39 protein-coding genes (1 of these 39 running past the window's edge) are annotated in these 57,671 nt (G+C 46.9%); 18 read left to right on the top strand and 21 right to left on the bottom strand.

Features of this window, described 5'->3' with window-relative positions; genetic code table 11:
• On the top strand, positions 1–1,439 hold the 3' portion of the coding sequence (locus tag QUA24_RS04585; RefSeq protein WP_333227578.1) for a DNA polymerase III subunit alpha. The gene continues 2,392 nt to the left of window position 1, outside the view; the window shows 1,439 of its 3,831 coding nt (coding positions 2,393–3,831); the start codon falls outside the window, past its left edge; it ends in the stop codon at positions 1,437–1,439.
• A 42-nt stretch (positions 1,440–1,481) separates the two neighbouring features.
• Here QUA24_RS04585 and QUA24_RS04580 read toward each other — a convergent pair whose 3' ends face one another.
• Complete coding sequence (locus QUA24_RS04580; RefSeq protein WP_333209210.1) at positions 1,482–1,781, bottom strand: DUF3593 domain-containing protein; 300 nt, start codon at positions 1,779–1,781, stop codon at positions 1,482–1,484.
• A gap of 297 nt (positions 1,782–2,078) precedes the next feature.
• Positions 2,079–2,732: an ATP-binding protein gene (locus tag QUA24_RS04575; protein WP_333209208.1), complete on the bottom strand. Its 654-nt coding sequence runs from the start codon at positions 2,730–2,732 to the stop codon at positions 2,079–2,081.
• A gap of 589 nt (positions 2,733–3,321) precedes the next feature.
• Between QUA24_RS04575 and QUA24_RS04570 the strand changes: the two genes are divergently transcribed.
• Entirely contained in the window at positions 3,322–4,065 is a 744-nt protein-coding gene (locus QUA24_RS04570; RefSeq protein ID WP_333209205.1) for a pentapeptide repeat-containing protein, read from the top strand.
• A gap of 104 nt (positions 4,066–4,169) precedes the next feature.
• Here QUA24_RS04570 and QUA24_RS04565 read toward each other — a convergent pair whose 3' ends face one another.
• Positions 4,170–5,228, bottom strand: coding sequence for an alpha/beta fold hydrolase (locus QUA24_RS04565; RefSeq protein WP_333227576.1), 1,059 nt, complete (start codon positions 5,226–5,228; stop codon positions 4,170–4,172).
• Between the two features lie 118 nt (positions 5,229–5,346).
• The gene (gene gatA / locus QUA24_RS04560) at positions 5,347–6,807 is read right to left on the bottom strand and encodes an Asp-tRNA(Asn)/Glu-tRNA(Gln) amidotransferase subunit GatA (protein ID WP_333227574.1); all 1,461 of its coding nucleotides are present in this window, start codon (positions 6,805–6,807) and stop codon (positions 5,347–5,349) included.
• 1,092 nt (positions 6,808–7,899) lie between these two features.
• On the opposite strand from gatA, the gene QUA24_RS04555 reads away from it, so the two are divergent.
• The 3 genes from QUA24_RS04555 to QUA24_RS04545 all read left to right on the top strand — a co-directional run bounded on the left by QUA24_RS04555 (position 7,900) and on the right by QUA24_RS04545 (position 10,757).
• Positions 7,900–8,355 carry a helix-turn-helix domain-containing protein gene (locus QUA24_RS04555; RefSeq protein WP_333082743.1) on the top strand — a complete coding sequence of 152 codons (456 nt, stop codon included), beginning with the start codon at positions 7,900–7,902 and terminating at the stop codon, positions 8,353–8,355.
• 207 nt (positions 8,356–8,562) lie between these two features.
• A complete protein-coding gene (locus QUA24_RS04550; protein ID WP_333227572.1) occupies positions 8,563–9,864 on the top strand; it encodes a serine hydrolase in 1,302 nt (433 codons plus the stop codon).
• Positions 9,865–9,920: 56 nt separating this feature from the next.
• Positions 9,921–10,757 (top strand): alpha/beta hydrolase, encoded by an 837-nt coding sequence (locus tag QUA24_RS04545; RefSeq protein WP_333227571.1) that lies wholly within the window; start codon positions 9,921–9,923, stop codon positions 10,755–10,757.
• A 128-nt stretch (positions 10,758–10,885) separates the two neighbouring features.
• Here QUA24_RS04545 and QUA24_RS04540 read toward each other — a convergent pair whose 3' ends face one another.
• The 5 genes from QUA24_RS04540 to carA all read right to left on the bottom strand — a co-directional run bounded on the left by QUA24_RS04540 (position 10,886) and on the right by carA (position 15,675).
• Positions 10,886–11,164, bottom strand: coding sequence for a DUF1816 domain-containing protein (locus QUA24_RS04540; protein WP_333227569.1), 279 nt, complete (start codon positions 11,162–11,164; stop codon positions 10,886–10,888).
• Positions 11,165–11,457: 293 nt separating this feature from the next.
• The gene (rlmB, locus tag QUA24_RS04535; RefSeq protein ID WP_333227567.1) at positions 11,458–12,897 is read right to left on the bottom strand and encodes a 23S rRNA (guanosine(2251)-2'-O)-methyltransferase RlmB; all 1,440 of its coding nucleotides are present in this window, start codon (positions 12,895–12,897) and stop codon (positions 11,458–11,460) included.
• Positions 12,898–13,163: 266 nt separating this feature from the next.
• On the bottom strand, positions 13,164–13,610 hold the full coding sequence (locus tag QUA24_RS04530; protein WP_333227565.1) for a ribonuclease III domain-containing protein: 447 nt from the start codon (positions 13,608–13,610) through the stop codon (positions 13,164–13,166).
• 383 nt (positions 13,611–13,993) lie between these two features.
• Complete coding sequence (locus QUA24_RS04525; RefSeq protein WP_333082737.1) at positions 13,994–14,350, bottom strand: STAS domain-containing protein; 357 nt, start codon at positions 14,348–14,350, stop codon at positions 13,994–13,996.
• Between the two features lie 167 nt (positions 14,351–14,517).
• Positions 14,518–15,675 (bottom strand): glutamine-hydrolyzing carbamoyl-phosphate synthase small subunit, encoded by a 1,158-nt coding sequence (carA, locus tag QUA24_RS04520; protein WP_333227563.1) that lies wholly within the window; start codon positions 15,673–15,675, stop codon positions 14,518–14,520.
• Positions 15,676–16,180: 505 nt separating this feature from the next.
• On the opposite strand from carA, the gene QUA24_RS04515 reads away from it, so the two are divergent.
• The gene (locus QUA24_RS04515) at positions 16,181–16,645 is read left to right on the top strand and encodes a retropepsin-like aspartic protease (RefSeq protein WP_333227561.1); all 465 of its coding nucleotides are present in this window, start codon (positions 16,181–16,183) and stop codon (positions 16,643–16,645) included.
• A 187-nt stretch (positions 16,646–16,832) separates the two neighbouring features.
• On the opposite strand, the gene trpD is transcribed toward QUA24_RS04515, so the two are convergent.
• Positions 16,833–17,948, bottom strand: coding sequence for an anthranilate phosphoribosyltransferase (gene trpD, locus QUA24_RS04510; RefSeq protein ID WP_333227559.1), 1,116 nt, complete (start codon positions 17,946–17,948; stop codon positions 16,833–16,835).
• Between the two features lie 865 nt (positions 17,949–18,813).
• On the opposite strand from trpD, the gene QUA24_RS04505 reads away from it, so the two are divergent.
• On the top strand, positions 18,814–21,795 hold the full coding sequence (locus tag QUA24_RS04505) for a PAS domain S-box protein (protein WP_333227557.1): 2,982 nt from the start codon (positions 18,814–18,816) through the stop codon (positions 21,793–21,795).
• 185 nt (positions 21,796–21,980) lie between these two features.
• Here the strand turns inward: QUA24_RS04505 and QUA24_RS04500 are convergent, their stop codons facing one another.
• The 8 genes from QUA24_RS04500 to QUA24_RS04465 all read right to left on the bottom strand — a co-directional run bounded on the left by QUA24_RS04500 (position 21,981) and on the right by QUA24_RS04465 (position 38,101).
• On the bottom strand, positions 21,981–23,750 hold the full coding sequence (locus tag QUA24_RS04500) for an adenylate/guanylate cyclase domain-containing protein (RefSeq protein ID WP_333227555.1): 1,770 nt from the start codon (positions 23,748–23,750) through the stop codon (positions 21,981–21,983).
• Positions 23,747–24,142 carry a response regulator gene (locus QUA24_RS04495; protein WP_333227553.1) on the bottom strand — a complete coding sequence of 132 codons (396 nt, stop codon included), beginning with the start codon at positions 24,140–24,142 and terminating at the stop codon, positions 23,747–23,749. The genes QUA24_RS04500 and QUA24_RS04495 overlap by 4 nt, the downstream gene beginning before the upstream one ends.
• Positions 24,143–24,640: 498 nt before the next feature.
• Complete coding sequence (locus QUA24_RS04490; RefSeq protein WP_333227551.1) at positions 24,641–30,226, bottom strand: AAA family ATPase; 5,586 nt, start codon at positions 30,224–30,226, stop codon at positions 24,641–24,643.
• Positions 30,227–30,400: 174 nt separating this feature from the next.
• Positions 30,401–31,087 carry a ribonuclease HII gene (locus tag QUA24_RS04485; protein WP_333227740.1) on the bottom strand — a complete coding sequence of 229 codons (687 nt, stop codon included), beginning with the start codon at positions 31,085–31,087 and terminating at the stop codon, positions 30,401–30,403.
• Position 31,088: 1 nt separating this feature from the next.
• A complete protein-coding gene (locus QUA24_RS04480) occupies positions 31,089–33,440 on the bottom strand; it encodes an Rne/Rng family ribonuclease (protein WP_333227549.1) in 2,352 nt (783 codons plus the stop codon).
• Positions 33,441–33,842: 402 nt separating this feature from the next.
• Positions 33,843–33,971: a hypothetical protein gene (locus QUA24_RS04475; RefSeq protein WP_333227547.1), complete on the bottom strand. Its 129-nt coding sequence runs from the start codon at positions 33,969–33,971 to the stop codon at positions 33,843–33,845.
• 807 nt (positions 33,972–34,778) lie between these two features.
• Positions 34,779–37,607 (bottom strand): TIGR03960 family B12-binding radical SAM protein, encoded by a 2,829-nt coding sequence (locus QUA24_RS04470; protein ID WP_333227545.1) that lies wholly within the window; start codon positions 37,605–37,607, stop codon positions 34,779–34,781.
• 143 nt (positions 37,608–37,750) lie between these two features.
• On the bottom strand, positions 37,751–38,101 hold the full coding sequence (locus QUA24_RS04465) for an STAS domain-containing protein (RefSeq protein ID WP_333227543.1): 351 nt from the start codon (positions 38,099–38,101) through the stop codon (positions 37,751–37,753).
• Positions 38,102–38,484: 383 nt separating this feature from the next.
• On the opposite strand from QUA24_RS04465, the gene QUA24_RS04460 reads away from it, so the two are divergent.
• Complete coding sequence (locus QUA24_RS04460; RefSeq protein WP_193975465.1) at positions 38,485–38,679, top strand: hypothetical protein; 195 nt, start codon at positions 38,485–38,487, stop codon at positions 38,677–38,679.
• Between the two features lie 461 nt (positions 38,680–39,140).
• Here QUA24_RS04460 and QUA24_RS04455 read toward each other — a convergent pair whose 3' ends face one another.
• Positions 39,141–41,975 (bottom strand): PAS domain S-box protein, encoded by a 2,835-nt coding sequence (locus QUA24_RS04455; protein ID WP_333227541.1) that lies wholly within the window; start codon positions 41,973–41,975, stop codon positions 39,141–39,143.
• A 1,134-nt stretch (positions 41,976–43,109) separates the two neighbouring features.
• Here QUA24_RS04455 and QUA24_RS04450 point away from each other — a divergent pair.
• The 6 genes from QUA24_RS04450 to argH all read left to right on the top strand — a co-directional run bounded on the left by QUA24_RS04450 (position 43,110) and on the right by argH (position 50,848).
• A complete protein-coding gene (locus QUA24_RS04450; protein ID WP_333227539.1) occupies positions 43,110–43,835 on the top strand; it encodes a DUF502 domain-containing protein in 726 nt (241 codons plus the stop codon).
• Positions 43,836–44,184: 349 nt separating this feature from the next.
• Positions 44,185–44,817 (top strand): transcription antitermination factor NusB, encoded by a 633-nt coding sequence (gene nusB / locus QUA24_RS04445; RefSeq protein ID WP_333209166.1) that lies wholly within the window; start codon positions 44,185–44,187, stop codon positions 44,815–44,817.
• A 153-nt stretch (positions 44,818–44,970) separates the two neighbouring features.
• Positions 44,971–46,728, top strand: a complete 1,758-nt coding sequence (ftsY, locus tag QUA24_RS04440) for a signal recognition particle-docking protein FtsY (protein ID WP_333227537.1) — start codon at positions 44,971–44,973, stop codon at positions 46,726–46,728.
• 729 nt (positions 46,729–47,457) lie between these two features.
• On the top strand, positions 47,458–48,945 hold the full coding sequence (locus tag QUA24_RS04435; protein WP_333082720.1) for a PP2C family protein-serine/threonine phosphatase: 1,488 nt from the start codon (positions 47,458–47,460) through the stop codon (positions 48,943–48,945).
• Positions 48,935–49,174, top strand: a complete 240-nt coding sequence (locus tag QUA24_RS04430; protein WP_333227535.1) for a hypothetical protein — start codon at positions 48,935–48,937, stop codon at positions 49,172–49,174. The genes QUA24_RS04435 and QUA24_RS04430 overlap by 11 nt, the downstream gene beginning before the upstream one ends.
• Positions 49,175–49,462: 288 nt before the next feature.
• Positions 49,463–50,848, top strand: coding sequence for an argininosuccinate lyase (gene argH / locus QUA24_RS04425; protein ID WP_333227533.1), 1,386 nt, complete (start codon positions 49,463–49,465; stop codon positions 50,846–50,848).
• 99 nt (positions 50,849–50,947) lie between these two features.
• Here argH and QUA24_RS04420 read toward each other — a convergent pair whose 3' ends face one another.
• Positions 50,948–51,139, bottom strand: coding sequence for a hypothetical protein (locus QUA24_RS04420; RefSeq protein ID WP_190738786.1), 192 nt, complete (start codon positions 51,137–51,139; stop codon positions 50,948–50,950).
• Between the two features lie 465 nt (positions 51,140–51,604).
• Between QUA24_RS04420 and bcp the strand changes: the two genes are divergently transcribed.
• From bcp to QUA24_RS04405, 3 genes are all read left to right on the top strand, one after another.
• Positions 51,605–52,081, top strand: coding sequence for a thioredoxin-dependent thiol peroxidase (bcp, locus tag QUA24_RS04415; protein WP_333227532.1), 477 nt, complete (start codon positions 51,605–51,607; stop codon positions 52,079–52,081).
• A gap of 77 nt (positions 52,082–52,158) precedes the next feature.
• Complete coding sequence (locus QUA24_RS04410) at positions 52,159–52,614, top strand: NUDIX hydrolase (RefSeq protein ID WP_333215212.1); 456 nt, start codon at positions 52,159–52,161, stop codon at positions 52,612–52,614.
• A 159-nt stretch (positions 52,615–52,773) separates the two neighbouring features.
• Complete coding sequence (locus QUA24_RS04405; protein ID WP_333215214.1) at positions 52,774–53,580, top strand: alpha/beta hydrolase; 807 nt, start codon at positions 52,774–52,776, stop codon at positions 53,578–53,580.
• 64 nt (positions 53,581–53,644) lie between these two features.
• Here QUA24_RS04405 and QUA24_RS04400 read toward each other — a convergent pair whose 3' ends face one another.
• Positions 53,645–54,556 (bottom strand): pantothenate kinase, encoded by a 912-nt coding sequence (locus QUA24_RS04400; protein WP_333227530.1) that lies wholly within the window; start codon positions 54,554–54,556, stop codon positions 53,645–53,647.
• A gap of 314 nt (positions 54,557–54,870) precedes the next feature.
• Here QUA24_RS04400 and QUA24_RS04395 point away from each other — a divergent pair, with 314 nt between their 5' ends.
• Entirely contained in the window at positions 54,871–56,979 is a 2,109-nt protein-coding gene (locus QUA24_RS04395; RefSeq protein WP_333227528.1) for a GAF domain-containing protein, read from the top strand.
• Positions 56,980–57,671 lie beyond the last annotated feature (692 nt).

Here is a 57,671-nt window from a genome sequence, read left to right as displayed (position 1 = left end):
ATCAAACTGCCTATTTAAAGGCGAATTATCCTCTAGAATATATGGCTGCACTGCTGACTGCTAACAGGGGCGATCAGGATAAAGTACAGAAATATATTGCCAATTGTCTGAAGCTGGGTATTGAGGTTGAGCCGCCCGATGTTAATAGCTCGGAACTTACTTTTACACCGATACCGAAACAGATGACTGGTTCTGCAAAAGATAAAATTTTGTTTGGGATTTCGGCTGTTAAAAATGTGGGAGAATCGGCAATTGAAAATATTTTGGCTGCGCGGCAGGAAGGGGGTCAGTTTAAATCGTTGGCTGATTTGTGCGATCGCGTAAATCTCCATTCTGTCAACCGCCGCGCTCTAGAAGCTTTAATTCAATGCGGAGCTTTTGATAAAATTGAGCCCAACCGTCATCAATTAGTAAACGACATCGAAGGGGTGGTGAAATGGGCGCAAGACCGCAAAAGAGATCGGGAAAGTGGCCAAGGCAATCTCTTTGATTTGTTAGGTGCGAATAGCTTTGGTAAGTCGGTCAATACCTATGAGTCGGCGCCAAAATCTAAATTGGTACAAGATTATGACAAACAGGAAAAATTGCGTTTAGAAAAAGAATTACTTGGTTTTTATGTGTCAGAACATCCCCTAAAGTTTCTCATGCAAGTAAACCCAGACCCCGATGTGGTGACTCTCGAACAGTTAGCAGATAAAAAGGGGAAAGTATCAGTTATTGTCATGATCAGCGCTATCAAGCTGGTAGTGACTAAAAAAGGCGATGCGATGGCAATTTTGCAATTAGAAGATTTGACACATCAAATAAAAGCGGTTGTGTTCCCCAAGGCTTACGAACAAGTGAAACCTTACATTGTAGAGAATGCTATCTTACTGATTAGTGGAAAAATTGAGAAAGATGGGGAAGAAATTCAGATAATTGTAGACACTGCAAAGCCCGTTGAAACCGTACAGGTTGAAGAGGAAATCGAGAAGGCGGAACCGGAAATAAACAACCGTTGGCCGGCGGAACCAGTCAACGTTGTACGATCGACAAAACCTGTCGAAGTTTTAGAAATGGTGATTTTCAAGCTTACACCGCAACAAGTACAAGACGGGAAAAAACTCAATTCCCTCAAAGCTATTTTGCAAGAACTTTCCAATCGGGGAGAAGATGCTAGCGTTTCTTTGGGGGGAATTGTTGTCGGTGAATATTCATGTCAACCCCTTCGCATTAACCCACAATTGTGGGTGCAAGATGGCGAGGGAACTGTTAGCCGTCTCAAGTCGGCTGGATTTGATGCTTGGGTTTTTCCTCTAGACAATCGCGGAGATACTGTGGCATTTCGAGAAATGCGATCGCAACTTAATGTACATTCTTGGGCTAGTCGTTTACTTGACACTGAAACCGATCGCCTTCACAAGTATGTCACTTATCTCGCCCAACTAAACAGACGCTAGCCAAATGAAAGTTTCGCATTAATCCCAACTACCCTCTCAAGTTTATTCGGGCGAGGATGCTTTGGCTTTAATCACCGCTTCTCTAAAGCCTAAAACTAATAAAATATTGGCAAGTGTCAAGAATAGTTCCGCAGAACCGTGCAGCCAATCGACATTTGCTAGTGACTCGTTGTAGGCAACTTTTGCGTAAATTGCGGCGGGAATCGTCACCGCTACAAAAACGAGAGTGCCGTAAAATCCCATCAGAGCTAAACGGGGTGTTTTTCCCGATCGAGTCAAAAACCAGAGAAATCCCAAGTAGGGAAATAGAGACAGAACAAATAAAGTTTCTTTGGAAATCATTAGTAATTGGTGAGCAACCAGATACTATGATAAATTAAAAGCTCAAAAAATATTGTGAATAATTTTTAACTTTTAATGTTTAGTTTTTAATATTTAATTAGACAGATGCACCCGTTTCAATCGAACTGCTATAGAATTACCCAAGACCATAGCTCTTAACCCAAGCTGCAGCAGGTTGGCAGTATTTAAAACCCCTCACCTACGCGGAGACAAAACCCGTAACTTTTCCCCTAACACCGTTTTTAGCATAACACATTTTTCACCGTGCCAGTCTGTTAATTGTCCATCACCCCAAAGCTACCCAGCAATTAGAAATAGAGACGGTTCCAAAGTTTTTTGTCTGCTAGGCATCAAGCAAGCATCGTTCAAAACCTCTAAATCCAAGCAGTTATTTCTATTTGCTACCAGAATTTCCTTCAGCTTAGCATCAAAATCAAAACAAGGGCCACAATCCCAAACTTTGAGTTCCAACCGTCCGTTAAACACCATAATTTCCAGTTGAATAGGAGTTTCTACTGGCAGATTTTTGTGAGCGTGGCGAACTGCATTAGTGAAACCTTCAGCCAGCGCCAACTGAAACTTCCACCAAACCTCATTGGGGAGCGATAAATCTTTCAACTGCTCAAACCACAACAAAACTTGAGTTAAAGCATTCACATCTGTGTTGACTTGCAGGCTAATATGTTGAATACAAGTTTCATGGAACTCTTCTTCCTGCTGCTGTTTACTCTGCCAATCCCAGGTGTTTAATAAATTCATTAATCCATCTAAAACGCTAGCTTTTTTTATAAAATTTTGGGATCGCTTGCGACCTTCTACTTCGTAAGTTTTGGTCAGCCACAAACAGTTTCGATTGTCGAGAGTCCGGGTGTAACTGATCTCGTCTGCAATCTGCCACATGAGTTTGATCCCCCTGCCGCCTTCTGCAAGTTGATCTATGCTGTTAGACATCTATTTTCCTCGTATGAAAGTATTAGCTGTACCCTATTTTCCCGCCCGCCGAGACACCCGGTATCTTTTTTATACTTGCTGGCTCGGTATTATTTCGGGGATCACATAAAAATGCTATCTTTTTTATAGAAGGCAGCGCATCAGCAATATGTCTTAAGAGTCTAAGCCAATTGGCTTATTTACCGATCGCCTGTACGGAGAACGATCACCCTCCGCAGCAAAATCCCACTGCATCGATTACAAATACTTATGCGCTGTCGGAGTCAACCACTTGCCGCAGCCGTCGCAAGCTCCAAAATCCCTGGTATTCAGGGACTCCGGCAGTTCGCTGTTCGCTGCAAGGGAGCCTTGAGGCGCGCTCTCATCCCAAAGGCGTAAGTAATATCCGGACTCGTGAGCGCGATCGAACCTTACACCGTCGAGGCGCGTCCATCCACTAGACTAGGACTTGGGCAAACAACCCGGTTTCTGCTAAGAATATTGCGTTTGACAGCGAGAAATTAACGAGGAAACCGGGTTTTTCACCCCGCGCGCGTAAGTCCAGCAGACAAATCGGTGATGAAAGGCAGTTACAGGACTTACCCAAACTATGACCAAAATCCAACTGAAAATTCTGACTGCAGCGATAATGCTACTCCCATTTTGCGCCGCACTTCCCTTGCAAGCTCAAAATCTGTCTCTAGTCAAGCGGCTGCTAGAAACCAGAGGATGTCCCGGATGCGACTTATTTGGCGCTTCCTTGAGCCGTGCAGATTTGTTTGGCGCTTCCTTGAGCCGCGCCACTCTCAACAGGGCCGACTTAGTTGATGCCGATTTGACTGCGGCTGATTTAATGGAAGCTAATTTAAACCACGCCAACATGAGAAACGCCTTTTTGGCTGACGCCGACCTCAGCAAAGCCGATATGAGCAGGGCAGACATCAGGGGAGCCAACTTAGAAAATGCCAACCTCAGCGAGAGTTTCCTGCGAGGCGCATCCCTCCAGTTGGCTAACTTAAAATGCAGTAATTTGAGCGCTGCTAAACTAAATAGAACCGACCTGAGAAATGCTGATTTAAGCGGTGCAAATCTCACCGGTGCCGACCTCCAAGAAGCCGATTTAAGCGGTGCAAATCTCAGCGGTGCCGACCTTAGATCGGCAGACTTGAGGGATGCGAGGTTGAACAAAACTAATCTCACAGGTGCCAATCTCTGCGGCGCCCGGATGCCGGATCGAAAAACATCTCGGCGCGGCTGCGAAGTTAAGAAAGAACAAGCTATAAGTACGAACAATTATTGCAATTATTGCTATGCCGTGAATGACTGGTGGCTGAATGTATTAAGGTTATACTAAGCGGTATCATCGGGATAACTACTCCGCTTTAGATATCTACTGTTAGAAGTGCGAGCAGGCGGTACAGATATCAAACTTAACCTGTTACCGCCAATAGCTTTTATCTACTTTGAAGAACCTAAAAATTGGCTCAGTATTTGCAGATATTCTGCGCCCCCGATCTGTGCCACATTAGTGTGACCTCCATCAGGAACTATGTAAAGCTGTTTGGGTTCAGGTGCTGCATCAAACAGTTTTTTGGTCATTTCCACTGGAACTACATTGTCAGCAGTTCCGTGAATAAACAGCACGGGCATTTGCAGGCGATCGACTTTTGAAAGAGAATCAAACCGCTGTGTCAGCAAAAAATCGATCGGAAACATCCAAAACAGCCCTTTTTGGAAATTCACCATCGCCCGCGTCGAAGTAAAAGAGCCTTCTACAATTACCCCTGCCGCCTCCGGGTGACGCACGGCTAGATCGATCGCGATCGCCCCTCCCAAAGAATGACCGTAGATATAAATTTGATTCGGGTTAATCCCCCGCTGTTTCACCAAATAATCCCAAGCAAGTTGAGCATCCTCATAAACCTGAGATTCACTGGGAAAATCGCCCTGGCTTTTTCCATAACCACGATAATCCATCACAAATACCGACAAACCTAATCCATGAAATCGATGAGCGTGTTCGACATTTGAACCCACATTTGAAGCATTGCCGTGCAGGTACAAAACTACCCCCCCTAACCCCCCCTTGTTAAGGGGGGGAAGCGGAGCAACTGTCGGTCTATCACTTTGCGGGGACGTTCCGACTCCTCTAGCTCCCCCCCTTGGCAAGGGGGGGCCGGGGGGGCTATCCGAGTCTCCGGTGTTAACAGAGGGAACAGCCTCTCCCTTTCTTGCTCTCCCTCTTGCTAAGGGGGGGCTGGGGGGATTTTCCGAGGCAGGAATCCACCACCCGTGCACGCTGTCAACCGCGCCTGTTTTAGTTGAAATTGGCAGCCAGACATCTTGATATTTCAACTGAAAATCATCTGGCGTAGTTTCGATCGCCCGCGCAGGAAAAAAGATAAACTTACCTTGCGCTACAAATAGGAATACACAAGCAGCAGAATAAGCAACGGCCAAAACTATCCCAAAAGCTATTAGCGATTTAGACAAAAGGAATACTAGCAAATTGTTCATAGATAGAGCACGCGGGAAATTAGAGATCGCTCAAAAGCTAATGGCAAATTATTAATTCAGACAATTAGCCAAGATCGATTACTAACTTCCGCCACCGTATTCCGCCGATTTTCAAAAATTAATGCAATTCCGGGTGGTGTAAGTGCCAATTCGTAGACTGTTCGTAAGCGTGAGCCACTTGAAACAACCGAGATTCTTGCAAAACATTACTAATCAGTTGTATACCCACGGGCAGTCCTTTATCATCAAATCCGCAGGGCAAACTCAAAGCTGGCAAACCAGCAAGATTCACGGGAATAGTCATCAAATCTGACAAATACATACTCAGGGGGTCATTGAATTTTTCGCCTGCCTTAAATGCGGTAGTAGGAGCAGTGGGACAGACTAAAACATCAACTTGAGAAAAAGCTTTTTCAAAGTCTTCTTTAATCAACGTCCGAACTTTTTGAGCTTTTAGATAATAGGCATCGTAATATCCAGCCGACAATACGTAAGTGCCGATCGCAATCCGGCGTTTAACTTCCGCACCGAACCCCTGAGAGCGGGTTTTGGTATACATATCCAAAAGATTATCGGAGTCTGGAGATCGGAAACCGTACTTCACTCCATCATATCGCGCCAAATTTGCCGAAGCTTCCGAGGGAGCAATGATGTAGTAAGTGGGTAAACCGTAGCGGAACCGGGGACAAGAAATGACTTGAATTTCTGCGCCCAATTGTTGAAATTGCTCGATCGCCTTAGTAACAGCGTCTTTAACCCCCGAGTCGAGCCCTACACCAAAAGTTTCTTTAATTACACCAATTCTAATTTGACCCTTGGGTCGCAAACTGGGTCTTAAAGCTTGAGCGTAGTCAGGAATTGGGACATTAAGACTCGTGGAATCTCTCGGATCATAACCGGCGATCGCCCCCAACAAAATCGCCGTATCCTCAACAGTCCGGCCAAAGGGCCCGATTTGATCGAGAGAAGAAGCATAGGCCACCAAACCGTAGCGAGAAACCAACCCATAAGTTGGTTTCAGCCCCACCAACCCGCAAAAAGCAGCAGGTTGGCGGATTGAGCCCCCAGTATCCGAACCCAAACTCACGACGCATTCTCCAGCGGCTACCGCTGCGGCAGAACCGCCAGAAGACCCTCCGGGCACGCGCTCCAAGTCCCAAGGATTCGCGGTAACTTGATAAGCAGAAGTTTCTGTCGAGCTCCCCATTGCAAACTCGTCCATATTCGCCTTACCCACAATCACCGCACCGGCTGCTTGGAGTTTGGAGACGACGGTTGCATCGTAGGGAGGCACAAAATTCTCCAAAATCCGAGAGGCGCAGGTTGTGGGAACGCCCTCGGTGCACATATTATCTTTAACGGCGATCGGGATGCCGGCCAACAGGCCAATTTGCTCTCCGGCTGCGATTTGGGCATCCACTTTATGGGCCTGCGCCAGTGCGCTGTCTGCCGTCACGCACAGAAAGCTTTTCAACTTCGGCTCTAGCTGGGTAATTCGGTCTAATGCTTCTTGAGTAATTTCCACAGCAGAGCGTTCTTTATTGACCAGTTGTCGGTGCAACTCGCGGATGGATGCCATGCTCGTACCTTTATTATTTCTACTTTGAGACAATACAGTTAATATAACTGGCAATTGTACCTGCTTACAGCCCGAAGGCAAAGTCGGCTATTTTTGTGGCGAAAGTTCGAGCCTCAAAGAGGACTCCGCTAACGGGCGATAGGTCATTTTATCTACAATAGATTAAATTCCCCAAATCCCACCGAACACAAAATAGCGATCGAGTTTTTTACCTCATCTTTTAACAAACCAAGAATGCAACTGTATCAAAACTTATGCAACAAGTGGTTGGACGCGCGAATTATCTGAGGAAGGGGTAATGTGTGCAATGAGACCCCTACATAATTAGGTTCTGCCTCCAAGAATGTGTATGCAAGATCACAATCATTAGGAAATTAGTCATTCCCAATTCTGCAATCTAAATTCTCAAATATTAGATAGAAGCTAGCTTCTCTTCGACGCAACCCAGTATTTAGGAAAGAAAAAGACGGCATAGAAAATAAACTAATTCCCAATTATGAATGCTTTATTCCGGGGAATGTTCAGACTATTATAGTTCACAATACATATTTGTTTATTAGGCTTAAGTTATTTTGAAGAGCATAATTAGCAGCATTTAAGCTGACTTTACAGAAGATTAATCTTCTGTAAATCTATAAATAAATAAACTTAACATAAAAAAATATGATAATAAAAGATTAGATTATGGCGGTATATAGCCTAATAATTAGGGTCAGATTATGAAGAATACTTTTTTAGTCAAAAATGACTAAAAGTTATCATTCAGCCGAGTGAATTAAGGGCCGCTGCCCGATCGAAGAAAATAGCGATCGACCTTTTCCGATCCACGCCCCCTGTGCCAGAGGTCAACAAGCCTGTCAGAAATCTGGGGTTCACAAAAAAGCTGGGAACGCTCACCGCCACGCCGTGGTCTCCTGTTGCGCGCACCTGCAAAAAAACAGCAGTCCTTCCTCAATTGCGACTAGCTGCGTGCATCTGCGGTAAAAAAAGCTACTTATTTGCCCGATCGATCCCCAGGAAAATAATTTCATCCGGAATTATCCCCAAAACCCAAGATATATGGTAAGAAGTTCCCGATGCCCCGTTGGAGGAATGCCACCTAAAGCTCACTTAGAATCCCACCTGACGGCAGAGGAACTCAAAATTCGCTACCGGCAGGCACAAAACACCACAGAGTCGCGCCGCTGGCACTTGCTGCTGTTAGTGTCCCGAAATTGGACTATCAAACAAGCAGCCCAAGTCGTAGGACTCAACTACGACTACGCCAAAGAAATTGTCCAGCGCTACAACCGAGAAGGGCCTAACTCTGTGAGAAATCGCAGCGGAGACCGCCAGCCCCCTCCTGCAAAATCCTTGCTGAATCCAGAACAGCAAGAAGAACTGCGACAAGCGCTGCAAGGCCCTGCCCCCGACGGCGGAGACTGGACAGGCCCCAAAGTCGCTCGCTGGATTGCCGAAAAGATTGGTAGCGATCATGTCTGGCCCCAACGCGGCTGGGATTACCTCAAGCGGTTGGGTGCTGACTGGCGACGGCGGCGCAGAAAGTAGATAGTTCGCAATATTTAAAGGGGGTTGAGCGCTTTGGTGCGATCGCTCCCTTTATTTTGGTTATTTGGCCACATTGGCGCGATCAAAACCATTTTAGATTTTAAATTTTAGATTTGTTCTTCAATCTAAAATCTAAAATCTAAAACCCTTTGACTGATGTAACAATAGCTGCTTATATTGAATGTGGTGGTGTTGAGGATGTTAAATATGCGAGATATTAGGTGTTTTTTGTCGATCGCCAACAAGATGGCGGCAGTAGTAGCCGGCATTGGACTGGTTCAGATGTTAACCATCGCAAGTTCATTCTCTCAATCATCTAACCCGCGTTCCCTCGACGAACTCTACAAAATTCGCGATGGGCTGATCACCGAATTAGAACAACCCTCATCTCCCTCCCCAGAACCAACCATCCTTTCCGGCTTAGTTCCCTTCGCGGCTAATCCTCAAGAACAACTGCTACAGCAGTTGCAAGCGGTGGAAGCTCAAATATTAGTAGAACAGAGGGCTAACGACAACTTACAGCAAGCAGTCCGTTTAGCCAACAGAGCCGTAGAAACTAAACGGCAGCCAAATAAGTCGATCGAATATTCGCAGCAAACTCAATTTTTCTGGCATCAGGCCCTCAACAACTTGGAGGAAGTTCCTCAAAATTCATTTTTAGCTTCCCTCACTGCCTCAAAAACTCAAGAATACCGGGAAAATTTAACAGCAGCAACCTTTCAAGTGCAGCAAGCAAAATCTGATTTCTTGGGTGTGCTTGCCCGAGAAAGCGGTTTGTCGGCTCAAGCTTCGATCGGTATTTGCAACCTTTCTAGAGAATGCGTAAACCTGCGGGGCGATGTACCTCCTGTCAGTCCAGCCAGCTTAATTAAATTGCCGATTGCTGTCGCCCTGATGCAAAAAGTCGATAAAGAAAAAATTAGTCTGAACCAGGAAGTATTAGTCACTCGCGGTAATTTTACCGAAGACGCATCGGCAAAGATTAGGTCCAATCGCAATTATCCGCTACAGCTACTGTTAGAAGAAATGATCTATCGCAGCAGCAATATCGCCACCAATCAACTAATCGATTATTTAGGTTCGGATTACATCAATCAATATTTAGATAATAGCGGCTACGAAGTAACCCGCGTCAACTTCAAGTTGATGGGGGAAAGAATTATGCCCTCCAACCCCGGTTCGGGTCGCAACCGCGTGACTGCTAACGAACTCACCGAAATGATGGTGCAAATTTACAACGGCGAAACACCCGGTGCTAAACTGTTAATAGAAACTCTCAACCGCCAGTACGATCACGCTCTGGGATTTGCTGCCTTGGAAGGAACTAAAGCTCAGTGGTTGGGGGAAAAAACCGGTCAAAATTCCTGGGTACTCGGCACAACTTTGGCGATGAGCATTGACGACGAGGCCTATGTGATTACTGTGATTGACAGCCGCAGCGGCGAGCTACAAATGCGCCAGTCTATTTCTAAAATTGCCGATTACATGGTCCGAAACCCCAGCTTTTAACCGCTGGAATGTACAATTTATAGCGGGGGACAACGCACCGCCCAAACAGTTAAAAAATGCCGCATCAACAACTCAGTGTTTCCGTCGAAGGCAAGGGATTTCCGATTCTTTGCTTGCACGGCCATCCAGGTTCCGGCGATTGTATGTCGGTATTCACAGAACACTTATCAAAACGCTTCCAGACGATCGCCCCAGACTTGCGCGGCTACGGCAACAGTCGCACCTCAACTTTCTTTGAAATGACCGATCATCTGGTGGATTTAGAAGCACTTTTAGACCGATTAGGAGTCGAGCGGTGTTTGGTGATCGGATGGTCTTTGGGAGGGATTTTAGCCCTGGAATTAGCCATGAAATATCCCCAGCGAGTTACAGGTTTGATTCTACTCGCATCCGCAGCCAAACCGCGAGGAAGTCACCCTCCCATCTCTTGGCAAGATAACCTTTACACCGGTTTAGCCGGAATTATCAATTGGGCGATACCCGGTTGGCAGTGGAATATTGATACTTTTGCGAGGCGATCGCTCTTTCGCTACTTGATACAGCAGCATAACGCCACCCCTTACCGCTACTTAGCACAGGCAGGTACCCCCGCCTACCTCAAGACTTCCAACACTGCCACCAAGGCGTTAAATACCGCTCTGAGGGCTGGATACGATCGACTGCTGCACCTTAACGACATTCAATGTCCCAGCTTGGTGTTGGCCGGAGAGGCCGATCGGCACATCACCTCAGCATCCAGTCTAGAAACCGCCCGCCATCTGCACGACTGTCAGTGGCAGTGTTATCCCAATACAGCCCACTTGTTCCCATGGGAAATTCCCGATCGGGTAATCGCAGACATTGATCGCTGGATTGAGAGTCATCCCGAAGCAGTTGGCAATTGCGAGTGTTGAGTTTTGAGTGTGTCACAAGCAATTTATCACCCAACAGTCAAGTGTTTTGAAGTTACAACTCACAACTCAAAACAGCACAGCGTTGCGAGGGAAGCGTAGGCCTCTCAAAACTCAAAACTCCCCTGTTTCTACTGACTGCTCAAAACCGGCCACAGCCCTCCATCACCAAGCTTTCCCAAATCTTCTGCAACCGTCAAAGTAATTGGTTTGCAGCGGTGAATCGAAACACTAACACCTTCTGCCCCTTCATTTTCTATGTCTTCTACATATCCTGCTTTTGCAGCTTCCGCCTCTCCATCGGTTAAGAACGGGCCAAAATAGTAAATGCACCGCGGCGCTGAAGTTTTAACTTCAACCCACCAAGCCAATCCGAAAAAGTTGAGCAAGCTAATCAAGAATTCTTTCATCTGCTTTTCTAATGTATTTGACGGTGTTTTCTGGGTGCTGCGAACACGCCTAGGCTTTTGTTATTTACACGTGGCTGACTGCTGCCAAGAACCGATCCAAACCTATTTAAATATATCTAAATAGATGGGTGTCGAATTCTTGTTTGAACGTAGGGGCTAGGCCCCTTCTACTTTCGCATGAACAAGTAACGACAGTCGATCGGCTATCCTTACTTGTTCCGGGTGTGGTGCCACTCAATTCTGGGCGGCATCCACAATAAACTACTCTGTTGTGCTCTTTTTTTCAAGCACCTTTACGATCCGTGTACGTGAAACTTTTTGGGCCCGCGCTGACGGTAAATTTCGTATAAAGCCATCCCCGTTGCTACCGAGACATTCAGGCTAGGAGTATGGCCCCTTAAAGGAATTGAAACTAATCCGTCACATCCGCGCTGTATCAAAAGGCTCAAACCGTCAGCTTCACCACCCACCACTAAAACAGTGGGCCCGGAGAACTTGACTGTCTCTATAGATTGACCGACGCCTGCTGCAGTGCCATAAATCCAGAATCCAGCCTCTTTGAGTTCTTCCAGCGCCCGGTTAAGATTGACAACCCTCGCCACGGGCAGGCTTTCCAATGCCCCTGCTGCCACTTTTCTCACTGCCGAGGTAATCCCAACAGCCCGCCGCTGCGGAATCACCATGCCCTGAGATCCCAATGCTTCTGCGGTGCGAATGATCGCCCCTAGATTGTGCGGGTCGTTGAGTCCTTCTGCCACCACAATTACTGGATCTTCGCAAGCCGACTTAGCCTTTGCGATCAGTTCGCTCAAATCCAGGTATTCGTAAGCTGATACTTGGGCGGCTACGCCTTGGTGGTTTGCTTTGCGCGTGATGTAGTCGAGGCGCAAATCGTCAACTTCGTCAATAATGCTGCCGTTGGCTTTGGCTTCGGTTAGCAAGCTATGAAAGCGGGGATCGTAGCGCAGGTGGGGAACAACCCAGATCCGGTTGAGGACTTGGTTTGTTTCTAAAGCTGCTTGTACCGCATGGCGGCCGTAAATCATGTCGTCTGTGTCTGCGTCTGGTTGCACGACTGTATTGGAGGCAGTGTCAACAGGGCGAGTGTCTCTGTCTTTGTCTCTGTCTCTGAAATGGTTGCCCCGGAATTCCTGCGGGCTATTGTCTTTGTCTCTGTCTTTGTAATAATTGCCCCTGGATTCCTGCGGGCTGCTGTCTCTGTTTCTGTCTCGGAAATTGTTGCGGGCCGGCTGCGGGCTGCTGTCTCTGTCTCTGTCTCGGAAATTGTTGCGGGTCGGCTGCGGGCTGCTGTCTCTGTCTCTATCTCGGAAATTGTTGCGGGCCGGCTGCGGGCTGCTGTCTCTGTCTCTGTCTCTGTCTCGGAAATTGTTGCGGGCCGGCTGCGGGCTGCTATCTCTGTCTCTGTCTTGGTAATAATTGCCCCTGGATTCCTGCGGGCTGCTGTCTCTGTCTTTGAAATGATTATTTCTGCGAATTTCCGGTTGGCTGTCGGAATCGACTCTCCGTTTGAAAATTGCTCTCACGGGCATTTCTCGCGATTGCGGGGCAAAGGTCGATCGCTTTTGAGGCGCGTCTACTCCGCGAGTATCGGGACGGGGCTTGCGTTCAAAGCGGGGAGAGGATGGTTGTGAGTCCTGACGGCGGCCTTCGCTTTTGAATGGCTTGCTGTCGGAATTGGACCGCGAAAAGTTTGGTTTGGTAAATTTTCTCATTGGTTTCTTGTGGTCAAAATGTTTGGGCTGAAGGCTAGTCGATTGTAGGTTGTAGATGTGAGATTCTTGATTGAGGGAGCAATCTTTGGGCTTTGAGATTTGAGATAGTCTAGCGAGGGAGCAAGGATTTTGCTGTGTTCAAATTGCTAGTTAATAACTGATCAATCCTGTTTTGTCGATCGAGATTTTTGCGGTTTTATGTTAGCCGGGCCAGGATGGTTAACTCATCCCTCCCCATTCCCAACTCTTAACTGCTAAATCATCCTTTAAGTCTCAAGATCTAAAAGTGCCAGAAGTTCGGTCAATCTTTCGGGATCGGTGAGATACAAATATCCGATCAAAGTTTCTAAGCTGCTGGCTTGTTGGTATATCTCTGGATCTGCTCGCTTAGAACGGCCCGCTGCAGCATTGCGGCCGCGCTTGACAATTGCTAATTCTGTACTGTTCAAGTAAGGAGAGATCGATCGCAAATGACGCGCTTGAGTTTCGGCTCGTACTTGCCCCACCACTAATTCGTGATAAGCTTGCAATCTTCTGGGTGGCACTAAGTACGAACTCCGAACGTAGAGTTCGTACACTGCATCTCCCAAATATGCCCAGGCTGCAGGCGAAATTCTTTCTATTTCTGCTGGTGTAGCCCTCGCAGGATGCACTCGATTTAAACTGATATCCGTCAGACTCAGTTTGAGTCCGTCATCTGCGATCGGCGACATACTTTTTTAAATAAAACTTCCGCACAGCTTGGTTTTTCTAGTTACTTACTTATTTCGTCTTTCGTCACTTCCGCAATTATAGCTTTTACAGGACTGTTCGCTTTCAGAGCACGAAGCGAGATATATAGGCAAAGCTTGGCGCGACGATCGCACTCCTAAAAAAGGCTTTTTACCAAATCGGGATGCTCTAATTTTTATACCATTTTTCCGCGTGTTTGCCACACATATTTTACTGCCCATCCACCGAAACTCTAAGCATCGGGGAAATAGCGGCTGGCGCGTGTCGCAGCTTCTGGGAAAATAGGTATTGTTTTACCAGCACAAAAATAAAAATTTGCTATCCAGCGTTGAGAACCGGATAGCTAATTTAACTCACTTTGGCGTCAAGCATCCTTGACGTTTTTTACCGCCTCATCAACCGAAGGCTGCAAAGACAAAAATTTCTCTAAGCGAACCAGTTTAACAGTCTGAGTTACGCGGGGATTTGAGACAATTTGCAATGTCCCTTCCAAGGTTTGGGCTTTTTTGACAAGTTGCACAAGTGCGCCCAAGCCTGAACTATCCACAAAGTCTATCTGAGACAAGTCCAAAATTACGTGTTTTGGGCCGTCGTCAATACATTTGCTTATTACCTTCCGAAAAGTGGCCTCAGAAAAAGCGTCCAGCAGGCCCGTCAGGCGAAATAACTGACAGTTATTCCTGACTTCGCGAGTGCCTCTGAGGCTAACGGTCAGGGTCAATGACTCAGAAATGACACCCTCCTAGCTAGATATGGCTTAAAGTCGAGGCTTCATTATAGGAGTTTTTTGGTTTTTTGTCTACAGTTTTTTAGTTATGAGTCATTAGTCAGAAGCGATCGACACAAACAGCCTCTGATGACTACTGACTAATGACTGCTGAGTGCTGACTACTTACTGCTGGCTACTTTCTGATTGTCTCGCATTGACTGCACGAATCGATCGAATAAATAGTCGGCGTCGTGCGGGCCCGGACTGGCTTCTGGGTGGTACTGCACTGAGAACAGTGGCAGAGTTTTATGCTTCAATCCGGCTACGGTGCGATCGTTCAAATTGAGATGAGTAATCTCTACTTCGGGGGCTAGGGAATCGGGGTCGATCGCAAAACCATGATTTTGGCTAGTAATTTCTATTTGCTCAGTTAAACCCGCTGGATGATTCAATCCCCGATGGCCGAACTTAAGTTTAAAAGTTTCTGCACCCAAGGAAAGTCCCAAAATTTGGTGTCCCATGCAGATGCCGAATACGGGTTTGTCCGACTTTAATAAAGCTTTCGCAGTCGCTATCCCTTCCGTTACCGCCGCCGGATCTCCAGGGCCGTTGGACAGAAAAATGCCGTCCGGGTTGTATTTGAGAATTTCCTCCGGCGATGTGTCAGCGGGGACAACGATGACCCGACACCCGTAACTCGCCAGACGCCGCAGGATGTTGCGCTTAATCCCAAAGTCTAGCGCTACCACCGTCCACATTTTGCCGTTAGCAGGTTTGACTGTAGGACTGAACTCCCAAACCGAGTCCGTGGCTTCAGACCACTCGTAAACCTTGCGGGTGGTGACTTCCTGGACTAGATTCAGCCCGTCCATGCTGGGGGCGTCTTGTACTAGCTCCAAAAGCTCTGCCTGGTCGAGAATCGTGGTCGAAATGCCACCGTTGATCGCTCCCACCGTGCGAATTTTGCGAGTGAGGGCGCGGGTGTCGATCCCGTAAATTCCGGGGATATCGTACTGTTTTAGGTAGTCTTGCAGAGATTGCGAGCAGCGCCAGTTGCTGGGGCGGCTGCATACGTTCCGGGCGATCGCACCCCGAATTTGCGGGCGCGAGGATTCTTCGTCTTCGAGATTTACCCCGGTATTGCCCAATTCTGGATAAGTAAAAGTTACAATTTGACCGCAATAGCTGGGATCGGTCAATACTTCTTGGTAGCCCGTCATTCCCGTATTAAATACTACCTCGCCAACGACGGTGGCGTCAGCGCCAAACGACCAGCCGCGGTAAGCAGTACCGTCAGCCAGGACTAGGAGAGCGGGTTGTGCAGTTGAAAGTGACATGGCATCCTTAATTACTTTCGTTTGGTTTCATTCTTACCACTGCCAGGGATTTGATGCTAGTCGGCAATATACAGATATTATTTTAATTTGTGCAAGGGTTCGGAAAAGCAAGACACCTAGGGCCGAGGCAGAAGCAACAGGTAATCAAAAAGCAGCAGCAAGTGCAAATTCTCCCAATCCCCACCCTCGGCATCTCCTAGTCTCTCCATCTTCCTCTCGGTCAGCAATTGATCTGCCAGCAGCTTAGGATGGGGGCGAAAATTCTATATCTATACCAAAAGGCAGTTGTCGCTGTTACGATCGAGCTACAGCGTTTAACGAAACTATGGCTAGTAAATCTCCCTTGCCTTTACTCTCAAACTTATACAAGCATCTACTGAACTCTCAAAAACAGTGCAAACCGTTACTGGTTGTAACAACAGTTATTTCTCTGAGCAGTTCAATTTTAATAGGGACTGTTGCCAACTCCTCGCGAGCAGTGGCTCAAGAAAGTGAGGGATGCTTCATGCGGAACTCGTCAGGCCGAACCCTCAACCTCAGCCAATCAGTCTGCGGTTTTCTCCCCGAAGAATTGACGCCTACCACTTCGGCGGCGGCAAAGTCGGGAGTGTTTCAGGCAAAAATCAAACGGCGAGAGGCTAATATCCCCGTCATAGAAGTCACGTTTAACGGCAAACAAAAGTTCGAGATGATGGTAGATTCTGGAGCTAGTGGCACAGTAATTACACCAGCAATGGCTAAAGCCTTGGGCGTTGTTCTCCAGGGAACAGTAAAAGCACAAACTCCCAACGGAGTGGCTACTTTTCCCCTCGGTCGCCTGACTTCTATGGAAGCAGGTGGTCTGGCAGTTAACAATGTGGTTGTGGCCGTCTCGCCATCCCTAGATATCGGACTGTTGGGTCACGACTTTTTTGGTAATAAAGATGTGACTATTAAGCAAGATGTCATTGAATTTCGATCGCGCTCTTAAAAAAAACGAAGAAGTCCGAGGGAAGAAGTAAAGAAAAATTTAGAATTAAATAATTTTTACTCTTGGTCACTTAAAACCAAAAATTCCTTCTTCCTTCTTCCTTTTTCCTTTTTCCTTCATCCTTCTTCCATCCGTTACATCCGTTACATCCGTTACATCCGTTACAAAATCCGTTGCCGAACTTCCTTCATTTCAAAAACTCAATCAACTGCTGCAACTTCAACCAAGATTCACCGCTCAATAAAATGTCCTTAGCCATAGAAACTCCTGCTGCGTGAGAACCCATAGGAATTGCACCTCCCACCTGCAAAGCCAAAGACGCATTCAAAGCTACAACATCCATTTGTGCGGACGTACCTTTGCCTTGCAAAACGTTCCGCAAAATCTCGGCGTTTTCCTCAACATTTCCGCCTTTTAACGAGCCGATCGCACTTGGTGTCAATCCTACCTTTTGGGGGTCTAAAGTAGTGAGTTCCACTTGACCACCCGACAAAACTGCCAAATCAGTCACATCACCCAACCCCGCCTCGTCCAATTTTTCTCTGCCGTGAACGACTACAGCTAACTCAGTCCCCAACTCGCCCAAAGCTTGAGCAATAGTTGATACCAGACTAGGATCGAACACCCCAATTACCTGCCCTGTAGGGCGCATAGGATTGACCAGGGGCCCTAATAGGTTAAAAATAGTCCGAACCTTCAAAGTGCGCCGGAGCGACGCTACAGCCTTAAGTGCGGGATGCCACCCAGGGGCAAATAAAAAGGTGATGCCTACTTCGTCTACGGCAGCTTTTACCTTCGCCGGATCGGCGTTGAGGTTGACTCCCAGTGCTTCCAACACGTCAGCAGAACCCACTTTGCTCGATGCGGAGCGATTTCCGTGTTTGGCGACTCGAACTTTGCCGGCGGCGGCCACAAAAGCTACAGCAGTGGAAATGTTAAACGTGGATGCGCCGTCGCCGCCGGTGCCGCAAGTATCAATTAATTTGAGATTGGAGATTGAGGATTTGGGATTGAAAACGCTCTCCGACTCGCATGCAAGCGACTGAGAATGCAATACCTGAGCCATTCCTACCAATTCTTGGGCCCAGATGCCTTTGGCTTGGATGGCCGCTAAAATTGCTCCTGAGAGGACGGGGGGAATAGCTTCTGCTAGCCATCCCTGCATCAAGTCGGCTGCTTGGGCGCGTGAGAGAGATTGTCTGTCTAATAGTTGTTGCAGGAGGGCTGGCCACACAGGAGAATCTGCCGTCTGGGTGGAAGCAGGGGATAACTCTGGCGTTGCTAGGAGAGGAGAATCTGTCATTTATTAGTTTTTAGTCAAATTTAGCCCGATCGAGCTTTGCGGCCAAACCGAGAATCGATCGGGATTTTACCAGACTTGCCGATCAAATTTTGCGCGATCGGGCCTCGATTTTTGCTCAAATGCCAGCACCGCTACAGAATTTTTCCGCCTGCAGTAGCAGAATATGAATTTTTTGATACAACAATTACGCTATTGTTGTGCCAACTTTACATAGAAACCCCAGATCGTACAACTGCCAGTAGTCTGCTGTATTATCTATCAGCAATAATACTTAACAGTAACTCAGAGCACCCAAAGACCGATAAAAGTTTCCGACAGGAGTTGTGGAGACCAAAAAATTTTAGACATTAGGGAGCCCCAGATTCATCTGTGGAGTCAACTTTAATCTAAAATCTCAAATCGACTGACAGCAAGGACAGCGAGCATTTAGCTCTTGCAGGCGGGTTAGTTGCTTCGGGTAAGAGTCGATCGTACTCTCACCCAAATCCTAAAAATAGAGTCTTGCGGTTGTACAAGTCGCTGCCTTTTATTATTGTAACAACCTCCTTGCTACTAACTTATTTCAGGGTATTCAACGGCTAATATATTCAGGGAGATTTCAAGGAACGGGTTTTGCTAGAACACCTGCATCATAGGTCGTTCGATGTGCCAATGCGATCGTGACAGCCAGTCAAGCCTCAAATAAATACCCGATCAAATCAACTTTCGGCAGCAACCACTAACAACTAACAGCCCCGTAGGACAGATGAATAAACACACTCGTCTCCGGCTGCGACACACCATCTTTCAACCTAACTAACGGCTCGAATTTAACAGGCGGTAGACCAAAATATTCAACTCACACACAAGAGCAGGGTATTCAAAAGTGGGAAATCAAAAACTAGGAAATAAAGCGATAGAATGCCTGAATGTCGCGGAGGCACTGCACCAAATGGAAGCAAAATATTATAGTATGTTTGAAAATGCGGTGTCGGGCATTTTTCAAACAACCCAAGACGGTCGCTACATCAGCGCTAACCCAGCTTTGGCTCGCATTTACGGATATAGTTCCGCCGCAGAATTGATGGGTTCTCTGACTGATATCAGCGATCAGCTTTACGTCAACCCCGATCGGCGCGATCAGTTTGTTTCTGCTTTGCAAGAACAGGGCATCGTATCGGATTTTGAGTCGCAGATTTATCGGCGGGACGGAACAATAATTTGGATCGCTGAGAATGCGCGCGCTGTCTGCGATGAAGCAGGAAAATTACTCTACTACGAAGGTTTTGTAGAAGATATTACCCAGCGAAAGCAAGCAGAATCTGCACTTCGAGAAAGCGAAGAACGCCTGCGCTTAATAATTGAAGGCGTTAAGGATTACGCTATATTTATGTTAGATCCTGATGGGTATGTAGCTAGCTGGAATTCTGGTGCAGAACGCATTTTGGGATACAGATCTCATGAAATAGTCGGCAATAATTCGGAGTGTTTTTTCACTAAAGAAGATCTTGAAATCGGCAAGCACAAAGAAAAATTAATCCTGGCGGTGGCAGAAGGTCGATACGAAAATGAAGGCTGGCGGCTTCGCAAAGACGGATCGCGATTTTGGGCGAATATTATTGTTACTCCTTTGCGCGATGAAAGGGGAAAGTTGCAGGGCTTTTCTCAAGTAATGCAGGATATTACTGAGCAAAAGCGGGCGGCTGAGGAAAAGATGCAGTTGATTGCTTCTTTGCAGGCGTCGGAAAAAAAGTTTCGCACTTTGTACGAATCGACGACTGATGCGGTAATGCTGCTAGATGAAGAGGGTTTTTTGGATTGCAATCCGGCTACTTTAAACTTATTTGGATGCAGCACTGAGTCGGAGTTTTGCGGCAAGCATCCTTCGGAGTTCAGCCCGCCGTTGCAACCGGATGGACAAGATTCTAGGAGTCTTTCTCAAGAGCGAATTAATACGGCTCTGCGCTCGGGAAATTGCCGTTTTGACTGGCGGCACCGTCGTTTGGATGGTTCTGAGTTTCCGGCGGAAGTGCTGCTAACTTCTATGGATATCGGCGGCAAAATTGGGCTGCAAGGCGTGGTGCGCGATATCACTTATCGGGTGCAGGCTGAGGAGGCATTGAAGCAGGCTAATGAGGTATTGGAATGCCGGGTTAAAGAGCGGACAAGTCAGTTGGAAGAGGCTATTAAAAAGTTGAGTTTATCGGAAGAAAAGTTTTCTAAGGCTTTTCGATCGAGTCCTGATCCGATGATTATTACTACTTTTGCTGAGGGTCGTTTTATTGAAGTTAATGATAGTTTCTTGTCGATGACTGGTTACGATTTAGAAGAAACGACCTGGAATACAGTACCGGGGTTAAATATTTGGGTAAGGCCTGAAGACAGACTTAATTTTAGGCGAAGTTTGCACGAACAAGGTGTTGTTCGCAATCAGGAATGCGAGTTTCAGATGAAGTCGGGATCGGTGGTGGTATGTTTGCTGTCAGCAGAGTTGATTAATTTGGACGGCGAACTCTGTATGCTGGCGGTGATGACGGATATTACCGATCGCAAACACGCCGAAGAAGCCCTACGGGAAAGCCAGCGGGCCTTGGCGACGCTGATGAGCAATCTGCCGGGAATGGCCTACCGTTTTCGCAACGATGCCGATCGCAGTATGGAGTTTGTCAGCGAAGGTTGCTATCAGTTAGCCGGCTATTCTCCTGAAGAATTTATCGGCACTCGGGAAGTTTCTATATCGGAATTGACTCACCCGGACGATCGCGAGAATTTGTGGAATGCTGTGCAAGTTGCTTTGCAAGAAAATCGACCCTATCAGCTAAATTACCGAATTACTGCTAAAAATGGCGAATTAAAATGGGTTTGGGAGCAAGGTTTGGGAGTTTTTTCCGACTCGGGAGAATTGATAGCTTTGGAAGGGTTAATTACTGACATTTCCGAGCAGAAACGCAGTGAAGAAGCTTTGCGGCGATCGCAAACAGAGTTGACCCAACAAAAACTTCAACTCGAAAATACTTTGCACGAATTGCAGCAAACTCAAGCTCAATTGATTCACACTGAGAAAATGTCTACTCTCGGTCAAATGGTAGCCGGTGTTGCTCACGAAATTAACAATCCTGTTAGCAGCGTTTGCGGCAATCTCGTTCACGTCGGCCACTACACGGAAGATTTGCTGAATTTGCTCGATATGTACCAGCAGCAATGCCCGCAGCCGCCGGCAGCAATTCAAAATAAAATTAAGGATATCGAATTAGAGTTTCTGCTAGAAGATTTGCCGAAAGCGATGTCTTCGATGCAGGTTGGGGCCGATCGCATTCGGGAAATCGTGCGATCTCTCAGAAATTTCTCTCGCAAAGACGATTCTCAAATGAGCAAAGTTAACCTGCACGAAGGGATTGAAGGAACGTTGCTGATTCTGCAAAGTCGCCTGAAAGCCAGAGGTAACTATCCCGAAATTGCGGTAATTAAGGACTATGGAAATTTGCCTTTGGTTGAGTGTTATGCTGGGAAAATCAATCAGGTATTTATGAATTTGATCGGAAATGCGATCGACGCGATCGAGGAATACAACGAAGGGCGTTCAGTTGCCGAAGTCAAAGCTAACCGCAGCAAAATTAAAATTAGGACAGAAGTCCAAAACTCCCATGCTGTAATTAGGATTTCTGACAACGGCCCCGGTATGCCAGAAGAAGTTTCCCAGCAGTTATTCGAGGCTTTTTTTACCACAAAACCCGCCGACAAAGGCACCGGTTTGGGCTTGTCAATTTCCTACAAAGTGGTCCAAGAACACGGTGGCAAACTGAGCTGCATGTCTGCGCTCGGCCACGGAGCCGAGTTTATCATAGAATTGCCGATCGAACAACCTTAGTCAGCAGTCATTAGTCATTGGTTATTGTTTATTTGTGACTGTTGGCTGTTGACTGATGACTGTTGACTGATGACGCTCGATCGCTAACCAATGACTAATAACTAATGACTAATGACTAACAACTAATAACAACTGACAACTGACAAGTGCCAACTGCCAACTAACAACTACCAACTGCCAACTAACTACTGACACCTTTCCCAATAAATTCGAGCCACCTTATCCCCCGGATTTTGACCCAAACAATCCGCAAAAAGTCCCGCAGCTTCCCTAAAATTCTTTATATTGTACAAAGACAAAGCCTCAGTAAATAGTTGCAGAGTCGCTAACTTCCCCGCTTTAACTTCCGGCCAATCCGCATCAAAAACTTCATAAACAGTCACCCATTCAGACTTACCCTTAACCTGAACTTTATCAATTACCCGAATTGCATAATCAGCAGGATTGGTCAAGCGATCGAAAGTTTGCTGAGTAATTAACAGCGACACCCCGTAATTCTTCGTCAAACTTTCAATCCGAGAAGCCAAATTAACCGCATCGCTAATCACAGTACCGTCCATCCGGTTTTTCCCGCCCACTATACCCAGAATCAAAGAACCAGTATTGATTCCCACCCCAATCTCAATTGGCACATAACCCACAGAAGCACGTTCTCGATTGTATTCACCAAGAGTATGCAGCATCGCAATTCCCGCTTTCACAGCATCATCGGCGCCCTCGCTAAACAAAGCCATAATCGCATCGCCAATATATTTATCAATAAACCCCTGATTTTCCACAATCAGGGGTTCCATTCGACTCAGATAAGAATTTATAAATTTGAAATTTTCTGTCGGTGTCATTTGTTCCGAGAGAGTAGTGAAATCGCGGATGTCAGAAAACAAAACCGACATTTCCAACTCCACCGCTTCTCCCAATTTAATATCAACAATACTGTCACATCCCAAAAAAGCTAAAAACTCCTTTGGTACAAAGCGACTTGTCGCCTCCGCAATTTCTAATTCTGCATCCAGTGCAAGTTCCAAATTGCAATTGACCTCAAAGAGATCCTCAATGAACCTTTGGCGTTCTGCCTCAGCTTCTTGGCGTTCTGTGATATCTTGAAGAGTGTTGATAGCATAAACAATATTTCCTTGTTGATCGTAGATTGGAGTAGCGAAGATTTCTAGGGGAATAATCTTATCGCCTTGATGAACTTCTGCATCGTCAGCCGTAGCACTTTCCCCCTTCAACGCCCGCACGATGGGCAAATTTTCCGTAGGATACTTTTGATTTGTGCCTGCTTGATAGAGTTGATAAACCTCTGACAATTGCTTGGAACTGGTATCCGGCACAACTCCTTTACCAAATATCTCTTTTGCTTTCCGATTGACGTAGTAAGGTTGGCCGTCCGCATCCAGCACCCCTACACCAATCGGCATTGCTTCCAAAAACTGTGTCAAGCGATTTTCGTTTTCGTGTAGTTTACAAATGAGTACGGTTTGCTGGCTGTTTAACTCAGCCAACTCCTGATTTATTTGCTGGAGTTGGGCATTTTGTTCAGTCAGCTTTTTATCTTGAAGATAACTATTTAGCGCTTCTCTAACCGTCAATTTCAAATCTTCAGCTTGCCAAGGTTTGGTAATATAACGATATAAGTTTGCAGAGTTGATAGCATTGGCTATCGCCTCAATATCTGCTTGTCCTGTCAGCATAATTTTTATAGTTTTAGGCGAAATTATATGAGCCTGTTTCAACAGCTCATCTCCCTTCATATCAGGCATAATGTGGTCGGAAATAATTAAAGGAATTTCATCCCCATCCTCTAGCAATTCTTCAATTAACTCTAATGCCTCTTGCCCGCCTTCAGCAATTTCGATTATATAATCATTGCCCACAGCCTCTTGCAGTTCTGCTTTGAGGCTCCTGAGTACAGTTTTTTCATCATCAACACAGATAATTACCTGTTGGCTCATAGTTTAGATAAACCAGATTTAATAGTTTCTAGCAAATCTGATTCCAACCAAGGTTTAGATAAGCAACCATGAAGGTTAGCCTGTTTTTTTGCTCGATCAAGTGCTACTTCATCCGCTTGACCAGTCAGCATAATTTTAATAATATTCGGGTATTCCTTGTGAATGCGAATCAGCAGCTCATCTCCCTTAATACCGGGCATTAACCAATCCGAAATAATCAGAATAACATGGCTTTCGTCATCATAAAGTTCGCTGATTACATCTAAAGCCTCGTCAGCATCCTCAGCTCCTTCATAGATGTAGGCATCCCCAAATGCTGCTGCTAGCTGCGTCCTGAGACTGTCTAATACCATTCTCTCATCGTCAACGCACAAAATAACTGGTTTCGACATCTATTTTCTCTCCTTTTTAATTGTTATTAGTAGCAAAAGTAGTTAAAGTAGTAAACTATATTAGTAGACCCCATCTTATCTTAAGATGTCAGTCCATTTAAAATTTTAGATTTTAGACTTCGGCGTGAGCGCTCAGTCGAAGGATTTTAGATTGACTCCACAGATGAATCTGGCAGCTTGAACAAGAGCCTAAAATTTTTGCCTCTCCACGAATCCTGTCGGGGCTTGTATCCGTTTTTGGGCGGGGTCACAAGTCAACGACTTGCCCCATCCTCCCCCCAGTCACCGAAACCAAGAAACTTATATGCCTAGCAGCTTAGCTGAGCATAACGCATCGTACTGCTGTTTTACATCCGTTTCCTGTTCGATCGGAGTTACGGGTCTCAACACGCTTTAACTTTTGAAATACTCCCAATGGGGTAGATTGCAGCTTACGCGGAACCAAGCAAAATCCGACCTACTTACTACCTTATATCGTTGGCGAGATCCTTGACCGGCTTATACAGTGTTCATTGGCAGGAAAACATTAAATGTAGTTTTGGCAGGAATTGATTCCACTTCAATTTTTCCCTGATGTTTCTCAACAATCTTCTTGACAATATCTAATCCCAATCCGCTCCCTTCTCCTGCGGGCTTAGTAGTAAAGAACGGGTCAAATATTTTCCCTTTTATCTCTTCTGGTATCCCTTTGCCGCTGTCGCTAATGCTAATCTTAGCCTGGTCATCTTGAGCCGTTAACTCAATTGTTAACGTGCCTCGATAATCCATTGCTTGCAAAGCATTGTGAATTAAATTCGTCCAAACTTGATTAAGTTCGTCGGGATAGCACAGTATCGGCGGGATTTCGGTATAGTTTTTGATGACCTCCACTCCCTGTTTGAGGAGATTTTGATACAGAGTTAAAATTGTTTCAATACCTTCTGTAATACTGGCTGCTGTTTTTTCGCCAGACTGTTCGTAGCGGGCATAAGTTTTTAAGGCAAAAACTACTTTTGATGCTCTGTCTGTGGCTGTGTTGATAGTAGCGATGCCTCTTTTTAATTCGGAAAGTTTGTAGGCGATTTCTAGGAGGTGTAAACTATCGGATCTTTGCAACAAAGGGACAAAGGTATCAATTTCATTATAAACCCCCATGATCACTAGGCGATCGGCTACGGTATCGGCACTATAAATCTCTAATTCTTCTAGTTGGCTTCTCAAAGTTCTCTTCAATTTGCGTTCTTCTTTGGTTGATAAGCTTGCTTCTTGTTCGAGGGAACGCTGAAGTAAACTCAAGAAATTATGTGCTTCTTCTGGGGAGAGAGATTGAAAAAGTGCGGGCAACTGTTCTAAAGTTTGATTCAAGAACTTAGAAACATTTCCTGCCGAGGAGCGAATTGCACCCAGGGGAGTGTTAACTTCGTGGGCTACTCCGGCCACAAGTTGTCCTAAAGCTGCCATTTTTTCTGATTGAATCAATCCTTCTTGGGTGGCTTCGAGATTGCTTAAAGCTTGTGATAATTCTTGAGTGCGTTCTTCTACTTTGGCTTCTAAGTTGGCATACAGTTGGGCATTTTCGATCGAGATGGCCGCTTGCGAGGATAAAAGTTTTAAGACTGCCAATCTGTTGGGAGTAAATGCACCTGTGGCGAGGTTATTTTCTAGGTAGAAGATGCCGATCGCTTTTCCTTGATGTTGGATCGGGAGACACAATACCGATTTGGGTTGATGCTGAATGATGTAGGGGTCGTTGAGATTTTGGATGGGAGATTTTGGGTTTTTGAGTTCATTGTGCAAGTCGTTAAAAATGACATACTCTTGAGTTCGGGCAACATAGTTAATGATGCTGTGAGGTAAGTCATTGCTGGTTTCCAGAGAAATTGACCGCAGCACAATTGTTTCTGATCTGCCACTAATTGCAGTGGCTTCAATTATTAAGCTGCCTGCTTTTTTCAAAATCAGAGCGCTTTTTTCGGCTCCGAGATTTTCCATCACGACTTGCATTAAGATCGAGAGCAATTTATCAAGGTGAATTTCTCCTGAAAGTGCTTGAGATGCTTTCATTACTGTTGCAAAGTCCAGTGCTTCTGAAATACTATAACTGGTGGAAGTGATGGTGGCAGCAGTGATGCGAGCAATTGTCTGGCTTGTAGTAATGGTATTTTTCTGGTTGAGAATTGGGGCGAGCAATTGAGGGTAGCGTTTTTCTAAATCCGCAACTTTGGCTAATGCTCCCCAACGAGCGTAAGCGTAGTAGGCATCTGTTAAATAGACTGTGGCAATTTTTTCTTTACCCCATTCAAGATAAAACTTAGCTGCGAGTTCGTGGGCTAGTGCTTCTTCGTTGAGATATTCGTTTTCTTGGGCTAGGACGATCGCGCGATCGTACATTTCAATAGCTTCTGCCCTCTGTCTGGCAAGTCGGTATTTCTCTGCTTCTACCAACAGCCACTTATGCAAATAATTCATGGGGGCGTGTTCTGCCCAATGCTGCAACTTCCTTTGATTTTCCTGAACTCGTTGCAACGAAGTTTCTAACTCAGCCTCAGACTCAGGAGTGGCAAGGGCTATGAGTGAGTCATAGAAATATAAACCAGCTTCGGAAGTAGTTCCTACGCATGCCGCTAGATACTGTCTTGCTCGATCGACATCTACGGAGGCCCGAGCAATGTCTTCCAGCAGGAATCTCAACGTCGCCCTGTACAGATAGAAGCTGCAGAGTCGGTACAAATCGTTAGAGGCAAGCGACTGAGAAACCAGCTTCTCCTCATCGCCCTCTTGTTCAAAGGAAATCTCAAACTTGTTTGGATTACCCAATAAAAACAGCGTTGTTTCCAAAAAAAGCGAACAATAATTTGCCGTCGTTAGTTGGTTGAGGTCGAGTAATTGCTGACGGTATGCCCGAATTAGGGGTTCAAGTTCTGCCAAAGGTTGACCGCACCAGTAGGCATTTAGACAAAATCCATGCCCATTATGCCCGACAAACTCTAAATTTCCTGTTTCTAATGCGGCTTGATAGCCTGCCTGAAGAATGGGGAGGGTCTCCCGCAAATGCGATTTGCGATGGTACAAAAAGACTCCGATCGCCATAAAAGTTGCAGAGCGAATATTTTTGGCATCCGCGCCACTGGCAAGACGATAAGCTAAGCGGCAAAATTGATGGGCTACCGTCACATCTTGTAGAAAGTTGTTGAGAAACATCCCATACCAGCTATAGCTATAAGCTGAAGTAGGACTGTTGCCATATTGGATAGATAAATTTACCTGTAAGGCAGTCACCAGCGCAAACAAAGACGAACCGACCACATAACAAGCTATCGCAATACTTGCCGCCACTTGCATCGCAGCCAGCTTTTGGGCATCCACCATCGCTGGCAGATCAAATAACTCTTCAATAGGTTGATCGCCGATCGAGCTATTAATTTCCTGCACAGCTTGCTGAATATCTTCTGATGTAGGGGTATCGGGTAATTCTACTCCTAATTCTTTGAGACTCAACAAACCGATAGCAATTCCTTCTAAAAACTTGTTCTGGGACGATAATGCCTGAATTTTGACGATGTAAACGCTCACTCGCTCTAGGGGAGTTCTGGTATGATGAATCACAGTGTCAATCCACTGATTCATCTGGTCAAATTCGCCACAGAGTGAAGCCACTTCGGCGGCTATTTCATGCAAGTTCAAGGTCATCTGGTACTGCCGTTGCCAAGCGCTCTCTCCAAGCAAATTTAGCCCGATCTCCGCATACTCGCGAGCAGCTTGATAAGCTGTAGCGGCTCTGGCTTTGCGGCAAGCCGTGAGGTTGAGTTGTGCCAAATCAGATCGTTCTGTTTGGTCTTCAATCAGCGCAATACCATAATTCAACTGATTGACGACTGAAAAAATTTGCTCTTCTATAGCTGCGGGTGAAATTTGCTGCCTCAGCAATTGTCCAATCTGATAGTGAGCACGATCTCGCTCTTGTTCGGGAATTAAAGAATAGGCAGCTTGCTGAACGCGATCGTGCAAAAACTTGTAATTCACCACCTCCGAATTTTCGGTTTCCTCCCGTCTTTCTCGCCCCATATAAAACTTGTAGACTTCACTTTCAGGCAGGATTAATCCCTCTTGCAAAGCCTTCCACAAATCCGCCGCCGTTTCCGTTTCCAATTGCTGGGAGACAACTGCCAAAGTCCCCAAATCAAACTGATTCCCAACACAAGCAGCCAACTTCAACACATTCTGAGTCGCTGGCGGCAATTTTTGCAACTGCAACGCCATAAACTCGACCACATCATCCGTCAGCGCTGCCTCCCGAACTCGCACAATATCGCACTGCCAATAACCAGCAACCCGGTCAAACTCAATCAGCCCATCCTGATGCAGTGCTTTGAGAAACTGCGTTGCAAAAAAGGGATTTCCCTGGGTTTTTTGTGCCACCAAATCAGCTAAAGGTCTTGCCCAATATGGATCGCAATTGAGCGTATCAGCAACCAAATGATTTAGACTTTCTGAACTCAACGGTTCCAGCGTCAGAGTATTCACCGTGGCCCCAGCTTTTGCCATTGCATCCAGTGTCAGCATCAACGGATGTGTTGCAAACACTTCATTATCTCGGTAGGCACCAATTACTAATAAATAGCCGGTTGCTGACTCGGCAACCAGCAGTTGCATTAACCGCAGCGAGGCGGAATCAGCCCACTGCAAGTCATCCAAAAACATCACCAGGGGATGTTCTGGTTTTGTGAACACCTTAATAAAGTTTTGAAATAGCAAATTAAACCGATTCTGTGCCGCAGTTCCTGATAATTCGAGTGAGGGCGGTTGTGGTCCAATAATTTTTTCGAGTTCGGGAATTACTTCAATAATGACTTGACCATTATCGCCCAGTGCTTGCAATATTTGAGTTTGCCAATTTTCCAACCTTTCGTCACTTTCGCTCAGCAACTGTCCCATAAAATCTCGAAATGCTTGGACAAAAGCTGAGAAAGGAATATTGCGGTTAAATTGGTCGAATTTGCCTTTGATGAAATAGCCGCGCTGGCGGACAATGGGTTTGTGAACTTCATTTACAATTGCAGTTTTCCCAATCCCCGAAAAACCCGCGACTAACATTAACTCACTGCCTCCGCCTTTCCCTGCTGCGTGGTGGGAAAAACCTGCTACTCGATCGAATGCTGCCAGCAATTCGGCAACTTCGGTTTCGCGGCCGTAGAGTTTTTCGGGTATCAGGAAGCGATCGCCCACATCCCTCTGCGCGATCGTAAAACTCTCTATCCTGCCGTTTTCTTCAAGTTGCTTCAAACAAAATTCTAAATCGAATTTCAGTCCCAACGCACTCTGATAGCGGTCTTCGGCATTCTTTGCCATTAATTTGCTGACAATCTCCGAGAGGACGGGCGGGATTTCGGGATTTATTTCATGCAGTGATGGCGGTTGCTTGGCAATATGACAGTGGATCAATTCCATCGCATCGTTGGATTGAAACGGCAATTGTCCCGCCAGCAATCCGTAAAAAGTCACGCCCAAAGAGTAAAAGTCTGTCCGGTAGTCAATCCCCCGATTCATCCTTCCCGTTTGTTCAGGAGACAAATAGCCGAGTGTCCCTTCCAAGACGTTAGGATTCATCAGGGTTTGAGTTTCCCTGGGCAGCAAGGATGCAATACTAAAGTCAATGAGTTTGACGTGTTTTGTATGCGGATTAATTAAAATATTGGCTGGTTTAATGTCTTTGTGAATGATGCGGTGGCGGTAGAGTCTATCTAATGTATTGCTCAGGTCGATCGCCACTGGCAAAAACTCGCTCAGAGTCGGCGCAGTTTCCCCTTGTTCCATCCAGTCATTCAGAGAAATTCCCCCAAAGTCTTCCATTACCAGCGCATAGCTGTTTTGGTAGGTTTCCAAGCTGTAGGTTTCGATGATTCCTGGTAAGTTGAGGTTTTTGGCGATCGTGTACTGATTGCGAAATTGCACCAGTTCGCTAAAAGTGGGATACTCGCTCAATAGCAGTTTGATAATTACTTTTTGGTTTGACTCAGAAATTCCTCGATAAACCTGTGTTCTAGAGCCATTGTAGATTTGCTCAATGATGCGATAGCCGGGAATTGTTAGCAAATTATTAGTCATGTCCAAGAGGTTAAATAAAGATTCTATAGATGCTACCGGAGGCTGAAGCGGTAAGGTGCGCCTTGCGCATCCTACAGGGTAGAATTTATACACCCTGGACTATTAATCGGAAATTCTTGCTTTTTCCAATTTTATATACTGGCGCTGGAATTAGCTAAGTTTTCCACCGCTATTTTAAGATTTTCGACAAGGGCTAAATGATAATCGGTGAAAAGCCGATCGCCCGTAACGTTCTAACCCCAATTTATGTTTAGCTGTACCATATCCTTTGTTATTTGTCAAGTCATATTCAGGATACTTAATAGCCATCCGCAGAATTAATTCATCGCGCCAAACTTTCGCCACAATACTAGCAGCAGCAATCTGAATCGATCGCGCATCACCCTTGATCATCGTCTCTTGCTCGATCGACAAATTGGGAATCCTTTGATTTCCGTCAACCAAACACAAATCAGGAGTTACACTCAGCTTAAGAATCGCCCGCTTCATCGCCAACAAAGAAGCCTGCAAAATATTGAGGCGATCGATCTCCCGCACCGAAGCCGCACCAATTTGACAGTCAACAGCCACAGCCCGGATTTTCATAGCTAACCGAATCCGGGCTGTGGCACTCAACTGCTTGCTGTCGCGCACCCCGCAACTTGCTAATTCATCGAGAACTTCGTCGGGCAAAATGCAGGCGGCAGCCACCACCGGCCCAAACAAAGCCCCTCGTCCGACTTCATCCACACCTGCAATTACCAGAGTTTTCGAGGGAGAGGGGAAAAGGGGAAGATGGAAAGATGGGAAGAGAGTAAAAATTTCTACTTCTTCCTTCTTCCCTCTTCCCTCTGACTTCTTCCTTCTTCCCTCTGACTTCATATCACTCATCCACAGCGGCTGACGAGCGGCGGCGGCGGCGACGGTTGATAGCAGGCTCCTCGGGTTCGCTGGGTTCGCTGGGTTCGCTGGGTTCGCTGGGTTCGCTGGGTTCGCTGGGTGTGATCGGCTCATAGGATTCGATCGGCTCATAGGATTCGATCGGCTCATAGGATTCGATCGGCTCATAAGATTCGATCGGCTCATAGGATTCGATCGGCTCATAGGATTCGCCCATCACATCGCTCGGTTCCTCCATCCGATCAAAATCATCAGTTTGGTCGATCAAACTCTCGCCATAAATTGGGGCCTCATCATCCTCAGAAAATACTGGCTCACCTACCGGCATTTCTGGATAATAATCCCGTTCCTGAGCATTCTCAGCAGGCGCCGTCGCTTCAAATTCAAATTCGAGCTGCTCGAAAGGCGGCTTGTTCGGGGCCGCTCCGGGGAGAGTCACCGAAACGATCGCATTCTTAGGATTTTTCACGCTGCGATCAGTAAGCACCAAAGGAGAAACCCCCATCAGAGCATAAACATCCTGCTCCTCCGCCGTCATTTCCACCGAAATCACCTCCGGAGGCTCCACCATCGGCTTCATCAACTCAGACTTAGCCGGACGCACGCGATCGAAATCCTCGCGCCTGCCAACAGTCGCCATATTCACCAGCCCGAAGCCCTCCGAAGCTGCCCGGATGCCCGGGGGTGCCAGATACTCAGATCTCGTCTCCACGACGGGCGCGCTCGGAGTATTCGGCAGCCGCAACTTGCTGCGCACTGGTTCCTCCTCCACCGGGACGGCAAAAGGCTCTTCACCAATCCGGCGGCGGCGGCGTCGTCTGGTTCCGTTCCCCAAATCCTGATAGCTGGGATGGTTGAGCAAGTCCAAAGGCGAGGCGTTGCTGCCGGTTTCAAAATCCAAACTTTCGCTCTGACTCTGAGGTTCCCAAGCAGCCCGAGCAGGTTCGGGGGGGCGTTCTTCCCGCACTGGTGCAGGAGTTGCAGCCGCCACAGGCGTCAAGCTGCGGCGTTCCAATCCTTCGGGCAAATTCAACAAAAGGCGGTTCGACGTAGCAACAGTGCGATCGCCCGATTCCCGCACCGCTGCGGCGAAGTCTTCTTCCCCAGGCAAGTGCACCAGATGACCCAACCCGCTGCAAGTAGGACAACTGTGGCCGAACAACTCGTAAATATTTTGACCTTGGCGCTTGCGAGTGAGTTCTACCAGTCCCAATTCCGAAAGTTGAGCGATTTGCGGCCGAGCTTTGTCAGCTTTGAGAGCTTTATTGAAATGTTCCAGCACCTGCAACTGATCGCGGCGGGATTCCATATCGATAAAGTCAACAATAATCACCCCGGCAATATTGCGCAATCGCAGTTGTCTAGCAATTTCCGTTGCTGCTTCGCAATTTGTCCAGAGTACCGTTTCCCGAGCCGTAGCCGATCGAGTAAACGAGCCAGAGTTGACATCGATCACCGTCAGCGCCTCAGTCGGCTCGATAATCACATAACCACCCGAAGGCAAATCCACCCTCGGTCTGAGGGCTTCTCGAATCGCAGCATTAACGCGGAAAAATTCTAAAATCGAGGCGCGCTCTCGGTGGTGGTCGATCAAAACTCCCGCAGGCAGTTTACCGCCGTTCCAGCTCATCAACTGCTGCTTCACCCGCTTAATTCCATTTTGCGAGTCCACCACAATCCGATTCACGTCACCGCTGAACATATCTCGCAGCACCCGCTGGATAAAATCGTCATCGCGGTTGAGTAGTGCCGGCGCCCGCGAGGTACCACCTTCGAGTTGAACTGCTTCCCACTGTTTTTGCAGCACTTCCAAATCTTCCATGATGGCTTCTTCAGTCATCCCTTCAGCTTCGGTGCGTACCAGCAGCCCCATCCCGGCCGGTTTCACCAAAATAGCCAGGGCTCTGAGGCGGTTGCGCTCGACTTCCGACTTGATCCGCCGTGAGAGATTGACTCCCCTGCCGTAGGGCATCAGTACCAAATAGCGGCCCGGCAGGGTAATGTTGCCTGTCAGCCGGGGGCCTTTGCTGCCCGTCGGTTCTTTCATTACCTGTACCACCACTTTCTGCTGGGGGGTCAGGAGTTCTGTAATTGCTCCTGCCGAGCGTTTAAGGCGCAGCGGGCCGAGGTCTGTTACGTGCATGAACCCGTTACGTTCTGGGTCGCCAATATTGACGAAAGCCGCATCTATCCCAGGGAGTACATTTTCAACAATTCCCAAGTAAATGTCACTGACTTGGTGGCTGCCTGTGGCTACCACAAGTTCTTGGATTTGATCTTCTGAAAAGACGGCAGCAATGCGATGCTGCTCTGCTATAACTATCTGCTTTGTCATTCAATTTCCTCAAAAAACTGGCAGCAAGTTAGAGACACTTACGCACTCATAGTGCCTCTGACTTAGACTGTAATTAGTAGTAGCTTGAAGAGTTATTAGCTGTGAGTTGGTGCAGGGTGGAAGGAAAGTTCACTGTTAACTGTTCACTGTTAACTGTTCACTGTTCACTGTTAACTGTTACAGATAAAATAGTTAAACCCGCCCGTACAGAGTTATGAGTTATGCTCACCAGATAAATCTGAGAGATAGAAATAAGGAGGCTTTTATCGAGTTAGCAATATTGAGATTTGAGTTGACAATTGCGAAATCAATACTCAAAATTCAACACTTACAACTCTTCCTTTGAACGAGCGCGAATAAATTCATTGACACCGTACCAATTTCTTAACACACAACTTAACACTACGAACTGATAACTCCGCTTGCGTGGTGATTGAGGGCTGGTTTTGAGGGAAAGTAGGTAGGAGTGAAAGCGCCTAGACTTTTGTTGAATTCTTGTGCGATCGCACTCAACACACCCCAGCTTGGCATTCGACTGCAACCTCTGCCCCTGCCAACCCTAAAACCTCGTCAGTCGATTTTAGATTTTAAATTTTAGATTTTAGATTTACTCCACAGATGAATTTAGGAGATTGAAATTTAGTCTAAAATCTAAAATTTTGGTTTTCCACGAATTAAGTCGGGGGCTTATTTCTGTTTTTTGACGGGTCAGTCGATTTTAGATTTTAAATTTTAGATTTTAGGTTTTAGATTTACTCCACAGATGAATCTGGGAGATTGAACTAAAGTATAAAATCTAAAATTTTTGGTTCTTCACGACTTAAGTCGGGGGCTTATCTCCGTTTTTTGACGGGTCAGTCGATTTTAGATTTTAGGTTTTAGATTTTAGATTTACTCCAAAGATGAATCTGGGAGCTGGAACTTTAATCTAAAATCTAAAATTTTTGGTTCTCCACGACTTAAGTCGGGGGCTTATCTCCGTTTTTTGACCCGCCAAAAACATCTATTGTTGAATACCCGTTCTGCGGTTTGAACCGTGAGATTTTTGAATAAGCCGACCACCGACAACCAGTCGATCGATCGAAATTAATCGCTAAATTTGGTTCAGACCCCGCTCCTGCGGGTTTGGCGCTAGATTTAGCCCGTGAATGTACAACAAAAAGGCTTGAAGTCTTGAACAGAAGCAATTTGCACCCAGCCCGCGTTGCTGGTTGACGAGGGCGGCGAGCGACTAAAGCGCTCGAGCCGCCGCGGCTTCCATAACAAGCGATTATAGCGTGAAACGACACATCCCGATCGAGAGCCGAAGGTGAAATATTCCACCACGGCTTCCCTATCTTAACCATACCCCAGGATTAGCTGACTACGCTGAACCTGTAGAAGCTGAATTTCCTGCTGGCTGACTTGTTCGAGCATGAACACAATATGTTCTGGCTTTAGCAAGTTGCCATCGCTGCGACAACTGCCGGTAAAGCGCAAGACGGCTCTACCTTCGGATGTAGCACTCTTAGCAGAGGTGCTGTCTGGTTTCTGCTCTACAAGTTCTAGTTTGTGCAGCCGATCGCGTAAATTGACATCCTTCGTCTTTCCCGACTTAGTAGTATGCACCCGCCAAAAAGCCTCGGTTTCGGCGATCGTCTTAACCCAAGCTTCCCAGTTGGCATCAGGAGCCACGGAGACAGGAGCAGAATTTTCCTGGTCTAATGCACCATTTTCTGTCAGCGAACCCCCTACAGCCACAGTAATCACGTACTCCGCTGCTTCTAACAACTGGTTAGCAGAAGGAGCCTTGAGATCGATCGACTCAACCTTGTAAATCGGAATATTTTCCGGCAGCTTAGCGGCCAACTTTTCCCGAAAACTCTCAATATCGATCGACTCAGTGAGCTCAAAGTCAGCAATTTCCCCAGTGCTGGTAACACCCAGAGGCAGAGCATTTGCGAGAGAAATCCGAGGGTTCGGGTGAAACCCGCCGGTAAACGAAATCGGCAAATCGGCTCTGCGGACTACTCGATCGAACAATCGGATCAAATCCAAATGACCAACCAAAGCCATATCGCCCACCTTCCCGAACCAAACCCGAAAACGCTGTTTCCGCTCCGTATTCGGGACAAACTCCCCAGCAAACTCAGGAATTGGCAGCGCATCCACAACCACATTGTGTCCGAAATCAGTGCCACAAACCCCGCAGCGCGAACACCCTTCAAAGGAACAGTCGGGAACCGTCGCTGCTTCTAAAGCCTTTTGCAAATCAATTTTCAGCCAGTTTTTGTCGATCCCCGTATCTAAATGATCCCAAGGCAGGGCCTGATCGAGAGATAGAGAGGGGGAGGGGGAGAGGGGGAGAGGGGGAGAATTGGAAAAATCTTCCTTGATTTCTCTTCCTTCTTCCTTCTCCCTTCTTCCGACAGACATCGGACTGACATCCGTTACATCCGTTAGAGAATCCGTTGCCGAACTTCCTTCTTCCTTCTCCTCATCCTTATCAAAAAGATTCCACTCGCCGCTTTCGACTTGGCGGTATTTCCAGGTAAGGCCCGACTCATCGATCGCCTGAGTCCAAGCTTTATATGCCTTATCCAAGCTTTCCCACCACGCATCCATACCCGCGCCAAGTTCCCAAGCGCGGCGGACTACAGCAGCCAAACGTCGATCGCCCCGTCCGACAAAATCCTCCATTGCCGAAATCCGCACATCAGTGTAATTCACCTTGACGCCCCGCATTCCCCGAAACTCTTCCTTCAGGAGTTTTTGCTTGCGGGAAAACTCAGCAGTAGAAACCGAGTGCCACTGAAAAGGAGTGTGAGGCTTAGGCGTAAAATTAGAAATTGTCAAGTTAAAAGTGAGTCCCCGCCTGCCATCGATCCTGCATTCCCTGTGCAGCCAGCGGACTGTTTCGGCGATGCCGAGAACATCAAAATCTGTTTCTCCGGGCAAACCGATCATAAAATACAGCTTGATTTTATCCCAGCCGCGATCGACCGCAGTTTTGACACCCCGAAGCAATTCTTCGTTGGTCAAACCTTTGTTAACGATGTCGCGCATTCGCTGAGTACCAGCTTCTGGGGCAAAAGTCAAACCGCCTTGTCGCGTACCGCCGAGAATGTCGGCAATATTATCGTCAAATCTGTCAACCCGCTGGCTGGGTAGAGACAGAGAAATATTTTTATCTTTCAGGCGATTTTTGATTTCCATCCCAACTGCTGGGAGTGCCAGATAATCGGAACAACTCAGGGAAAGCAGGGAAAACTCGCTGTGCCCGGTGGCTTGCATCCCCTGTTCGATCGCCTCTACGACTTGCTGCGGTTCGACATCGCGCGCGGGGCGAGTCAGCATTCCCGGCTGACAGAAGCGACAGCCGCGGGTGCATCCCCGGCGGATTTCTACTGTCAATCTGTCGTGTACTGTCTGGACGTAGGGAACCAGGCCGATCGAATAAGCTGGTATGGGAGTTGCCACGCGGCGCAGAATTCGTTCTGGAACTTGCGGGCGGTTGGGATGAACAGAACCGTCGGCCGCCATATCGTAGAATTGCGGGACGTAGACGCCTGGAATTTGCGCTAAATCCAGCAGCAATGCTTCTCGGCTCAAATTATTTGTTTTGCCTTCTGCCAAAATCAAGCCAATTTCTGGCAGCAACTCTTCTCCATCACCCAAAGCGATGAAGTCAAAAAAGTCTGCGTAGGGTTCTGGGTTGGAAGTTGCCGTTTGCCCGCCAGCAAAAATCAGCGGAATTTCAACACCGTTTTGGGAATTTGTTGCTCTTTCTTGCCAAGTTAGGGGAATGCCGGCTAAATCGAGCATTTCCAGAATGTTTGTGGCTCCGAGTTCGTAGCTGAGGCTGAAGCCCAGAATATCAAATTCTGTGAGCGATCGCCTCGATTCTACGGCAAACAGCGGAGTTTTGGTCGATCGCAGTTTTGCTGCCAAATCTGGTGCGGGCAAATAAGCTCGATCGCACAACTGTCTCGGCCCTGCGTTCAAAATGTTGTAAAGGATGATGTGCCCCAGATTGGAAGCACCAACTTCATAAACTTCTGGGTAAGTGAGAACCCAGCGCACCAACGCCCCGTCCCAAGGCTTGTGCGTAGATCCCAATTCGTTTCCCAGATAACGAGCAGGCTGATTAATGTCTGCTGTAAGTAATTCTTCGACTTTTACTGCCACGGCTCGACTCGCTAAATATTTGCGACTCTTAAGCAGCCTACCTTAAAATCTGCCAACACGCCAACGACAGTAGTCTGTCTTTTCGGGCATTTAACCGAATTTGCTGTGTTTTGTTGCCTGTTAGCGTCGATGAGGAGGTTCTATCAGTGTTGTTTTACGCAGGAGTTTTGGGCATCAAAGCTATCGACATTTTCAAATATCTCAAAAACTCGATCGAGTTGGCTGAGTTCCAGAATCATCTTAATCCCGGGGGATACTGAGCAAAGACTAAACCTGCGCCCCATTTTTTTCGCCTGCTTCAGGCCCGAAACCAATGCCATCAAACCGGCACTGTCAATAAATTTTACTGCGCCCAAATCTACGAGTACCGCTACAACCCCGGGGGCTGCAATTGCTGTCATGAGTTGCCGTCCGAATTCTCCGCAGGTGGCTGCATTCAGGTGGTCTAGGGGTCGAATCACCGTAATTGGTTTATGGGCAAGAAGTGTCTGCATATGTCAAACCTATGGTTGCTACGTACTTTCAACTACTGTGCTGGACAGATGTAAGCCTAAACCTACTTGATTACTCTGAGCCTAACTTGCTCTGAGCGAAATCGACCAGTTGTTTTCAGTAATTTTACTGAATCTTTATTTATTGACTCTTTTTTATAAAATTTTGTGCAAGATTTGCGAAGGAAACGTAAGCTACTATACTATTTTTTATTTATGCGGGCGGGTTTAGTCTTGAGAATTCTAAAAAATGCGATCGACTGTCCCCTGGCTGTTAGATAAAAGTGAATAATGTAATTGAAATCACTTGTTAGTTCTGATTTAGATCACGCGCGTGATCGACTGTTCAGATAATAATGAAATTGTACGGAGTTCTCCGAGCTACTATGCAAGCAACCTATGCTATTCGTCATCTTGTAGAAAAAGCCCTCTACATTAAGCAGTTAACGCCTGACATTGAAAACGAAATCAACTACGAGCTCACCCGTTTGGGCTACATCTCGGATATTGATTATGAGGCTTTAGAGTTATTAATGGATGAAATGGATGCCGGTCGGGTGCAACTGGTATCTAGTCGATAGTTGAAACCAGGGCCCAGAAAAATCCAAGAGCGACACACAATCCTTGTAGGGCGGGAAATAGAGGAGTGCGAGAAGCATTGACCCCGACATGACTTTTTTCAATTGAAGCACGTATTTACTGAACTTGATATTTGAGGAGATACAGTTAAGGACGATCGTCCCTGCAACTCATACAGTTTTAGATTTTAGATTTTAAATTTTAGATTTTAGATTTTAGAAGTCGGACTACTGATGATGATCAGGGTTGGGAACTTTTCTACAGTTGCATTCCTTTTAGAAACTGCTATCAGTATCAAAAATTACCAACTTTGAGGCTAATTAAATTTATAACTGTTGGGGCTTGACAAGTTAGCTAGAGTTCTGATTCCTACCAAGAAAAACGTTGTTCTGCCGAATTTTCCGATCGCTCGAATGCAAGAAAAATGATTTGTAGTTACGACATCCGTCATCGCGGAGTCAATCTAAAATCTAAAATCTAAAATCTTTGAGCGCGCCGCCAAACTTGCCACCACCGCCACCAACTCAGCAGGCTCGATCGGCTTGGGCACGTAAATTTGAAAACCTTGCTGCAGTGCCCGTATTCGTTCCTCTACCCTACCAACCGCCGTGAACGCCAACGCCGGAATTTCCCTGTCCACCATCCGCGATCGCACTTGCCGCAGCAGAGCCTCTCCGTCAAGGGCCTGTATCCCGATATCGATCGCCAACACATCCGGATTCAGCCTTTCAATCGCCTCCATGGCAGCCATTCCAGAGTTAGCAGTCTCCACCTGGGCCCCGCAATCTTCGAGCACTGTACACGCAAAATCCAGGGAATCCGCGTCAATATCGACCACCAATACCCGCACTCCAGAAAGATTGGTGCTGACAAAAGACTCCTTTACAGGGGCTCGCGCCTTGCTTTGAGGAATCGCAACCTCACCGAGTGGGGCAACAGAAAATCCGCCGTCGCAATGAAGCTGTTGAATTGGCAATCTCACTAAAAACCTCGAGCCTTCTCCCTTCCCGGCAGATTCGGCTTGCACCGTCCCTCCGTGCATTTCCACAAAATGCCGCACTAGGGCCAAGCCCAAACCCAATCCGTTGTACGATCGCCTTGTAGAGCTGTCAGCTTGGCTGAACCGCTCGAAAACGTGCGGCAAAAACTCTTCTGAAATCCCTTGTCCCGTGTCACTAACCTCAATTTCGACACTAGCGTGCGACAAATTTTTACAGCAAGCGGATTCGTCACTGGCAAAAGTCCTCTCCATCTTTCGCACCGCCACCCTCACCTGTCCGCCATCGGGAGTAAACTTAATCGCATTCGACAGCAAATTCCACGCTACCTGCTGCAAGCGACCGGAATCGGCAAAAATCCGTCCTGCCGTTGGGTCGAAATCCGTCACAATTTCAATATTTTTGGCGGCAATCGCGGGCGCGAGAGTATCGATCGCAGCCTCAACAGTCGAAATCACATCCACCCACCGCAAATTCAGCGACAGTTTCCCGGTAATAATCTGTGACACGTCCAGTAAATCCTCGATCAGAGTTGCCAGCGCTCGTGTATTGCGGTCGATCGTTTCCAGAGCCCGAACAGTCGTTTTTTCGTCAAACTTGCGGTTTCGCAGCAGTTGTGCCCATCCCAGCATCGCATTCAGCGGCGTCCGCAATTCGTGGGACAAAGTTCCTAGAAACTCGTCTTTAATCCGGTTCGCCCGCGCCAATTCCTCGGCTCGATCGTGCAGTTCTCTTTCCAACTGCTTGCCAACCGTTAAATCGAGAATAAAACCCACAGATTCTTGCCGCTTTTGCGCCAGCAAAACATATCCGATCAACACCGGAATCCGGCTACCGTCTCTCCTCCAAAATTCCTTTTCGTAGGGAGTGCAAGCCCCCGTTGCTTGTGCCTCTGCCATCCCCTTCTTGTCGAGAGACTGGTACTCCGGCGGCGTGATGTCAATCGAGTTTAATTCACCGCGCTGCAACTGTTCCCGCGTGTAACCAACTATCCGCAAAAATTCATCGTTGGCCTCGATGATACCGCCGTTAACATCCCCGAAGATAATTCCTATCAAGTTAGCTTCGGCTAACATTCTCAGCTTTTCTTCGCTCGCTTGGAGTGCAGCTTCTGTTTGCTTACGATCGGTAACGTCTTGGATGTAACCCGACAAACCAGAATCAGAAGGATAAAAACGCATCTTCAACCACTTATTCCATAACGGTACGAATTCTTCATACTCGACCGTTACCTTTTCTGCTAATGCTTTGGTCGCCATTTTGTAAAACTGTAAATCCACAGCCCAGGGAAATATATCCCACATTTTTTTACCAATCAGTTCTGCTTGGGGTCTGCCTAACAGCTCAATAGCTTGGTGGTTGAGATAGGTATAGTTCCAATTTAAATCAACAGCGATAAAAGCATCGGTAATGCTTTCGAGAATGTTAGTAATTTTATCGTTTGCCGATTGCAGCGCTTTAGCTGTTTCTTCTGCTTGCAACCTCGCTGCTTGTTCGCGGGACAAAGCGGCAGCGCGTTCTTGTTCTGCCTGTTTTCGATCGCTAATATCGATGTAAGAACCGATGTAACCTGCAAAAGTGCGATCGGGTCTGTACCGGGGTACGCCTGTACCCAAAACCCAGCGGTATTCCCCGTCATAGCGTCTCAGTCGGCATTCGAGCCGGTACTCGCTGCCAGCGTGGAAGGCTTTTTGGTAAATATCCAGACATTCTGGCAAGTCATCAGGGTGCAAGTTTTCCATCCAACCCGTGCCCATTTCTTGCGCTAAAGTTCTACCGGTAAACTCCAGCCAAACTTTGTTAAAGTAATCGCCAAGTTGGTCAGTGCCCGACATCCAAATCATCACCGGCGCGGTATCTGCCATGATCCGAAATCGAGCTTCGCTCTCCTGCTGCTGTGCTTCGGCTTGCTTGCGCTCGTTCCGTTCTTGAACTTCCCGCAGGGCCCGCTCAATCGACGGCACCAGCCGTATCAAACGGCGTTTGAGAACATAATCAGTAGCGCCGCTTTTCAAAGTTTCAATCGCCACTTCCTCACCCAAAGTAGCCGAAACAAAAATAAACGGCACTCCCGGACAAGTAGTGTGGGCAATTTCCAGCGCAGCTATCCCGTTAAAACAAGGCAGCATATAATCTGCCAAAATAATGTCAAAACGTTGTTTTTCCAGTGCCGTGGCAAAGTCTTCTCGAGTTTCCACACACACCAGAGAAAATTGGAGTCCGCCATCCATTAGATATGCCTCAATCAGTTCGGCATCTAGGGGGCTGTCTTCTACTAAGAGGATACTGAGCGTTTTCACAAAAATTCCTTTTACTTAAATATTAATTAGCGGACACAAAATTTGATTGGGCTGCGGCTGGTTCAGTGAAGCCCAAAAAAGTCTTGCGTTTTTAATGGCATAAAAAAATGTAAAAATCAATTGGTTTCATGAGTTGAGCATTCATATCTCAATCCTAGCTTCTAATCAAGTCTATTGCTGCTTGCAGCGAGGTAAATCCCCGCTCTGACTTGAGCGGCTAGTACGCTTGTTTTTCCTTAACTTTCCTCGGCTTCCAAGAAATCGGCATCGCTGGAGTCTTGCTTCTATGCAGCAGTTTAGCTATACCCTGTTAAACAAATAGTGTCGCACTTCTGGCTAGAAACAACTAGCTATGTAGTAATTTATCTCGCTTGCTACTAACTACTGCTACCTCGTTTGGCAGATTATTTTTTTGTAGTGATGCCCAAGTTAATTCTATATTGCTTTGCCGCTCCTCTCAAGCTCGAATTCGGTTGAATTCTGCCCTTATTTCCTGAATATCGATCAATCCTGTCAAAAAAGTCAAAGTTGCTGGTCTGTCTGCTTTACTTTTTGCCGGATTTGCCTACCATGCAACTGTTGCATGGTAGGTAACTGTTGTTTTGTTTATCGCTGTCGCCCATCAAAAATCACCGCTTTTATACTAAGATATAGTTATACTGCATCGATCCAAAGATAGATTTTGGCAGAGACGCTGTAGTCAACCTGCAGAGGTTCCCCTGAATTCGGTACAACAAAGTGCCACCCAGCCGAAAATCTGAGAAAGCTCGATCGACCAATTAATTTCCTATGCAAATCACAGAAAATTTGATCGGGACTCGCTACACTGCGACTCCCAGGCTGTCTCTGACTGATCGGCTTATTGATTAAACCGACCCAAAATGTCTTAAAATATACAATACGGTGAGCTGCTGCACAGCCCGCATATATTAAAATCAAGCGCCAACTTGCAATAATTCTTTAAAATAAAGGTACAGCACCGGCGATCCCTAACTCTTCCCCCTCAGAAAGGGTAGGGTTTAGCAGAATTGAAGACGATCGTCTATGGTGACATCCAGTAAAGCCCGTGCAGTTGCTTTAGTCTCAGCTTTATTCAGGTTATTGGCAACCAGTTACGAGGAGATTTGACCCGCCGTGCTCCAACGCATCAAACAAGACTTAAAAAACGACCTGATCGCAGGACTATTGGTAGTGATACCCTTAGCTACCACCATCTGGCTGACAATAACCGTCGCCAGTTGGGTGATCAATTTTCTCACCAAAATTCCCAAGCAGATCAACCCTTTTGACGGACTCCACCCGATTTTGGTGAATCTGCTAAATCTTTTAGTAGGGCTGGCTGTACCCCTGCTGAGCATCTTAGTCATCGGTTTAATGGCCCGCAACATTTTCGGCAAGTGGCTGCTAGATTTTGGCGAACGGGTGTTGCAGGCAATTCCCCTAGCCGGTTCGGTTTACAAAACCCTCAAACAACTGCTGGGAACCCTCCTCAAATCAAACGACAAATTTCGCCGCGTGGTGTTAGTGGAATATCCCCGGCGGGGAATCTGGACTTTAGCATTTGTGACGGGTACGATCGAGAGTAACGACATCCCGCCTCACCTTTCCGGTGAAACCCCAATCGGCATTTTCATCCCCACCACTCCCAACCCCACCACCGGATGGTACGCTATAGTCCCGGAGGCAGATTTAGTCAATTTGTCTATGTCGATCGAAGATGCCTTTAAAGTCATCATCTCCGGCGGCATCGTGAACCCCAACAACTCAATTGCAGTAACCCCCGAAAATATTAAGGGCAAAACACTCGAACCCTTGGTATCCGAATCAAGATACCAGGCTGTTCCAGTCGAAGAAGACTAAACGAAGACATCAATCTGTAGGTCAGGTTTAGAGAGCATCTCAATGAGAGTAAAAAGCGTTTTTTAGGAGTGCGAGCGGGACGCCCGCTACATATATATATAGCGGGCGTCCCGCTCGCACTCCTGTAAAAGCAAAACTCAGATACTCGCGGTTTAGCGGGTTTGAAACTCTAAACTTTACTTTCCCCATAACAGATAATATCTCTCCAAAACCTACCCAGAAACAATCGTGACTCAGGGCGGGTTTTTTACGAGTTTTTCTGCTAAAGTCCAAGTCTATGCTCTGAACCAGCGCCTAGCAATCTCAAAAATTCCCAAATTCCTAAATTCTCAATTCCTATCTAAAAACTATGAAAAAAGCCCGCGAAACAGCACGCGAACTCGCCCTCCTCGGCATCAGCCAACTGCCGACGAATCCAGAAATCTTAGAAGCCAAGAAACTGCAAGATGTTCTCCTCGCCGCCATCCGTACCCTGACAGCAGAAGTTCAAGAATCCCTAGAAGCAGCAGCATCCGAAGTGCAGCGGAGTAGCGACAAACTGCTTGCCAGCGAAATCCGCGCCTCCGATATACAAAGTGCTAGAACAATGGTACGGGAAGCAGTCGAACTCACCCAAACCGCAATCAACCGTCTCGGTTCAGCAATGGAGTTTCCAGAACTAATCCAGCTAGCCAACCAGCAAGATGTCCGCACCTATGCTTTGCAAATTCTGACGAAAGTCAGCGCCAACCGTGTTCAAATTGATGAATTGCTCTCGGAATCCCTTGTAGACTGGCAAATAGAACGGTTGCCCCGGATCGATCGAGATATCATGAGAATCGCGATCGCCGAAATGCTATATCTCGGCTTACCCGAACAAGTCAGCGTCAACGAAGCCGTCCAACTGGCAAAACGCTACAGCGGCGACGAAGGACATCGCTTCATCAACGGAGTCCTTCGCCGAGTAGTCGATAAAATCAATGCAGAAGTTGTTAGTCCCTAGTCCTTAGTCATCAGTCCTCCGGGTGCTTGGTGGACACCTTACCCGGAGGGTGCGGCCGGGGCGCGAACCGTACCCAGAGTCATTAGCAATCCGCAATCCGCAATCCGCAATCCGCTCTAAACTAAGGACTAATAACTATATTCCCAATTTCCTATGGTATTTAATTGGTTTCGTCGCCAGTACAGCGAAAACAAATCTTCTGAAACAGAGGCAACACCCGAACAGCCGCAAGATGAGTCGGCAAAATCCGCACCGGTTGAGCCTCAAACAGATACAACAGAGCAAGCTTCTCCTGCTGTAGCCGAAGATTATCTTAATTGGGCAAAAGCTGCTTACAAAAATATTCAAAAACAGCAAAAACCCGAAACAGAAGTTTCCGAGACAGCAGCGCCCGATGTTCCAGCAGCCGAAGCAGAAATCGCGACAGTTGCAGAAGTTGCAGAACCGGCGATTATTGAAGCAACAGAGACGATCGAACTTGAACCAGCACCCACAGCACCAACTGTTGCAGAAGTTCCAGAAGTTGCAGCACCAGCAACAGTTGAAGCAACCGAGGTTTCGGAACTCGATGCAGCAACGCCTGCAGAAATTGCAGAAACCCTGCAACCCACAGCCGGGGCGATCGACATTGCACCGATAGCTCAACAATTAGAAGTTACAGCAGAAAATATAGAAATTGCCGAACCTGCAACCGAGGTTGTAGAAACCGAATCACTCGCATCCGACGGCGAAGCAGCCGAAGCCTTGCCCTTTTGGGCCAGAGCTCAGGCCGATCGCATGGAGCGCATCGAACGCCTCAAAGAAACCGCCATTGAAGAACCAGACGTAATTGCAGCCGCCGCCGAGAGAGCCGCAATTATCGAAGAAATTCCCGGTTTCGCCTTTGACGAAGGCTTCCTGTGGTCTTCTGAAATCTTAGCCAGTCAAGGCCGCCGACCAGACCAAGTATCTGTCGAAGAAATCACTTGGCTGCAAAAACTGCGGAAAGGCTTAGAAAGAACTCGTCGCAGCTTAATTAATCGACTAAAGGCGATCGTCGGTCAAGGCCCGCTCAACCAAGACGCAGTAGCCGAAATTGAGACTTTGCTCCTGCAAGCCGATGTCGGAGTCGCAGCCACCGACATCATTATCAGTCGCCTCCAAGAAAGACTCACACAAGAAGTGCTGCCGCCAGAACAGGCTCTAGCCTACCTGAAAACGATTCTGCGCGATATTCTGGACGCTCCCTGTGCCGAAACCGCCGCCGGTAATCCCGCCTACAGCCTGACATTTGCCCCGGAAAAAGACACTTTTAATATCTGGCTAATCGTAGGAGTCAACGGTGCGGGCAAAACTACGACGATCGGCAAACTTGCCCATATTGCCCAAAAATCAGGCTACAAAACCCTAATAGCCGCCGCCGACACTTTCCGCGCCGCCGCCGTCGAACAGGTTAAAGTTTGGGGTTCCCGCAGCGGCGTCGAAATTATTGCCAACCCAGGGAAAAATACCGATCCGGCTGCTGTCGTATTTGATGCGATCGCCGCCGCCAGCGCCCGCGGCACAGAACTGCTGATCGTAGACACCGCAGGCCGCCTGCAAAACAAAAAAAATCTGATGGACGAATTAAGTAAAATCCGTCGCATTGTAGACAAGAAAGCCCCAGGCGCTACCGTAGAATCTCTACTGGTCTTGGATGCCACACTGGGTCAAAATGGTTTGCGACAGGCAGAAGTGTTCGCAGAATCGGCAAAATTAAGTGGAGTAGTATTGACAAAACTCGACGGTTCTGCTAAAGGTGGTGTTGCCCTAGCAGTAGTGCAGCAGCTTGGTCTGCCCATCCGCTTTATTGGAGTCGGGGAAAGCATCGAAGACTTGCGCCCGTTTTCTAGTTACGAATTTGTGGAAGCCCTACTCGATTTTAGATTTTAGATTTTAGATTTTAGATTGATCAGGTATCTGTGGTCGTCCCGATTGTTGGAGGCGGGTACAGAGGTTCAAAATCTCAAATCCTTAACCTCAAACTACCATCGCAGGACTTGCGCCACCACGGGCGGCGAGTGAAAACTAAATACCTAGAAACAATACTTTCCCCTGTTCTTGCTGGTTTGGATTCAAAGTGCCAGTAGCGTGTCAAATTAAGCTCAAATTGAGTATCAGTCTGCTGTCTGATTGCACAATCTTCCCGATACCCCTGGCCCTCCAGGGCTGTTTCATTCTCTTGTAGTGGCTGCCCCCCGTGGCTGCCCCGATATCTGAAACCCCGACTCGTTTATAGGCTGGGCGGACACAGGGGCACCGCCCTACAAAACCTTGGTTTTCCGTAGGGGCAATCCCCCCGTAGTTGCCCCGAAACAGCCCTGCCTGGCCCTACCCTTAAGAAGGGCGACAGCAAATGGTTAAAGTCCCCCTGCTTAAGGGAAGCCGCTGCGGTCTTGGGGCCACCCAAATAAAGCAAGCGGCGTGGATTTAGGGGTATCTAGACTCAGCTATAAACCAGATTTCTTAAGAATTTTAGACTTAAGTTTATACTCATGTCCTAGTGCCCAACTTACTCGATCAAACTAAACTACTTGCTCGAAAAAAAAACGGGTTTCTGTTCAAGTGGCCCGTAAGTCCTCAATCATTACTCCGTCTAAGATCGAAAATCACACATTTACAATGACTGCTGTGCCTTTGCCTCGCCCCTCACCTCAACCTGCTGACCGCCCTTCGGGTCGCAATTCCACCGACGCGACGCCAGTATTTGCCCTCAAAGAACTGGTGGCGCGTTTGCACCGATATCAACACAACGTTCAAGATATGTTGGGCTCGCTGGGATTTGCCCTGCGAAGTTTTAACAATCTCAACCAATTTTTGGAGTTGGTGCCTTTGGTGGCGACTCGCGTTACGGACGCCGACGGGGGAGCTTTAGTGCTTTTCAAACCCAACGGTCAAGTCAGGTTCCAGCAGTTGCATTGTCAGGAAGGACGGCAGTGCCAAGATATGCGAAAAGCGCTGGAAATAGCCACCAGACAAGCTACAGCAGGTGTGGGTGCTACTGCTGCATCGTTTTCGGAAACCTCTGGGCAAACTTCTAGTCTAGACCTGCAAGTCGGTCGTTATTTGGGCCCGGATGTTCATTTGTTTGGGGCGCCAATTTTAGTCAACAATTTGGAACGCGGACGGCTGTATGTTTTTAGCAGTGATCCGCAATATCTCTGGACTCCCAGCAGACAGAAATTAGTTCGGTTGGTGGCGGATCAAACCGCTGTGGCTATTTGCAAAGACGAACTTACTGTTAAGTTGGCGGAAAAAGACCGCTTAGACAGAGAGTTAGAAATCGGGGCGGAAATTCAATTGCGGCTGCAACCCCGTAGTTGTCCGAAAATTCCGGGCCTTGACGTGGCCGCCCGCTGCCAAACTGCGAGCAGAGTCGGCGGAGATTATTATGATTTTATTCCCGCTGACTATGACCCGATCGGCAAGGAAGATGAGGGGGAACACCCCCCATCCCTAATTAAAAATCTCAAGTCCAAAATCGACAAGGGCCGCTGGAGCATTGTGATCGGCGACGTGATGGGCAAAGGAGTACCGGCTGGCCTGTTGATGACGATGACACGGGGTATGCTGCGGGCGGAGGTTTTGAACCGCCACTCGCCGTCGAGAATTTTGCAACATTTAAACCGGGTTATGCACGCGGATTTGGAAAATTCCCACCGTTTTGTGACTCTGTTTTATTCGGAGTATGACCCGAAAACTCGCGTTTTGTCTTACAGCAATGCTGCTCACCACCCGCCTTTGCTGTGGCAAGCTGCCACTAATTCGATTCTTCAGCTTGATACTTTGGAGGGAATGTTAATTGGGCTGGATGCTGATTCGCTTTACCAAGAAGCCCACATTCAATTGCAGCCAGGAGATACTATTATTTATTACACAGACGGATTTACCGATGCTTCTAATCAAAGGGGCGATCGGTTTGATGAGGATAACTTGACCTCGGCTTTTCAGTGGGCCTGTCAAAATTATCAGCAGTCTGAAGAAATTTTGGATTATTTGTTCGATCGCGTTCACCAGTTTATCGGCATCGGCAATCGTAACGAAGATGACATGACACTGGTTGTACTCAGGGTAACACCTTTAGCAGGAGAAAATCACCATGATAGTTAATTTAATGCCGGAAATTACTGCTGGATTAATCAACTCGATTAATTGGCACGATGCTGCTCACATGGTAGTTTTGAAATCTCATTTGAGTTCGCCGGTGCTTTTGGGTCAAAGTTACGAAATTTTTACGAATTTCCAGAAAGCTTGGAACAATTTTGTTTCGACTGGTCAAATAGGAGCTTTTTTTATAGGTATTTTTGTGGGCTGGTTCTTTAAAGGGATTTTTCGTTAAAATTCTTGTCGAAGAAGGTATCGGTAACAGATTTAAAAGGTTTGTCGCCCCAACCTCAGTTCTTTCGGATGCAGCAAAAGTTTCACAATTTTGTAGTCCAGACTTCAGTTTTTTCTGGTAAAAAGATGTATAAAAAGTTGTTAGTCAGGACGTGAGTTTTTTCTTGGTGAATTGGGAAGGGATGACTAAAGTCCAGACTACAAACCGGAGGAAGGACTTTAGTCTTTGCTACAAATCGGTTTTTATAGACTTCTGCAAGAGAGATACAATCTAGTTTTAGCTTGAGCAATGACAACACAACAAAAAACTTGGAGTCAAAGATTTGAATCGGCGCTGCACCCGGTGATCGCCCGATTCAATGCTAGTATTGGCTTCGATATTGAATTGATTGAGTATGACTTGACTGGTTCTGTCGCTCACGCTAAAATGCTGGCCAAAACCGGGATTATTTCCGCAGCAGAAGGCGAACAGTTAGTTAATGGTTTGGAACAGATTCGCCGCGAATACCGCCAAGGACTTTTTGTTCCCGGAGTTGATGCAGAAGACGTTCACTTCGCTGTAGAGAAGCGGCTGACGGATATCGTGGGAGATGCTGGGAAAAAGTTGCACACTGCCCGATCGCGCAACGATCAAGCCGGCACTGATACTCGCTTGTATTTGCGCGATCGCATCGCAGAAATTCGCGAGCAATTACGGGAATTTCAAGGGGTTTTGCTCGATCTTGCCGATCGTAACGTGGAAACTTTAATTCCCGGTTACACTCATTTGCAGCGCGCTCAGCCGATCAGTTTGGCTCATTTCCTTTTAGCTTATTTTGAAATGACCGATCGCGATTGGGAACGTCTCGGCGATGTCTGCAAGCGGGTCAATGTTTCGCCTTTGGGTTGTGGCGCGTTGGCGGGGACGACTTTCCCGATCGACCGACATTATACTGCAGAACTCTTGCAATTTGACAAGGTTTATGCTAATAGCTTAGATGGAGTGAGCGATCGAGATTTTGCGATCGAATTTCTCGCTGCCGCCAGCTTGATTCTGGTACACCTGAGCCGCTTGTCAGAAGAAATGATTTTGTGGTCTTCTCACGAATTTGGATTTATTACGCTCAAAGATAGCTGCGCTACTGGTTCTAGCATCATGCCCCAGAAAAAAAATCCCGACGTGCCGGAGTTGGTGCGAGGCAAAGCGGGGCGGGTGTTCGGTAACTTGCAAGCCTTGTTGGTAGTAGTGAAGGGACTTCCTTTGGCCTACAACAAAGATTTGCAAGAAGATAAAGAGGCTTTGTTTGATACCGTCAAAACGGTACAAGGTTGCTTGGAAGCAATGACCATTTTGCTGCGGGAAGGCATCGCCTTTAATGGCGATCGCCTCGCCGCTGCCGTTACAGAAGACTTTTCTAATGCTACAGACGTAGCCGACTACTTGGCCGCCAAAGGCGTTCCCTTCCGGGAAGCTTACAACCTTGTCGGCAAAGTCGTCAAAACTTGCCTTTCGGGGGGCAAACTCCTCAAAGATTTGACACTTGAGGAGTGGAAAGACTTGCACCCAGCTTTTGAGACAGACATTTACAGCGCGATCGCACCTCAGCAAGTGGTGGCGGCTCGCAATAGTTACGGGGGTACCGGGTTTGAACAAGTGAGAAAATCACTTATCGCTGCGCGCGATCGGATCGCCTAAACATCGTTGAATTATTCGACAAATTCCGGCTGGCTATCTCTCCTTAGAACGATCGTGTTTTCCACTCTGGTTCTAAGTTCGGCAGATAGCCTGACTCAATTAATCTTCAGCAGCAGCCATGTCTTTGTCTCTGCCGCCACCGCTCATGGCGCCCATGCCACCGCCGTTACCGCCGTCAAATCGTCTTCTCTTGTTGGAGAACATATCTTGATTTCTCCGCTTGCGAAACTTGCGAGCGTATGCTTGATTTCGTTGTGCCTTCTCTTTCTTGAGATTGCGGCGCTTAGCCATTCTGACCTCACTAATAAACATTGACAGTCCCCGGGCTTTCACGCCCAGGGATTCTTAAGTTTGACACTCTGTGCACTCTTGGTGACTGAGATTCTTGGTTCAGCGAAGTCACTTACTGGCGACAGGATTTCTCCAGCCAAAATATAGGTGTCTTCTCCCCAAGCGTTAATTCCGGTATGCCCTACCGTACTCGATCAGTTCTCTTTATGTAGTTAGGTTTTCTTCAAATTTAGCTTTCCTAAACCGCAACACCGTTAGGTGTGACTACGCACTCAACTAATCCAGTTAAGTTTTTACGTTGGCTAGTTATACTCAATTTTAGACCGATGACGATCATAGCACACCCGGTACAAGACCCAGAAAAAAGAACACGGGGATTCAAGTCGCTGGGAATCTGGGTTTGATCGGGACGCAATGTTGTCTATCTTCCAGAAGATTTCTATAAACTCTTGACAAATACGACCAATGACGACTATAAATCCCGGTGACGTAGCTCCTGTCTTCAGCCTGCCCGACGCGCAAGGCAATATCGTCAGCCTTGCAGATTTTCGAGGGCGGCGAGTTGTACTTTATTTTTACCCTAGGGATAATACCCCTGGCTGTACCAAAGAAGCTTGCGGCTTTCGCGACATTTACTCAGACTACCAGTCGCGCAATATAGCAGTCCTCGGCGTCAGTACAGACGGGGCGGGGGCCCACGCCAAGTTTGCAGCTAAATATCAACTGCCTTTTCCCTTGCTGTGCGACTCAAACGCCGAAGTTGCTACCGCCTACGGCTGTTACGGGCTCAAAAAATTTATGGGAAAAGAATTTATGGGAATTACTCGATCGACCTTCGCGATCGACCCTGATGGTAGGATTGAAAAGGTTTATCGGAAAGTCAAACCAGAAACTCACGCAGCCGAGATATTAGCAGACTTGCCAGACCTCTCGCCTGAATGAAAAATTAAAAATTAAGACTTTTGAGCTGCCAGCTAAGAAACCTGAAATTACTTTCCCCTAAACAAGCTTTTGAGTTTATGCGTCGATTGTGGCAAATTGTACAAACTGTCCTGGGACTGATTTTTCGACATCCCGTCACTGGTACTGCGGTGATTCCCGTCTTGCCTGACGGGCGAATTGTGTTAATTCGCCGTCGCGACAACGGTCGCTGGGCACTGCCGGGAGGTATGGTGGATTGGGGAGAGGATATTCCCACAACTGTGCGCCGGGAATTAGCGGAGGAAACAGGACTCGATTTAGTTAAAATCCGTCGCTTGGTGGGTGTTTATTCGGCTGCAGATCGAGACCCTCGCTTGCACTCGATTTGTATCGTGGTGGCAGCAGAGGTAGAGGGAAAAATGCAAGTTCAGGATACGCTTGAAGTCAGCGAGGTTGAGGCTTTTTTGCCCGCATCGCTGCCGGAGGGCGCGCTCAGCCACGATAACAACCAACACTTACAGGACTATTTTCAAGGCCTGACAACTTTGGCGTAAATCGGCGGGGCATCCAAATGTGATCAAAGTCGGAAATTACCTCGCCGTCAAAAATTTTCTGTATATAAATGTGGAATTAATTTTCACTGTTTTCCTACTTTTATTCACAAACTCTGAACATTAAATTAATCATCTTTTTATTACTAAATATTTAACCGGATGTACTCACCGCTACGCAATTCTCGGGTCAAACTCTCTGTAGGGCAAATCTTCTGGCACGAAGTCGGTCAAGGCCCGAATTTAGTATTTTTACACGGTTCTTGGCACGACAGCAGTCAGTGGCTGAGGACGATCGAACATTTGAGCCCCTACTACCACTGCTTCGCACCGGATTTGCTGGGGTTTGGCGACTCAGAACGCCCAAATCTTCATTATTCGATCGACTTGGAAGTAGAATGTCTCGCCCAATACCTCGATACTTTGAAGTTGCGACAGGTTTATTTAATCGCTCACTCTGTGGGCGGCTGGGTGGCCACCAGCTACGCTATCAAATATCCCGATCGAGTTCAGGGTTTGGTGTTGTTGGCCCCAGAAGGCGTCAAGGTTGGCAACCGGCGGGGGCGGTGGCAGACGGCTAGCTGGCTAATGGGCCAACCACCGCTGGCTTTGTGGTTGCTACGATCGATCTATCCAATTGCTAAGTTGCTGGGTAGCAAAAAAAAGATTGACGGATTGCTAAAGTTCAGACAGCAGTTGATGGAGTCCCCTGTTGCCGTGCAGTTGCTGTTCGGGCGCCGGCGGGCGGAAATTACAGCGGAATTAGTTGATGAGAATTTGTCTTTGCTGAAAGTGCCTGTTTTGCTGTTGCAAGGTTCTGAAGATACTCCCGCAGCTTCGTCTCTTTGTCAATCCTATGCTGCTCTGGCTCCTAATGCCGAACTGCAATTGGTCAGTCCGGGGGAAAGCAATTTGCCGCAGGAAGTCCCGGATGTTGTGGCTAACTATATTCGCGAGTTTGCTAGGTGAATTGGGAATTGGTAATTATTGGGAATTGGGAATTGCGAATTGCGAATTGATAAAATGACAACAGTCAACAGTCAACATTTAACAGGCTAATTCCCCAAAAAATAGCCTCTGGTGCGTCAATTAAGCCTGCGGCTGTATCAGGAAAGGCTGCGGTGAGGTATTTTAAAAGCATAGTGCGATCGCCCCCCGTGACCGCAATTTTGCTATAAGGAAACAAACACCGCCAATCTTCAATAAAATCCCTAACTCCTGCCACCGTCGCATACACAACTCCGCTTTGAATTGCCCCATCAGTGTCTTTCGCCCAGCGGTATGGCAGATTTTGTGGTAAACTGACTAAAGGTAATGCAGAAGTTTTTTTAGATAGCGACGATAACTGCAAACCCAAGCCTGGTAAGATTGCGCCCCCAACTAAATACCTATTGACATCAGCCCCAGTAAATGTTAAAGCTGTACCAGCATCTATAAGTAAAACTGGCCAACCCAATTGGTTGCCAGCGCCCAGTACAGCCAAAGCTCTGTCAATTCCCAGGGTAGGATAGAGTCCCCTGATCGGCAACTGGTCTAAAGTAATAATTCGGACATCAGGATAACTCTGCCAAATTGCTGTTTGCTGGGTAACTACTGAAGCCAAAATTAGAGGCAGCGGCACTAAAGAAAGTGTGCGAGGATTAGAAAAAGCGGTAGTAGCAGGAAGACAAAGGAGATTTTGAGAAGATATTTCCTCGATCGACCTCATTACTATTTGCACCAAATATTCGGCTTTTTCCTCCTCCGAGAGCCGGGAAACCGCATCAGTATTTAGATGCTGTGTATCCCATGTTTTCTCCAGGGTTTTGCCCACAAATAATCCCCAGTGCAGCCGGGAATTGCCGATCGCCAAAGCTATTTTAATCTGGGCTTTACCTGTCAATCCAGAAGTAATGTTGTCGGTGCTTGCTGGCGAACGGAAATTGTCGGGAATTGAATTTTCCATATTGATCGCTCCGGCGCAAACATTGAACTAAAGATAGATTTTAGATTAATTTTATTCGCTTAAACGGGCGGTTAACTCTATTTGACATCTGACCAAGTTCCATGCCAAGCGCCAATTAGTATTGTCGGCTGCAGAGGGCATACTTGCTAAATATAAATATTTGTAAAGCAAATAATTGCTTTGCTCAGGCGGCATCCTTTATAATGTCTTAAGATATTCCAAAGTCCTGGTAGCTGCGATGGGGCTGTTGGCGGGGTAAGCATAGGTTTAAAAAACCAGACTCAATCAAAATACTGTACAACTCCTGAGTAAATATGTCTTTAAAAATACAAGAGCACGAAAACCCCTGGCAAAGAGTAACTTCGCGGTTGCCTGAATCTGAAAACTGGAGGCAGGAAGAAAGTCTTTCACTGCCGGAAGTAGACCAACAAAAAGCCCTAATAGTGCAGATGCAGCAGCAAGTTCAGTTATCGAACTTGCTGAACCAAATTAATAACGAAATTCGCAGTACACTTGACATAGAAGAAATTTTGACATCGGCCTGCAGATTGCTGGGGCAAGCATTACAGTGCAGTCGCGTGAGCATTTTAGTCAAAGAATCAAATACAGAAAAAATTTTAGTTACGCGCGGAGAGTACAACGCGGGAGACTATCCGATCCAACTGGGAATGAAAGTACCGATGAGTGACAACCCGCATTTGGCTGCAGTCGTGTCTCAACAAGATTCCCTAGCAGTGACGAAGTTTCTCGATTTTCCGGGATTGAACCCACAAACCCGAAAAATTGCCGAAGTTTTGGAGATTAAGTCAATGCTGGCAGTAGCTACTCGCTATCAAGGTGAAGTGAATGGCATAATTGGTTTGCATCAGTGCGATCGCGAACGGGAATGGACTGATTGGGAAAGGCAGCTTTTAGAAGGGGTTGGATCGCAATTGGCTATCGCGATCAATCAAGCCAAACTCTATAGCAAAACCAGGCGCCAAGCCGAACGAGAATCGCTGCTACGGCTGATCGGCAACCAAATTCGCAGTACCCTCGATCTGGAAACTATTTTACAAACAGCGGTGAGAGAAGTCCGCCAAATGTTGCAGTGCGATCGAGTAATCATCTATCAGTTTCAAGACAACTGGCAAGGAAAAGTTGTGGTTGAAGATATGGTGATTCCTTGGCCTTCAATTTTAGGAGATATGGGGGCTGATAAGTGTTTCCGGGGAGATTACGCCGATCTTTACCAGCAAGGGCGAGTCAAAGCAATTAATGATATTTTTAATGCTGGTTTAGAGCCTTGTCATGTCGATTTCTTAAATAGTTTGCAGGTTAAAGCTAATCTGATTGTGCCGATTGTTACATCCAGAACTGAAGAAAATACCCCGGACACAGCCGGAAGCTATAATCCTAAGTTTCCCGGTAGGCTGTGGGGTTTGCTGATTGCTCACGAGTGCCGGGATACCCGCAATTGGCAGCGGCAAGAAATGGAGTTGCTCTCCCAGATAGCCAACCAAATGGCGATCGCCATTCAGCAAGCAGAACTTTACAGCCAAGTCCAAGATGCGGCGGTAAAATCTCAAGCTCAAACCCAGCAGTTGCAGGCTGCACTAGAAGAATTGCGATCGGCGCAGCAGCAATTGATTCAAAGCGAAAAAATGTCAGGTTTGGGGCAAATGGTGGCGGGCATTGCTCATGAAATTAACAACGCCAACAATTTCATCCACGCTAACTTGTTTCACGCTCAAGAATATTTTAAAGCCTTGAAAGAAGCTCTAGAACAAGCCGGAAATGCCTGCCCGGAAGCAGCGGAAGCAATTGTCAGAATCAATGAAGAACTAGAACTCGATTACATTCGAGAAGACTTTGGTAAACTGCTCAATTCAATGCGGGAAGGCAGCGGGAGGATTCGCTCAATCGTGATGACGCTGCGAAATTTTTCTCGTTTAGACCACGCTGAATTAAAACCAGTAGATTTGAATGAAGGTTTAGAAAGCAGTTTCTTGATGCTGCAAAATAAGCTAAAAACTCATATCAAAATAGACAAGCAATACGGCAGTTTGCCGCCCGTCCAATGTCATGCGAGTCAAATTAACCAAGTATTTTATAATTTGATTGACAATGCTTTAGATGCGCTTCAGTCAACGAGCAAACCGGGGGAATTAACCATTCGTAGTTGGCAAAGCGAGCCGGACTGGGTAACAATCTCTGTCCGCGACACGGGAACTGGCATTCCTGCAGAAATTCAAGACAAGATTTTTGACCCATTTTTTACTACTAAACCCGTGGGGAAAGGTACGGGTTTAGGACTTTCAGTGTGCTATCAGGTAATTGTTCAAGCTCACGGTGGCAAGCTGAGTTGCGTCAGTCAGGTTGGCGAAGGAACTGAGTTTATTGTAGAGTTGCCCCTGACAAATCAGAGGAGGGTAAGTGCATAATTCTTGCTTTAGTCAGATTAACCCTGTTTTGTCACTCTGGCAGTAGTAGAGAACCCATTTGACATCTTGAGGGCGATCGTAAATCACATTACGGATCACTAATACACTTGGTTTTTTACCATCGCACTTTTAACATTACTCCGGACAGTTTTGGGAACGAGACTACACGCTTACGCGGGGCAAGGATCATAAATAAAGTCGAATTAAATGTAAGTCAGGGGTGGAGCTGACATTGATTTAATTATCCACAGGGGCTGCGAAGTCTTAGAGAATAAGCCATTGGGCCATATAAAAACTGTCCGGACTATTGTTTTAATAGAATCAGATTTAACTTACGCCCGAACCTCAATTTTTAGGAATTCCCAACAGGGTTATGCGTAGACATATAAAATCCTGAGTGTTTTTACTCATAAAAGTTTCTGCTGATTCACTTCCACAATAAACTTGGTTTTTTACCATCGCATTTTTAATAGAATCAGATTTAAATTACGCCCGAACCTCAATTTGTAGAAATTCCCAACAGGGTTAAGTAGTTAGACAGAATTAATTACACAAATACATAGTAGAATGATATTCCAGGCAAAATTATGAGTTAATTAGAATTTCATATGATGTTAGGACTTACGCATTGACAAAAAATATCATCTATGTAGTCTAGATAATGGCATCCTTGTGAAGGTTGGCAAAAATAT

This window comes from Microcoleus sp. Pol12B5 (genome assembly GCF_036701335.1).
GTDB lineage: Bacteria > Cyanobacteriota > Cyanobacteriia > Cyanobacteriales > Microcoleaceae > Microcoleus.
The sequence above is the reverse complement of the archived record's forward strand: the minus strand, read 5'-3'. Positions and strand labels throughout refer to the sequence as shown.

What these genes read in the sequence shown, in the direction of transcription:
- QUA24_RS04580 (WP_333209210.1), bottom strand. Translation starts at nt 1,781, where the DNA reads ATGATTTCCAAAGAAACTTTATTTGTTCTGTCTCTATTTCCCTACTTG.
- QUA24_RS04575 (WP_333209208.1), bottom strand. Translation starts at nt 2,732, where the DNA reads ATGTCTAACAGCATAGATCAACTTGCAGAAGGCGGCAGGGGGATCAAA.
- QUA24_RS04570 (WP_333209205.1), top strand. Translation starts at nt 3,322, where the DNA reads ATGACCAAAATCCAACTGAAAATTCTGACTGCAGCGATAATGCTACTC.
- QUA24_RS04565 (WP_333227576.1), bottom strand. Translation starts at nt 5,228, where the DNA reads ATGAACAATTTGCTAGTATTCCTTTTGTCTAAATCGCTAATAGCTTTT.
- gatA (WP_333227574.1), bottom strand. Translation starts at nt 6,807, where the DNA reads ATGGCATCCATCCGCGAGTTGCACCGACAACTGGTCAATAAAGAACGC.
- QUA24_RS04555 (WP_333082743.1), top strand. Translation starts at nt 7,900, where the DNA reads ATGCCACCTAAAGCTCACTTAGAATCCCACCTGACGGCAGAGGAACTC.
- QUA24_RS04550 (WP_333227572.1), top strand. Translation starts at nt 8,563, where the DNA reads ATGCGAGATATTAGGTGTTTTTTGTCGATCGCCAACAAGATGGCGGCA.
- QUA24_RS04545 (WP_333227571.1), top strand. Translation starts at nt 9,921, where the DNA reads ATGCCGCATCAACAACTCAGTGTTTCCGTCGAAGGCAAGGGATTTCCG.
- QUA24_RS04540 (WP_333227569.1), bottom strand. Translation starts at nt 11,164, where the DNA reads ATGAAAGAATTCTTGATTAGCTTGCTCAACTTTTTCGGATTGGCTTGG.
- rlmB (WP_333227567.1), bottom strand. Translation starts at nt 12,897, where the DNA reads ATGAGAAAATTTACCAAACCAAACTTTTCGCGGTCCAATTCCGACAGC.
- QUA24_RS04530 (WP_333227565.1), bottom strand. Translation starts at nt 13,610, where the DNA reads ATGTCGCCGATCGCAGATGACGGACTCAAACTGAGTCTGACGGATATC.
- carA (WP_333227563.1), bottom strand. Translation starts at nt 15,675, where the DNA reads ATGTCACTTTCAACTGCACAACCCGCTCTCCTAGTCCTGGCTGACGGT.
- QUA24_RS04515 (WP_333227561.1), top strand. Translation starts at nt 16,181, where the DNA reads ATGCGGAACTCGTCAGGCCGAACCCTCAACCTCAGCCAATCAGTCTGC.
- trpD (WP_333227559.1), bottom strand. Translation starts at nt 17,948, where the DNA reads ATGACAGATTCTCCTCTCCTAGCAACGCCAGAGTTATCCCCTGCTTCC.
- QUA24_RS04500 (WP_333227555.1), bottom strand. Translation starts at nt 23,750, where the DNA reads ATGAGCCAACAGGTAATTATCTGTGTTGATGATGAAAAAACTGTACTC.
- QUA24_RS04495 (WP_333227553.1), bottom strand. Translation starts at nt 24,142, where the DNA reads ATGTCGAAACCAGTTATTTTGTGCGTTGACGATGAGAGAATGGTATTA.
- QUA24_RS04490 (WP_333227551.1), bottom strand. Translation starts at nt 30,226, where the DNA reads ATGACTAATAATTTGCTAACAATTCCCGGCTATCGCATCATTGAGCAA.
- QUA24_RS04485 (WP_333227740.1), bottom strand. Translation starts at nt 31,087, where the DNA reads ATGAAGTCAGAGGGAAGAAGGAAGAAGTCAGAGGGAAGAGGGAAGAAG.
- QUA24_RS04480 (WP_333227549.1), bottom strand. Translation starts at nt 33,440, where the DNA reads ATGACAAAGCAGATAGTTATAGCAGAGCAGCATCGCATTGCTGCCGTC.
- QUA24_RS04475 (WP_333227547.1), bottom strand. Translation starts at nt 33,971, where the DNA reads ATGCCAAGCTGGGGTGTGTTGAGTGCGATCGCACAAGAATTCAACAAA.
- QUA24_RS04465 (WP_333227543.1), bottom strand. Translation starts at nt 38,101, where the DNA reads ATGCAGACACTTCTTGCCCATAAACCAATTACGGTGATTCGACCCCTA.
- QUA24_RS04460 (WP_193975465.1), top strand. Translation starts at nt 38,485, where the DNA reads ATGCAAGCAACCTATGCTATTCGTCATCTTGTAGAAAAAGCCCTCTAC.
- nusB (WP_333209166.1), top strand. Translation starts at nt 44,185, where the DNA reads ATGAAAAAAGCCCGCGAAACAGCACGCGAACTCGCCCTCCTCGGCATC.
- ftsY (WP_333227537.1), top strand. Translation starts at nt 44,971, where the DNA reads ATGGTATTTAATTGGTTTCGTCGCCAGTACAGCGAAAACAAATCTTCT.
- QUA24_RS04435 (WP_333082720.1), top strand. Translation starts at nt 47,458, where the DNA reads ATGACTGCTGTGCCTTTGCCTCGCCCCTCACCTCAACCTGCTGACCGC.
- QUA24_RS04430 (WP_333227535.1), top strand. Translation starts at nt 48,935, where the DNA reads ATGATAGTTAATTTAATGCCGGAAATTACTGCTGGATTAATCAACTCG.
- argH (WP_333227533.1), top strand. Translation starts at nt 49,463, where the DNA reads ATGACAACACAACAAAAAACTTGGAGTCAAAGATTTGAATCGGCGCTG.
- QUA24_RS04420 (WP_190738786.1), bottom strand. Translation starts at nt 51,139, where the DNA reads ATGGCTAAGCGCCGCAATCTCAAGAAAGAGAAGGCACAACGAAATCAA.
- bcp (WP_333227532.1), top strand. Translation starts at nt 51,605, where the DNA reads ATGACGACTATAAATCCCGGTGACGTAGCTCCTGTCTTCAGCCTGCCC.
- QUA24_RS04410 (WP_333215212.1), top strand. Translation starts at nt 52,159, where the DNA reads ATGCGTCGATTGTGGCAAATTGTACAAACTGTCCTGGGACTGATTTTT.
- QUA24_RS04405 (WP_333215214.1), top strand. Translation starts at nt 52,774, where the DNA reads ATGTACTCACCGCTACGCAATTCTCGGGTCAAACTCTCTGTAGGGCAA.
- QUA24_RS04400 (WP_333227530.1), bottom strand. Translation starts at nt 54,556, where the DNA reads ATGGAAAATTCAATTCCCGACAATTTCCGTTCGCCAGCAAGCACCGAC.
- QUA24_RS04395 (WP_333227528.1), top strand. Translation starts at nt 54,871, where the DNA reads ATGTCTTTAAAAATACAAGAGCACGAAAACCCCTGGCAAAGAGTAACT.